This window comes from Aidingimonas halophila (genome assembly GCF_900106955.1).
GTDB lineage: Bacteria > Pseudomonadota > Gammaproteobacteria > Pseudomonadales > Halomonadaceae > Aidingimonas > Aidingimonas halophila.
Genome location: NZ_FNNI01000001.1, coordinates 55226 through 112896 on the forward strand (window position 1 = coordinate 55226; position 57671 = coordinate 112896).

49 protein-coding genes (2 of these 49 running past the window's edge) are annotated in these 57671 nt (G+C 58.4%); 12 read left to right on the forward strand and 37 right to left on the reverse strand.

Annotation, left to right across the window (positions count from 1 at the left end):
• Positions 1 to 1243 carry the 3' portion of a putative bifunctional diguanylate cyclase/phosphodiesterase gene (locus BLW01_RS00290; protein ID WP_092567492.1) on the forward strand. It extends 770 nt beyond the left edge of the window, so only the last 1243 of its 2013 coding nucleotides appear in the window; its start codon lies off the left edge, out of view; it ends in the stop codon at positions 1241 to 1243.
• A gap of 194 nt (positions 1244 to 1437) precedes the next feature.
• Here BLW01_RS00290 and rfaH read toward each other — a convergent pair whose 3' ends face one another.
• Positions 1438 to 1974: a transcription/translation regulatory transformer protein RfaH gene (rfaH, locus tag BLW01_RS00295; protein WP_092567493.1), complete on the reverse strand. Its 537-nt coding sequence runs from the start codon at positions 1972 to 1974 to the stop codon at positions 1438 to 1440.
• A 152-nt stretch (positions 1975 to 2126) separates the two neighbouring features.
• Between rfaH and BLW01_RS00300 the strand changes: the two genes are divergently transcribed.
• Positions 2127 to 3497 (forward strand): AmpG family muropeptide MFS transporter, encoded by a 1371-nt coding sequence (locus BLW01_RS00300; RefSeq protein WP_092567494.1) that lies wholly within the window; start codon positions 2127 to 2129, stop codon positions 3495 to 3497.
• A gap of 11 nt (positions 3498 to 3508) precedes the next feature.
• Here the strand turns inward: BLW01_RS00300 and BLW01_RS00305 are convergent, their stop codons facing one another.
• Positions 3509 to 5332, reverse strand: coding sequence for a tetratricopeptide repeat protein (locus BLW01_RS00305; RefSeq protein ID WP_092567495.1), 1824 nt, complete (start codon positions 5330 to 5332; stop codon positions 3509 to 3511).
• A 69-nt stretch (positions 5333 to 5401) separates the two neighbouring features.
• A complete protein-coding gene (locus tag BLW01_RS00310; protein WP_092567496.1) occupies positions 5402 to 6652 on the reverse strand; it encodes an ABC1 kinase family protein in 1251 nt (416 codons plus the stop codon).
• A gap of 122 nt (positions 6653 to 6774) precedes the next feature.
• Here BLW01_RS00310 and BLW01_RS00315 point away from each other — a divergent pair, with 122 nt between their 5' ends.
• The 3 genes from BLW01_RS00315 to BLW01_RS00325 all read left to right on the forward strand — a co-directional run bounded on the left by BLW01_RS00315 (position 6775) and on the right by BLW01_RS00325 (position 10264).
• Entirely contained in the window at positions 6775 to 8697 is a 1923-nt protein-coding gene (locus BLW01_RS00315; RefSeq protein ID WP_092567497.1) for a DNA topoisomerase III, read from the forward strand.
• 155 nt (positions 8698 to 8852) lie between these two features.
• The gene (locus tag BLW01_RS00320) at positions 8853 to 9512 is read left to right on the forward strand and encodes a peroxiredoxin (RefSeq protein ID WP_092567498.1); all 660 of its coding nucleotides are present in this window, start codon (positions 8853 to 8855) and stop codon (positions 9510 to 9512) included.
• Positions 9513 to 9820: 308 nt separating this feature from the next.
• The gene (locus BLW01_RS00325) at positions 9821 to 10264 is read left to right on the forward strand and encodes a DUF411 domain-containing protein (RefSeq protein WP_092567499.1); all 444 of its coding nucleotides are present in this window, start codon (positions 9821 to 9823) and stop codon (positions 10262 to 10264) included.
• On the opposite strand, the gene BLW01_RS00330 is transcribed toward BLW01_RS00325, so the two are convergent.
• Positions 10251 to 12434, reverse strand: a complete 2184-nt coding sequence (locus BLW01_RS00330) for a heavy metal translocating P-type ATPase (RefSeq protein ID WP_308428086.1) — start codon at positions 12432 to 12434, stop codon at positions 10251 to 10253. The genes BLW01_RS00325 and BLW01_RS00330 overlap by 14 nt on opposite strands.
• 105 nt (positions 12435 to 12539) lie before the next feature.
• Here BLW01_RS00330 and BLW01_RS00335 point away from each other — a divergent pair, with 105 nt between their 5' ends.
• A complete protein-coding gene (locus BLW01_RS00335) occupies positions 12540 to 13001 on the forward strand; it encodes a MerR family transcriptional regulator (protein ID WP_229806347.1) in 462 nt (153 codons plus the stop codon).
• On the opposite strand, the gene BLW01_RS00340 is transcribed toward BLW01_RS00335, so the two are convergent.
• Together BLW01_RS00340 and BLW01_RS00345 are read right to left on the reverse strand one after the other, a co-directional pair.
• On the reverse strand, positions 12995 to 14392 hold the full coding sequence (locus BLW01_RS00340) for an ATP-binding protein (RefSeq protein WP_092567501.1): 1398 nt from the start codon (positions 14390 to 14392) through the stop codon (positions 12995 to 12997). The genes BLW01_RS00335 and BLW01_RS00340 overlap by 7 nt on opposite strands.
• Positions 14389 to 15051 carry a response regulator gene (locus BLW01_RS00345; RefSeq protein WP_092567502.1) on the reverse strand — a complete coding sequence of 221 codons (663 nt, stop codon included), beginning with the start codon at positions 15049 to 15051 and terminating at the stop codon, positions 14389 to 14391. Before BLW01_RS00345 ends, BLW01_RS00340 begins: the two co-directional genes overlap by 4 nt.
• A gap of 146 nt (positions 15052 to 15197) precedes the next feature.
• Here BLW01_RS00345 and BLW01_RS00350 point away from each other — a divergent pair, with 146 nt between their 5' ends.
• Positions 15198 to 15800 (forward strand): CBS domain-containing protein, encoded by a 603-nt coding sequence (locus tag BLW01_RS00350; RefSeq protein ID WP_092567503.1) that lies wholly within the window; start codon positions 15198 to 15200, stop codon positions 15798 to 15800.
• An 8-nt stretch (positions 15801 to 15808) separates the two neighbouring features.
• On the opposite strand, the gene ppc is transcribed toward BLW01_RS00350, so the two are convergent.
• From ppc to cysM, 5 genes are read right to left on the reverse strand one after another with little or no spacing between them, the layout of a single operon-like run.
• Positions 15809 to 18457 carry a phosphoenolpyruvate carboxylase gene (gene ppc, locus BLW01_RS00355; protein WP_092567505.1) on the reverse strand — a complete coding sequence of 883 codons (2649 nt, stop codon included), beginning with the start codon at positions 18455 to 18457 and terminating at the stop codon, positions 15809 to 15811.
• Complete coding sequence (gene mazG, locus BLW01_RS00360; protein WP_092567506.1) at positions 18454 to 19332, reverse strand: nucleoside triphosphate pyrophosphohydrolase; 879 nt, start codon at positions 19330 to 19332, stop codon at positions 18454 to 18456. Before mazG ends, ppc begins: the two co-directional genes overlap by 4 nt.
• The gene (relA, locus tag BLW01_RS00365; RefSeq protein WP_092567507.1) at positions 19329 to 21626 is read right to left on the reverse strand and encodes a GTP diphosphokinase; all 2298 of its coding nucleotides are present in this window, start codon (positions 21624 to 21626) and stop codon (positions 19329 to 19331) included. Before relA ends, mazG begins: the two co-directional genes overlap by 4 nt.
• 20 nt (positions 21627 to 21646) lie before the next feature.
• Positions 21647 to 23029, reverse strand: a complete 1383-nt coding sequence (locus BLW01_RS00370) for an RsmD family RNA methyltransferase (RefSeq protein ID WP_308428085.1) — start codon at positions 23027 to 23029, stop codon at positions 21647 to 21649.
• A gap of 7 nt (positions 23030 to 23036) precedes the next feature.
• Positions 23037 to 23933: a cysteine synthase CysM gene (cysM, locus tag BLW01_RS00375; RefSeq protein ID WP_092567509.1), complete on the reverse strand. Its 897-nt coding sequence runs from the start codon at positions 23931 to 23933 to the stop codon at positions 23037 to 23039.
• A 123-nt stretch (positions 23934 to 24056) separates the two neighbouring features.
• On the opposite strand from cysM, the gene BLW01_RS00380 reads away from it, so the two are divergent.
• Complete coding sequence (locus BLW01_RS00380) at positions 24057 to 26903, forward strand: ATP-binding protein (protein WP_092567510.1); 2847 nt, start codon at positions 24057 to 24059, stop codon at positions 26901 to 26903.
• Here BLW01_RS00380 and acpS read toward each other — a convergent pair.
• From acpS to rpoE, 12 genes are all read right to left on the reverse strand, one after another.
• On the reverse strand, positions 26843 to 27220 hold the full coding sequence (gene acpS, locus BLW01_RS00385) for a holo-ACP synthase (RefSeq protein WP_092567512.1): 378 nt from the start codon (positions 27218 to 27220) through the stop codon (positions 26843 to 26845). The two genes, BLW01_RS00380 and acpS, sit on opposite strands and share 61 nt — an antisense overlap.
• A gap of 5 nt (positions 27221 to 27225) precedes the next feature.
• Entirely contained in the window at positions 27226 to 28008 is a 783-nt protein-coding gene (gene pdxJ, locus BLW01_RS00390; protein WP_092567513.1) for a pyridoxine 5'-phosphate synthase, read from the reverse strand.
• Positions 28009 to 28040: 32 nt separating this feature from the next.
• On the reverse strand, positions 28041 to 28754 hold the full coding sequence (gene recO, locus BLW01_RS00395; protein ID WP_092567515.1) for a DNA repair protein RecO: 714 nt from the start codon (positions 28752 to 28754) through the stop codon (positions 28041 to 28043).
• 5 nt (positions 28755 to 28759) lie between these two features.
• Entirely contained in the window at positions 28760 to 29659 is a 900-nt protein-coding gene (gene era, locus BLW01_RS00400; RefSeq protein WP_092567517.1) for a GTPase Era, read from the reverse strand.
• Complete coding sequence (rnc, locus tag BLW01_RS00405) at positions 29659 to 30345, reverse strand: ribonuclease III (RefSeq protein ID WP_092567519.1); 687 nt, start codon at positions 30343 to 30345, stop codon at positions 29659 to 29661. Before rnc ends, era begins: the two co-directional genes overlap by 1 nt.
• A gap of 64 nt (positions 30346 to 30409) precedes the next feature.
• Complete coding sequence (gene lepB, locus BLW01_RS00410; protein WP_092567520.1) at positions 30410 to 31207, reverse strand: signal peptidase I; 798 nt, start codon at positions 31205 to 31207, stop codon at positions 30410 to 30412.
• A gap of 14 nt (positions 31208 to 31221) precedes the next feature.
• The gene (gene lepA, locus BLW01_RS00415) at positions 31222 to 33039 is read right to left on the reverse strand and encodes a translation elongation factor 4 (protein ID WP_092567522.1); all 1818 of its coding nucleotides are present in this window, start codon (positions 33037 to 33039) and stop codon (positions 31222 to 31224) included.
• A gap of 249 nt (positions 33040 to 33288) precedes the next feature.
• Positions 33289 to 34719 carry a DegQ family serine endoprotease gene (locus BLW01_RS00420; RefSeq protein WP_092567523.1) on the reverse strand — a complete coding sequence of 477 codons (1431 nt, stop codon included), beginning with the start codon at positions 34717 to 34719 and terminating at the stop codon, positions 33289 to 33291.
• 26 nt (positions 34720 to 34745) lie between these two features.
• Positions 34746 to 35306, reverse strand: coding sequence for a SoxR reducing system RseC family protein (locus BLW01_RS00425; RefSeq protein ID WP_175529728.1), 561 nt, complete (start codon positions 35304 to 35306; stop codon positions 34746 to 34748).
• Positions 35296 to 36300, reverse strand: a complete 1005-nt coding sequence (locus tag BLW01_RS00430) for a MucB/RseB C-terminal domain-containing protein (protein ID WP_092567528.1) — start codon at positions 36298 to 36300, stop codon at positions 35296 to 35298. The genes BLW01_RS00425 and BLW01_RS00430 overlap by 11 nt, the downstream gene beginning before the upstream one ends.
• Positions 36300 to 37043 (reverse strand): sigma-E factor negative regulatory protein, encoded by a 744-nt coding sequence (locus tag BLW01_RS00435; protein ID WP_092567529.1) that lies wholly within the window; start codon positions 37041 to 37043, stop codon positions 36300 to 36302. Before BLW01_RS00435 ends, BLW01_RS00430 begins: the two co-directional genes overlap by 1 nt.
• 227 nt (positions 37044 to 37270) lie before the next feature.
• Entirely contained in the window at positions 37271 to 37876 is a 606-nt protein-coding gene (gene rpoE, locus BLW01_RS00440; protein WP_092567530.1) for an RNA polymerase sigma factor RpoE, read from the reverse strand.
• Positions 37877 to 38179: 303 nt separating this feature from the next.
• On the opposite strand from rpoE, the gene BLW01_RS00445 reads away from it, so the two are divergent.
• Entirely contained in the window at positions 38180 to 39256 is a 1077-nt protein-coding gene (locus BLW01_RS00445) for a 3-deoxy-7-phosphoheptulonate synthase (protein ID WP_092567531.1), read from the forward strand.
• 66 nt (positions 39257 to 39322) lie between these two features.
• On the opposite strand, the gene dinG is transcribed toward BLW01_RS00445, so the two are convergent.
• Together dinG and rhlB are read right to left on the reverse strand one after the other, a co-directional pair.
• Positions 39323 to 41473 carry an ATP-dependent DNA helicase DinG gene (gene dinG, locus BLW01_RS00450; protein ID WP_092567532.1) on the reverse strand — a complete coding sequence of 717 codons (2151 nt, stop codon included), beginning with the start codon at positions 41471 to 41473 and terminating at the stop codon, positions 39323 to 39325.
• A 21-nt stretch (positions 41474 to 41494) separates the two neighbouring features.
• Complete coding sequence (rhlB, locus tag BLW01_RS00455) at positions 41495 to 42787, reverse strand: ATP-dependent RNA helicase RhlB (protein WP_092567533.1); 1293 nt, start codon at positions 42785 to 42787, stop codon at positions 41495 to 41497.
• 191 nt (positions 42788 to 42978) lie between these two features.
• Here rhlB and BLW01_RS00460 point away from each other — a divergent pair, with 191 nt between their 5' ends.
• Positions 42979 to 43239, forward strand: coding sequence for a hypothetical protein (locus tag BLW01_RS00460; protein WP_092567534.1), 261 nt, complete (start codon positions 42979 to 42981; stop codon positions 43237 to 43239).
• Positions 43239 to 44054: an exodeoxyribonuclease III gene (gene xthA, locus BLW01_RS00465; protein ID WP_092567535.1), complete on the forward strand. Its 816-nt coding sequence runs from the start codon at positions 43239 to 43241 to the stop codon at positions 44052 to 44054. The genes BLW01_RS00460 and xthA overlap by 1 nt, the downstream gene beginning before the upstream one ends.
• A gap of 12 nt (positions 44055 to 44066) precedes the next feature.
• On the opposite strand, the gene BLW01_RS00470 is transcribed toward xthA, so the two are convergent.
• The 6 genes from BLW01_RS00470 to BLW01_RS00495 all read right to left on the reverse strand — a co-directional run bounded on the left by BLW01_RS00470 (position 44067) and on the right by BLW01_RS00495 (position 49561).
• The gene (locus BLW01_RS00470; RefSeq protein WP_092567536.1) at positions 44067 to 45032 is read right to left on the reverse strand and encodes an energy transducer TonB; all 966 of its coding nucleotides are present in this window, start codon (positions 45030 to 45032) and stop codon (positions 44067 to 44069) included.
• Positions 45032 to 45439, reverse strand: coding sequence for an ExbD/TolR family protein (locus BLW01_RS00475; RefSeq protein WP_092567537.1), 408 nt, complete (start codon positions 45437 to 45439; stop codon positions 45032 to 45034). The genes BLW01_RS00470 and BLW01_RS00475 overlap by 1 nt, the downstream gene beginning before the upstream one ends.
• Complete coding sequence (locus tag BLW01_RS00480) at positions 45432 to 45986, reverse strand: MotA/TolQ/ExbB proton channel family protein (RefSeq protein ID WP_092567538.1); 555 nt, start codon at positions 45984 to 45986, stop codon at positions 45432 to 45434. Before BLW01_RS00480 ends, BLW01_RS00475 begins: the two co-directional genes overlap by 8 nt.
• On the reverse strand, positions 45967 to 47718 hold the full coding sequence (locus BLW01_RS00485) for a DUF3450 family protein (RefSeq protein ID WP_229806345.1): 1752 nt from the start codon (positions 47716 to 47718) through the stop codon (positions 45967 to 45969). Before BLW01_RS00485 ends, BLW01_RS00480 begins: the two co-directional genes overlap by 20 nt.
• Positions 47719 to 47873: 155 nt before the next feature.
• Entirely contained in the window at positions 47874 to 48812 is a 939-nt protein-coding gene (locus tag BLW01_RS00490) for an electron transfer flavoprotein subunit alpha/FixB family protein (RefSeq protein WP_092567539.1), read from the reverse strand.
• Positions 48809 to 49561, reverse strand: coding sequence for an electron transfer flavoprotein subunit beta/FixA family protein (locus BLW01_RS00495; RefSeq protein WP_092567540.1), 753 nt, complete (start codon positions 49559 to 49561; stop codon positions 48809 to 48811). Before BLW01_RS00495 ends, BLW01_RS00490 begins: the two co-directional genes overlap by 4 nt.
• Positions 49562 to 50068: 507 nt before the next feature.
• On the opposite strand from BLW01_RS00495, the gene BLW01_RS00500 reads away from it, so the two are divergent.
• Positions 50069 to 51736, forward strand: coding sequence for an electron transfer flavoprotein-ubiquinone oxidoreductase (locus tag BLW01_RS00500; protein WP_092567541.1), 1668 nt, complete (start codon positions 50069 to 50071; stop codon positions 51734 to 51736).
• Here the strand turns inward: BLW01_RS00500 and BLW01_RS00505 are convergent.
• From BLW01_RS00505 to BLW01_RS00530, 6 genes are all read right to left on the reverse strand, one after another.
• Positions 51721 to 52818, reverse strand: a complete 1098-nt coding sequence (locus BLW01_RS00505; RefSeq protein ID WP_092567542.1) for a DegT/DnrJ/EryC1/StrS family aminotransferase — start codon at positions 52816 to 52818, stop codon at positions 51721 to 51723. The genes BLW01_RS00500 and BLW01_RS00505 overlap by 16 nt on opposite strands.
• Positions 52815 to 53795, reverse strand: coding sequence for a Gfo/Idh/MocA family protein (locus BLW01_RS00510; RefSeq protein WP_092567543.1), 981 nt, complete (start codon positions 53793 to 53795; stop codon positions 52815 to 52817). Before BLW01_RS00510 ends, BLW01_RS00505 begins: the two co-directional genes overlap by 4 nt.
• Before the next feature lie 112 nt (positions 53796 to 53907).
• Positions 53908 to 54741 carry a sulfurtransferase gene (locus BLW01_RS00515; RefSeq protein WP_092567544.1) on the reverse strand — a complete coding sequence of 278 codons (834 nt, stop codon included), beginning with the start codon at positions 54739 to 54741 and terminating at the stop codon, positions 53908 to 53910.
• Entirely contained in the window at positions 54738 to 56927 is a 2190-nt protein-coding gene (locus tag BLW01_RS00520) for an ATP-dependent helicase (protein WP_092567545.1), read from the reverse strand. Before BLW01_RS00520 ends, BLW01_RS00515 begins: the two co-directional genes overlap by 4 nt.
• Entirely contained in the window at positions 56924 to 57472 is a 549-nt protein-coding gene (locus BLW01_RS00525; protein WP_092567546.1) for a DUF1285 domain-containing protein, read from the reverse strand. The genes BLW01_RS00520 and BLW01_RS00525 overlap by 4 nt, the downstream gene beginning before the upstream one ends.
• A 5-nt stretch (positions 57473 to 57477) precedes the next feature.
• Positions 57478 to 57671: the 3' end of a TatD family hydrolase gene (locus tag BLW01_RS00530; protein WP_092567547.1), read on the reverse strand. It continues 634 nt past the right edge of the window; only the last 194 of its 828 coding nucleotides appear in the window; the start codon falls outside the window, past its right edge; the stop codon is at positions 57478 to 57480.

Genomic DNA, 57671 nt, shown 5'->3' on the forward strand with positions numbered 1-57671 from the left:
TTATGACGACGTCACCCACCTGCCCACCTTGCGGGGGCTTGATACCAGCCTCGAGCGATACATCGAACATGGCAGTTTCCATCTCGGGGTCTTGCGTATTGCCGGACTCAGCCACATCAACGAAACACTGGGACAGGCGGCGGGTGACGAAGCGCTGATGCAGGTCGTCACCGAATTACAACGCCTGCTGCACAAGAGTGGACTCACGCCGGAACTGGCCCGACTTCCCTCCAACCGGATCGTCGTCCTGATCCCCGCCAAATCCCGCAACACCATTCAATCATGCGGCATGGACATGCTGGCAGCGCTCAATGCACGCGACTGGCTCAGCGAGCAACATCCCGTCAGTCTGCAGTTCGCCATGGGCATCGCCAGTTATCCCGATGACTCCCGCAATACCGATCAGTTGCTGCAGCGTGCCGAACTGGCTCTCAAGAAGGCGCGTTCCGACACGCGCCATTTCCTGGCGTTCTATAACAGTGAATTGAGTGAATGGCAGCGGGAACAGAATCAGTTGGAGCGCGAATTGCGGGAGGCGTTGGCCGACGGGCATTTCCGGCTTTATCTGCAGCCCCAGTTCGACGGACGAGGCCAACTACGAGGAGCAGAGGCCCTGATACGCTGGCAGCACCCGCAGCGCGGCTTGCTGACCCCGGGAGACTTCATCGGCGTGGCCGAGCGTTCCGGCCTGATTCGTCCCATTGGCTACTGGGTTCTGGAGCAGGCGGCCGACTTGCTGCATGGACCACTACAAGACACATGTCTGATGCTGTCCGTCAATGTGTCCGTTCATCAATTGCGCGATGACGATTTCCTGGGTCACGTCACCTCCCTGATTCGTGAGCGCCAGCTGGCACCCGAGCGACTGGTTCTGGAAATCGTCGAATCGTTGCTGGTCACGCCCGGCGTCACCAGCAGGCTCCAGGCGCTGCGGCGCTTGGGCATCAACCTCTCGCTCGATGACTTCGGTACCGGTTACTCGTCATTACGCTATCTTCAGGAATTCCAGGTCGATGAAATCAAGCTCGACAAGGTCTTCATCGATCCGTTGCAGCATCAGGACGATGTGCCATTGGCCCGCTCGATCATTGCATTGGGCAAGGCTCTCGGGCTGCGGCTCGTCGCCGAAGGTGTAGAAAGCGCCCCACAACGGCAATTTCTCCAGAAACACGGCGTCGATATCCTCCAAGGTTACTATCTCGCCCGCCCTGAGCCCGTACCGTCCTTTCTCGATCGCCTATGAATCCGCAACCCTCCCTGCAGACACTGACGGGAGGCTCGGCGCGAGACACGCTGGCACCCATAAAAAAACCGGCCCCGCAGGACCGGTCACGGGGGTTGCCCCCCCTCCCCTGACAACGCTGGATGCGTTACAGGAGGAGCCTATCGTCTCATCAGGGATGAGGCGTTGACCTGAATCAAGATCAAGACATTCTCTCACGAGCGTCGACGCAACTGGGCAACGGGTATCTCCAACCGCTGCTGCTTATGCAGCATATTGAGCAGGACGATGGCGCGCTCTTCTCCCTTCTGTGACTGGAACACCGCCTGCAGATCCCGAAAAGGCCCATCGGTGATCTCCACGTCATCGCCGGCGCGGAAATAGACGTTGGCTCCCTCATCGGCCATGCCTGCTGGATGATCGCGCAACACCGCTATCAGGGCATCATCGACTGCAATGGGTTCATCACCGAAGGTCAGCAGCTTCAACACTCCCCGAGTGGAGCGTATCGGTCGCCAATTGCTGGCGACCTTGTCCAGCCGGATGAACAGGTAATATGGAAATAATGGTTCCGCTATCCAGGTCAACTTCTGTCGGCGTTTCTTCTGGACTTCCAATACCGGGTGAAACACCTCGAAACCCTGATTGCCGAGATGCTCGGTGGCACGAAACGATTCGCCTCCCTTGCATTGGATGACATACCAGCGTGGTTGTGCGTCGGTTTCAAACGAACTCGCTTCAGGATCCTGCATGGTGCCGTGTCTCCACCCTCCGGCAATGTCCAGTGACAGTGCCGGGCAACAGTTGGGTTTTGCTGACGAGGTATCAAGCGTTGGAATGCTAGTTTACCATTGCTTCGCGATTCTTGTGCGCTTACCGCTGTATTCAGTCACGGGAGTTTTTCATGATGCCGCCCCCCGCCCAACGCAGTTGGCGTGACGCGCTTGCCGTTTACCTTCGTCCCCAGGTCATCACGATGCTATTTCTGGGGTTTTCAGCCGGCCTCCCTTTCCTGCTGGTGTTTTCCACGCTGTCAGCGTGGCTACGAAGCAGCGATGTCGAGGTCGCAGCGATCGGTTTCTTTTCCTGGATCGGCATTCTCTATTCGATCAAGTTCTTCTGGGCTCCGGTCGTCGACCGCCTGGCCCTGCCAGGCATCACCCGCATCTTCGGCCAGCGCCGGGGCTGGATGCTTTGTGCTCAGGGCATGATCATCATCGGCTTGATCGGCCTATCAAGCCTCGATGCCCACTTGAACCTTAGGCTGGTGGCCTTCTTCGCCTTGCTGGTAGCCTTCGGCTCGGCCACCCAGGACATCACCATCGATGCCTTTCGTATCGAATCGGCTCAGGACGATATCCAGGCCGCCATGGCGTCGACCTACATCATCGGTTATCGGGGCGGCCTGCTGGCGGCCGGAGCGGGCGCATTATATGTCGCCGATCTGGTCTCCTGGGAGGCGGCCTATCTATGCATGGCTGCCCTGGTAGGTGTCGGCGTGATCACGGCACTGATTCGCCCCGAACCGAAGCGCTCGTCACTGTCAGTCCAGTTCATCCACGAGCCCCAGGTCCGCACGTTCATCCGCAAGAGCCGCGGTCGGCCGAAACCACTGCGTCGCCTGCAGGCCTGGGCCATCGGTGCAATCATCTGTCCATTCACGGACTTTTTTACCCGCCACCGGCGCAAGGCGTTGTGGCTACTGGTGTTCGTGGCCATTTTCCGTATCAGTGACCTCTCGATGGCGGCCATGGCCAACCCGCTTTATATCGACCTGGGGTTCTCGCTGTCGATGATTGCCAACGTGACCAATGTCTTCGGGATCGTCATGAGTATCGGCGGCGGTATTCTCGGCGGACTGCTGGTGGCACGCTACGGCATTGGCCCGATACTGATTCTCGGGGCCGCCATCGTGGCAGCCACCAACCTGTTGTTCGCTCTGCTGGCTGTCAGTGGTCCCAGCACCCCGATGCTGGTGATGACCATTGTCGGCGACAATCTGTCCAACGGCCTGGCCAGCACCGTCTTCATCGCTTTTCTTTCCAGTCTGACGTCACGCGCCTATACCGCTACGCAGTACGCCCTGTTCTCATCGCTGATGACGCTGCCCGGCAAGTTCATCGGTGGCTTCTCGGGTATGGTGGTGGATGCCCAAGGTTACGTCGTATTCTTCATCATGGCATCGCTGCTGGGAATTCCCGCCATTCTGCTGGCTTGGCGAGTTAACCGCGACAGAGAATTGCTGCCTGCCCCCACGCCAAGTGCCAGCGCGTGACGCCCGGCGGGTCAATGTTTGGCTGCCGCACGCTGGGCAGCCAGCCACTCCAGCGCGCCACGACTATTGGCCCATTGATCGCGCATCAACGTACGATACTGCCACGCCTCGGCACGACTGCCCGCCGCCGGCGCCTGATTGGGCAACCGAGGGACCGATTTCACGTTGTCATCGCACAGGATATCGGCGATATAAGGGTTGATCCCCAACGCCTCATGCAACGTTTCCTGCGCCTCTTCACGCCGCCCGAGGCGGAACAATGCCAGTACACGCCCCATGATCACGCCCAACAACGGTGTCTCGCCATTCGGCTCACTGACCTCCAGGGCTTGATGGTTCCGGTCGGCGCGTAACAGTTGGTCCAGCACCAACTCACGCAGTCCCAGGTTGTCGTGGCTATCCAACGCCAACAGACGTTCCGCCAGACGCCGGGAGTGTTCCCGGGCCCCGCGTTCCATGCCGACGACCAGCGCCAGGCCGGCACGCAGCAACACGGCATTGTCGCCCGGCTCCCAGGCCACATCGGTGGCTCCTTCATTCGCCAGTTGCAATAGCCAGCGTTCGAGTCGGGATGCCAGAGGCTCGAACAGGCTCGCCGCCATCCAGGGCAAGCTCCCGAATCGGCTGGTCATTGCCAGGGAAAGATCCTGCAGTACTGCTGGTGAATCCAGCCACTCGGGATGCGAACAGAGTTCCACTAGCCAGACATCAGCCTGGGGCCATGGATCCGATTCGAATCCCAGTGCCGTGGTTTCATCGACCTCTGCGGGAAACACCTCGCGCCAGGCCATGTGGAGTGCCTTCTCACGCTCACTGGTATGGTATTCGTATTCGCCGTTTCCAACATGATGGAACGACAGCAGCGGCGCGGTGGGTAATGCGGCCAGCAGCGCCTGAAGAGCCGCCAGGGGTTCGGCCAGACTTTCCTCGGCATTGACCATCTGCTCGGCCAGGGTCGCTTCCGGATTCTCGGCCAGATCGCCCAGGAACTCCAGTTGTTCCGGTTCCAGATCTCCCTGACGGGCCAGACGCCTGAACCAGAAACGCGATCGCTCCTTGGCTTCGTCGACATTGCCTTCGTGCAATAACAGCATCGCCTCGATGTAGGCCAGGGTCGGCGAATCCGGCAACGCCTGTTGTGCGCGAACGAACGCCTGGCGGGCACTGGCCAGATCATCGTTGTCGAGATGCATCAGACACAGCCGCTCCAACGCAGCGCCACGCAGGAACAACGGGCCTCGCTCGAGAACGGCATCGAGCAGCGCCGTACGCTTACGATGAAAACCTCGCTCCTGGTAGAGATCCACCAGCAATTCAAACGCCGGCTCCGTCTGTTCCGGTAACGTTGACCAGTCCTGTTGATCGAACAAGGCTTCGAGACATTGCTGGGCACGTCCACGCTGGTCACTCTCGGCTGCGATCAAACCGGCCTCGAGTAGTGCCTGAGCGGGCGCCCGGCCACTCTGTAATGCCAACCGGAGTGTCTCCCCTTTCCAGTCACGCAGCGACAGCATCCACATCAAGTGATCGGGAATCGCCCCCGGAAAACTGACGGTGCCGCAACAGTCGCGGGTCTGGAAACCGGAATCACACCAGCAGGGTTCGTGATTGTCAGGACGTGCCAGGGGCTCACAGGCGAATCCGAGACGCACCAACGGGGTCTGCGACCACAATTCGGGAGCCAGGGCCTGGGCCATGGCCAGATCCCCACCGAGATGCCTGACCCCCTCTGTCCGGGCCCAGGCGATCAGCGTCGGATAGTGTTCATCCTCGCGAATCGCTTCGAGTGCGCCCGAAGCGAAGTCCAATAGTTGTTCCACCCATGCCGCCAGCATCGCAATCTCCGCCGAAATACGGCCCTATCCTAGCACGCCGCCGATACCGGCCTCATCCAACATGACCGATCAATGTTGTCGTTTTGCCCACGCCAGCAGCGGCTGGGTACGCGCATGCATGTCAAGACGGGCACCCAGTCTCACCAGATTCCAATAGTGGCCATTCAAGGTGCGTGACAACAACAACGTGTCGGCGGGAGGCTGAATCCGGTCCATCGCCGCCCAGACCCGGGGACTGAGTTCACGTAACCGACGATGAACGCGTACGTCGCCGAAGTCCTGGATTCCCGGCTCAAACAACGGCGCGACCGCTGCCGCCGACTCCCGATACAGCGCCAGTGGCGCACCTTCGCCCTGGCGCCCGCCCAGTGCCAGAAGCGCGGTGTCCATCGCCATAGGATCCTGTGCCAGGGTGGCTTCCAGGAGGTCGAGCATGGTGGCCAGGCGCGCCGGAGGCACCGGAATCACGGCCCCGAGATCATAAAGGATCAGGCGCCCCTGCTCATCGCTGGCAAAATTCCCGGCATGGGGGTCGGCATGGAGTTCGCCATGAGTGAACAATTCCTCGGTCAGCCAATCGGCGAGGTGTGACGCAATGGCTTGCCGCTGGGCATCCGGGGCCGCTTCCAGATCACGCAGGGGCACGCCATCGACGAACGTCATCGCCAATACACGCGATGTACAGAGCGCCTGACGCGGCTCGGGAATCACCAGCCATTCGCAATGGGCATAACGTTGGCGATACCGTTCGAGAGCATCCGCTTCCGCTCGATAGTCGAGCTCACCGCGCAGGCTCTCGGCCAGTTCCTCGAACAGGGCATCCAGCCGAACCTGCGGCACGCGCAGCCAACGCCCCAGGCGCATCATTCGCTTGACCTGGGCCAAATCGCTTTCCAGTACCTCTCTCAGCCCCGGATACTGAACCTTGAGGACGAGCGTTTCACCGTCATGAGTGACGGCCTTGTGTACCTGCCCCATGGAAGCGCTGGCAAACGGCACGGTCTCGATATGGCTAAAGATATCTTCCAGGTTGCCGTACTCGGCAACGAGCGTTTCCCGGATGTCCGACCAGGGCATCGGTTCGGCCTGGCGCTGCAGGCGCGCAAGCTCATTCGCCAGATCCGGCGGCAGCACGTCATCCCACTGTGCCATGATCTGTGCCAGTTTCATGGCCGGTCCCTTGAGCTCTGACAGTCCGTCGAACAGCGCTTCCCCCAGGGCCCGCCAGTTCGTCTCGCCACCCAGGCGACTTCGCAACATGGCACTTCCGGTGCGCGCGCCCAGACCGAGCAGGCGGCGCGTCCTGCCGCGTTCACGCATGATGGTGGTTCCTCTGTCGTGCGGCAAAACAGTACATTACCTGTACAACGTACGATCAGAGTACATCTGGTAGAACACCTTGAATACTGTAAGAATATCCAGATCATGTCGAGGTGACGTTCATGCGCTTGATCATTGCCGAAAAACCCAGTCTGGGCAGGGCCATTGCCGATGCACTGCCCGGGAAGGCCGCACGCCAGGAAGGCGCTATCGTGGTCGGTGATACCACAGTGACCTGGTGTCTGGGACACCTTCTGGAACAGTCCCCACCGGAAGCCTACGACACGGCCTACAAGCAGTGGCGCCTCGACCATCTACCGATCGTTCCCACCCAGTGGCGCTTGACGCCGCGTCCAAAGGCCCGCGGCCAACTCAAGGTCGTCCGCCATTGGCTCAAGCAGGCCACCCGTGTCGTGCATGCCGGCGATCCCGATCGCGAGGGGCAGCTCCTGGTACAGGAGGTCATCGATCACCTGGGCTGGCGAGGCCCGGTCGACCGATTGTTGATCAGCGACCTGAATCGGCCGGCCGTGGTGAAAGCCCTCGACAACCTGCAAGACAATCTGGATTTTCAGGCCTTGTACCGCGCCGCCGAGACGCGTGCGCGTGCCGATTGGCTGTATGGCATCAACCTGACCCGGGCATGGACATTGACCGGCCGCCAGGCGGGGCATGACGGTGTGCTCTCGGTCGGTCGCGTGCAGACGCCAGTACTCGGCCTGGTCGTACGCCGTGACCTGGATATCGCTGCCTTCGAACCTCGCCCATTCCATGTGTTGTGGGTCGATCTAGGCGTTCAGCACGGTCAGTTGCGTGCCTGGTGGCATCCCGGCGACCATCACCGACTCGACGATCAGGGACGGCTACTGGACCGCGCCCCCGCCGATGCCCTGGCATCTCGCTTGCCGGGAACCGAAGGTCGTCTGGCGGAACTCGATACCAAGCGTCGACGGCAGAATGCCCCGCTTCCCTATTCGCTGTCGTCGCTCCAGGTCGACGCCGCACGCCGTCACAAGCTCTCGGCAAAAGCTGTACTGGATACTTGTCAACGGCTCTACGAACAACACAAATTGATCACCTACCCCCGCAGCGACTGCCGCTACCTTCCCGAGTCGCATTTTGGCGAAGCTTCGCACACGCTGACCGGCGCCTGTCGGGGGGATGCCACCTTGTCGGAGTGGTTGTCCAACGCGGACTTCCGCCGTCGATCCAAGGCCTGGGATGACGGCAAGGTCGGTGCGCACCACGCTCTGGCCCCCACCGGTAAGCGAGCGGATATGAGCCGTTTGACCACGACCGAAGCCAATGTCTTTCGTTTGATCGTGCGCAATGTGCTGGCTCAGTTCTACCCCGCCCTGGTCGTCGATGAGGTGAAAGCCCGTTTCACGATTCTCGATGAAACCTTTGTCGCCCAGGGCCGCCACCTGTTGGAACCCGGCTGGAAACCGTTATTTACCACCCGTGACGAGGCCCCGCCCCTGCCCGACCTGAGTGAGGGAGAAACCGCCCGGGTACTCGATCAGGGCGTGGAAGATCGCGAAACGCGGCCACCGGAACCCTTCAGCGATGCCAGTCTCATCAAGGCCATGATGAATATCGCCCGTTATGTGGACGATCCCGAGGTCCGACGAACCCTGCGTGAAACCGATGGACTGGGCACTGAAGCGACCCGGGCGGGTATCATCGAAACGCTGCTTCAGCGCGGCTACCTGGTACGTCAAGGCCAGGCCTTGCGAGCCACGCGCATAGGCCACGCGTTGATACATGCCTTGCCGGCAGCGGCCAGCCGACCGGAACGGACAGCGCTTTGGGAACAACGACTGACGGCGATCGTCGAGCAGGATCATGCATCGTCACCCTTTCTGGACGGGCTGATCGACGATCTGCACCGACTCCTGGGCAGCGTCGATGCCTCCCGGATGCGAGACGGCCTGAATCGCTCGGAAGGGATTGCGCCAGCGCCTCGGGACCGCCCATCCTCGAACCGTCGGCGTGGTCGCAACGCTCGATCGACCCGCTCCCGGCGGCGACGGTCCGCGTCCTGAAGATCGTTACCGGAAATTCACACCTCGAGGGGGTTGCTAATACACTGAAGTGACCCAATAGTGAATGGTTGTAGGAAATTCGTTGGGAACACAACGCGACATGCCAGACTCGGCATGCCGTTCGAGCCACCCACTCACGTATAGGGGGTTTAACGATGAGCCTGAGAATCGGTGATACCGCGCCGGACTTCACAGCGGAAACCACGGAAGGGACACTCAACTTCCACGATTGGATCGGTGAAAGCTGGTGCATTCTTTTCTCGCATCCCAAGGACTTTACGCCGGTTTGCACGACTGAGTTGGGCTACATGGCCAAGTTGAAGCCCGAGTTCGACAAGCGCAACACCAAGATCATCGGTTTGTCGGTGGATCCTGTCGACAACCATGCCGCCTGGTCGAAAGACATCGAGGAGACTCAGGGCACGGCTCCCAACTACCCGATGATCGGCGATACCCAGCTGGAAGTCGCCAAGCTCTACGACATGCTACCGGCCGATCTGGAAGGTAGCTCGGAGGGACGCACGCCGGCAGATAACGCCACCGTACGCTCGGTCTTCGTCATCGGGCCGGACAAGAAGATCAAGGCCATGCTGGTCTATCCGATGACCTCCGGCCGTGACTTCAATGAAGTCCTGCGTCTGCTGGATTCAGTCCAATTGACGGCGCAGCACACTGTCGCCACACCGGTCAACTGGCAGCCGGGTCAGGATGTCATCATCCCGCCTGCCGTCAGCGATGAAGAAGCCCAGAAGAAATACCCCGAGGGTTACAAGACGCTCAAGCCCTATCTGCGCACGGTCAAACAACCGTCATAACTGGGGAGAACGTCAGGGAATGCCCTCGCAAGCTACAGCCTATCCGCACCGCTAATGGGTGCGGATTTTTTTTGATCCGTACCCCCCGACACTTGACCTATGTGTTGCCCCCAGGAAGTACATTCCACACATTGTCGTGTTCGTTTTCCATGAAAACAGGGGTGCCCGATGTTCAACGACTGTCCTATGATGGAGGGTCAAATGGGTTGGATAATGCCTGCAATGGAGATTGCCTTATTCCTGTTGGCAGGACTGGGTATCACCGCATTAGCCAAATACGTGTTTTCTCAGCGTGAGAGGGGTTCCAGATGAATGCTCGTTTCGTCACGATCCTGGCAGGTAGTGTATTGGCCCTGAATAGTTTAGGGGTATCCGCGGAGGCATTACCGGATGACGCCAAGCTGTATAAATCCCCCAGTTGCGGCTGCTGCGACGACTATGCCGACCATCTACGCTCCAAGGGGATCGATGTCGAGGTAATCGACACGGAAGACATGAACCGGATCAAGAAAGATGCCGGTCTTCCCTATGGTGAAGGCGCCTGCCACACCACGGTGATGGGAGATTACGTCATCGAGGGGCATGTGCCTTTTGTTGCGATCGAAAAGCTGTTCGACGAGACACCGGATGTCGACGGCATTAGTCTGGCAGGCATGCCAATAGGCACCCCTGGTATGCCTGGTCCGCAGGAAGAGCCCTATGAGGTCAAACGTTTCAAGGACCGGGAAGCTTCTGCATTCATGACGCTGTAGGATCGAAACGATATCTCAGCAAACGCATGGCGTTGAGCGTCACCAGAACGGTGGCGCCGGTATCGGCCAGCACGGCAATCCACATGCCGGTGATGCCGAACATGGTGGTAATCAGGAATATCGCCTTGAACCCCAGCGCCAGTGCCACATTGGTCTTGACGTTACGCAATGTCGCACGCGACAGACCGATCAACTCGGCAATCCCGCCGACCCGATTCCTGAGCAAGGCGGCATCGGCCGTTTCGAGAGCCACGTCGGTGCCCCCGCCCATTGCGATTCCGACATCTGCGGCCGCCAGTGCAGGCGCGTCGTTGATGCCATCGCCGACCTTTCCGATCGGCCCCCGACCGGATGCCTGCCACTCGCCGATCAATCGTGCCTTGTCTTCCGGCAACAGTCCGGCATGCGCCTCGATGCCCAGAGACTCGGCGATAGCCGATGCTGTCCGTGGGTTATCCCCGGTCAGCATGACGCCCGTCAGGCCCATTCGTGACAATGACGCGAGTCCCGCACCGGCATCCTCTCGCGGTTCGTCGCGCACGGCTATCAATCCAAGCGGTCGCTCGCCGTCGAGGAGTACCGTCACGGATTTTCCCGATGTCTCCAGCGCGGTGATACGTTGACCGAGGGTCCGATTCTTCTGAACCAGCTCAGACACCGTCCGTGGACTGACCAATCGCAGGTAACTGCTGCCCACGCTCCCCCCAACGCCATGACCGGATAAGGCATGTGCATCATGGACACCGGGCAGCTCGATCGAGGCTTGCCGGGCTCGCTCGACGATCGCCATGGCAATGGGGTGACTGCTGTCACGCTCCAGCGCGGCCGCGAGGCGCAGTACGTCATCATCACTGGCCGACACCCCGATGATATCGGTGACTCGTGGTGCGCCGACGGTCAGGGTCCCCGTCTTGTCCAGCGCCACGACCTTCAACGATCCAAGCTTTTCCAGCACGGCACCGCCCTTGATCAACAAACCTCGGCGCGCGCCTGTCGAGAGTCCCGCAGCGATGGCAGCAGGCGTCGATATCACGAGGGCACAAGGGCAAGCAATCAGCAACAGAGCCAGCGCCCGATAGACCGACTCCGACCAGGCGAGACCGGCCACCAACGGTGGGACGACGGCGACCAGCACCGCAATACCCACCACGGCGGGCATGTAATAATGAGCAAACCGGTCGATGAACCGTGCCACCGGCGCCTTGGCTTCCTGCGCCTCTTCCACCAGCCGGATGATGCGGGCAATGGTGTTGTCGGATGCGCGGCGAGTGACTTCGACCTGAAGGACGGCCCCCAGATTGACGGTGCCGGCAAAAACATCATCACCTATCTGCTTCTCGCAAGGGACCGATTCACCGCTGATCGGCGATTCATCCAGACTCGATGCTCCCTCGAGAATTCGACCGTCGCAAGGCAACCGATCCCCTGGACGCACCATGACCCGGTCACCGGGCTCCAGCGTGTCGGCAGATACGTCGCGGACCTCGCCGTCCTCCAGCAATCGGGCCATCGCAGGCGTCAGATCGGACAAGGCGGCGATGCTGCGACGGGCCCGGGAAGAGGCCACGCCCTCCAGCAGCTCGCCGACAGCAAACAGAAACACCACGACAGCCGCTTCCGCCGCCGCATCAATCACCAATGCCCCAACGGCAGCAATCGTCATCAAGGCTTCGATAGTGAAGACATCGCCGCCACGTAGCGACTGCCAGGCCGCTCTGACGATCGGCACCAGTCCCACGACCGTTGCAGCCACGAACGGCCAACGACCCAGTACTGGAAAGAGAAGCTCAAGTCCGACGGCGACGGTCAGCAGAACCCCACTGGCAAGCACCAGTCGTCCTTTGGCGGTTTGCCACCAGCGCGGTGTCCCGGCACCTGCACGACGATTACTGATATCCTGCTCTGATACCACGACATAGCCGAGCCGATGAATCGCTTCGCTCACCGCCCGCTCACTCGGAAGGCTCTCGTCGGGAGTGACGACAACAGAACCTGCAGTGACATTGGCTGACACATCGCCGACTCCCGACAGTTTCGAGACGGCCGTCTCGATTTTCCTCGCGCAGCCCGGGCAATCCATCCCTTCGACACGAAACCGTAGCACGCTCTCTGGCGACATCTCAGTTTCCGGGTCATCCGCTTCCGGAACCTGGTATGACGACTCCACCATGATCAGCCTCCTGACCCCCTTGCCTTCGATACGCTGTCAAGCGCAGGATAATTCCTATAGTCACTAGAGGTTCAAGCCGGAAAGGCAAATGTTGGAGGCATCGAAATGACACAGACAATGGAGGCCGGAATGAGCATTGGCGCACTGGCCGAACGTACCCAGTGCAAAGTGCAGACGATTCGATATTACGAGCAGATCGGTCTGCTGCCCCCGCCGCGGCGCAATGAAGGGAATCAGCGTCGTTATGGCGAGGATGCCGTCAAACGTCTGACCTTCATCCGCCATGCGCGGGATTTCGGGTTTGCCGTGGAATCCGTCAGAGAGTTGCTGGAGATGGCCGATCACCCCGACCTGCCCTGTGAGGAAGCCGATGCGCTGGCACGTCACCACCTTCGTGAAGTCGAAGCCCGTCTGGCGAGGTTGTCGGCATTGCGTGATGAGCTGAAGCGCATGCTGACGCAATGCCAGGGGGGATCGGTCAATGAGTGTCGAGTCATCGAGGTGTTGAGCGATCACCGGTTATGTTTGCATGACGAGCCGCACGGTGGTGCCCAGGATATTCACTGATCCCCGGAATCTCCCCAGTCCAGGCGCGCCTCGAGGCCGCCTTGCGATCGGTTGGTCAAGGTCAGATATACGCGTTGCCGCCGTGCCAGTTCGACAACGATGGCCAGGCCGAGCCCGCTGCCGCTGATGCGTTGATCGGAAGCGCGACGAAACCGGTCGGTAATGACGCCGAGCAACTCCTCCGGTACCCCCGGACCCGTGTCACGAATCGTCATCCACTGCCTGTCATCGGTGCTGCCGAGTGTCACATCGACACGACCGCCTTCAGGTGTGTATCGCAGGGCATTGTCGAGCAGGTTGCGTATCAGGATGCCCAGCTCCGTCGCATCGCCCGTCACATGAAGCCGAGCAGCGTCGCTTACCTGCAGGGTCTGATCGTTGACCTCCGCCAGGGGCCAGAGTTCTGCCGCCAATTCCATGACTAACGCATAGAGGTCGACATGGGTGTCCGTCATTTCCGACTGCCGGTCGAGTTGCGCCAGGATCAGCAGCTGCTCGACCACACGCTGCAAACGCTCGATACCCCCATACGCCTTGTACAACGCCTCATGCTCGCCGGCCATGGCGTTATCCAGCTGGATCTTCAATGCGGCCAGCGGCGTGCGAAGCTCATGAGCGGCGTCGGCAGTGAAGCGTCGCTCCCGTTCCAGTGCATCACCGAGGCGAACAATGAAACCGTTCACCGATTCGCGAAGCGCTGACAACTCCTGGGGAACCGGGGTATCGATGGGGCTCATGTCGCGCTCATGGCGTGCCTCCACTTGAGCGGATAGCGTCGTTATCGGACGCAATCCCCGCCGGATGATGCGCATCATCACCCATAGCAACAATGGCAGCAGCAGGACCATCGGTACCAGATGGTTCAATGTCACCTGTTCTACCAGCGCCTGATGGAAATCCTTGCGAACTCCGATCCGGAGCCAATAGTCGCTGTCGTCATCGAACACGCTCAATACCCGCCATCGGTGTCCTTCATGTTCCAGCCACTCATAACCTTGACGTTCTGGAAACGGTGGAGCGGCGTCGTGCCAACCGCCACCGATCAGTCGCAGCTCGCCCTCCCTCTCCCAGATCCCGATTGCCAGTTTGCGCTCTTCGGGATGATAACGTCTCGCGCGTTCTCGAGATATCGCCTGTTCCTCTCCATCGCGATAGAACCTGGCGGGCTGATCCGGTTGATGCAGTCGCTCGGCGATGCGCTGGAGATCATCCGACGTCATACCGGGTTTCAGCAGGCTCGAAACGATACGCCCGCTCAAGCCCAGCTCGGCATCGAGCATCTCCTCCAGCTCATGATCGGTAATCAGGTAGGCGGCGGTGACGGTGGTCAGCGTCACGATCACGAATGTCAGTGCCAGGGAGCGGGAAAGGTAGCGCCGAATCGAGGTCATGTCGCCTGACTATCCAACCGGTAACCGATACCTCGCACGGTCACGATCAACGATTTATCGAGCTTTTTCCGCAGATGGTGGACATGAACCTCCAGCGCATTGGATTCAAGCTCTTCGCCCCAGCCATACAACAGGCTCTCCAGACGTGGGCGGGACAGCACTTTGTCGTGGTGACGGGCCAATTCCAGCAGCAGCGCGAATTCACGTCGACCCAACGTCACCGGCTGGCCGTGCCAGGTCACCTGATGGCGGGCCTCGTCGATCGCCAGTGCCCCTAAGTTCAACTGTTGCGAAGCCCGACCTTCGGCGCGGCGGGTGATCACACGCAGGCGCGCCAGCAGTTCCTGCAGATCGAAGGGTTTCAGGACATAATCATCGGCCCCCGAATCGAGGCCATGGATACGAGCATCCACGGAATCCCTTGCCGTCAGGATCAGCACGGGCATAACGCTTTGACGTCGTGATTCGGCCAGCACATCTAATCCATCGATATCGGGCAATCCCAGATCGAGCACCATCAGGGAAAACTCTTCGGTCTGCAGTGCCGTCATGGCGTCCTTGCCCAGGGTCATCCAGTCGACGGCATAGCCTTCCCGGACCAGAGCCGCCTTGATGCCGTCACCAAGCAATGGGTCATCCTCGACCAATAATACCCGCATGTTCCCTCTCTCTTTCCCTCACCACTGACCATTGTCTGTCAACACTTAAGCCTCTGTTAAGAGAGTCATGAAAAGCTGGTCGCACTGGGCATACCGTCGAGACACGACACGCCCCATGGCTAAACAACTGCTAAAGGAGATGGCTCATGAATGTCATGACACGTCCACTACCGACACTGGAAACGCTTCATGGCGCACTGCCCATTCGTCGCCCCACCACGACCCTCCACCTGACGACCGACAGTCCCGCCCGTGACATCCTGACCGATTTCACCATATCCCCCGCTCTCACCATCCCGGCCAACACCCCGACGCGTTATGCCCAGGAGATCATGAAGTCAGGCGGTGTGCGCCTGCTGCTGGTGGTCGACAGTGCCGGCGACTGCTGTGGTGTCGTCACGTCCCGGGATCTAATAGGAGGACGACGAGTCACACAGGCCATGCATCGCTTCGATATCCCCCGCGACGAGGTGACGATCAGCATGATACAGACTCCGAGTGACAAGCTGCACGGCCTGTCTCTTCCCCAGCTCGATGCCATGACCATCGGCGACCTGATCGAGACGCTACAGACCCATGGCGACCAGCATCTGTTGATCATCGAGCGCGATTCGACCAACGAGCAATACTTGCGGGGCCTGGTCTCGGCCGCCGATATCGGCCGCGCTCTCGATATCGAGCTCAGCCAGCCGCCGGAAGCCCAGACATTTGCTGAAATCTGCCAGGTCATACTCGGCCACGAACTGTGACAGGTTGCTCAGCCTGTGTTGCGCAACCCGGCAGCGATACCGGCCATGGTCACCATCAGTGCCCGTGACAGTTCGGGACTGATGGCGCCATCGGCATCCCGGTTGCGCTGCAACAGTTCCGCCTGCAATCCGTGTAGAGGATCGATATAGGGATTGCGAACCTCGATCGCCTGGCGAATCAACGGAGTATTTTCCAGTAGCTCCTGCTGATCGAGAATGTCCAGCATCACCGATTGAAGCCGGTCGAAACGATTGCGCAATTCCTGTCCGAGCTCGAGCAGCGGTGGCTCATCGACCAGACGACGCTCGTAATACGCGGCAATCTCGACATCCGCTTTCGCAGAAAGCATCTCGAGCATATCGAGATAGGTACCGAAAAATGGCCATTCGGCACGCATTTCCTGCAAACGTTCGAGGCCACCTTCCTCTTCCAGACGCTTGCTGAATGCTTCACCACTGCCCAACCAGGCCGGCAACATCAGTCGCGTCTGCGTCCAGGCGAAAATCCAGGGGATCGCCCTGAGTGTTTCGACCCCCCCATCCTGACGGCGCTTGGTCGGTCGCGATCCCAACGGTAAACGCCCCAAGGCGCTCTCCGGCGTCACCGAGCGGAAATAAGGCACGAAATCCGGGTTTTCACGTACCACCCCGACATAGCCACGGTAAGCCACGTCAGCTAGGTGATCCATCTCCTCACGCCATTCCGGCTTGGGGGCAGGCGGTGGCAACAGCGTCGCTTCCAGTACGGCACACGCATAGATCTCCATGGAGCGCAAGGCGATGTCGGGTTGGCCGAACTTGAAGCGGATCATCTCGCCCTGCTCGGTCACTCGTAGACTTCCGTTCACCGACCCGGGCGGCTGAGAAAGGATCGCCGCATGGGCCGGACCACCTCCCCGGCCGACCGTCCCTCCACGACCATGAAACAGCGTCAGATCGACATCATGCGACCGGCAGACTTCGACCAGGGTTTCCTGAGCACGGTATTGTGCCCAGGCAGCTGCAAGCTGGCCGGCATCCTTGGCGGAGTCGGAATAGCCGATCATCACTTCCTGGCTATCGCCGGACAGTCGCCGATAACCGGGCAGTGAGAGCAATCGGTCGATGACGTCCCCGGCACGGTTGAGATCATCAAGTGTCTCGAACAGCGGGGCAATCGGCAGACGCACATCACCGCCGACTTCCTTCATCAGCAATGCCACGGCAAGCACATCCGACGGTTGCGCCGCCATCGAAATGACATAGGTGCCAAGCGCTTCACTCTGTTCGCGGGCAATGACGCGAAAGGTGTCGAGCACTTCCCGTGTTTCTGTGGAACACTCCCAGCGTCGCGGAATCAAGGGGCGCGCCGACACCAACTCGGCTAACAGGAATTCCTGACGCTGCGACTCGCTCCAGTCACGGTAGCGGCCCATATCGAGGAAGTCCGTGAGTTCTTCGAATACCTGGCTGTGCCGTGCGGCATCCTGACGGATATCGAGACGCGTGAGCGTCACCCCGAACACGGCAACGCGACGCAAGGTATCCAGCAGGACGCCATTGGCGATGGTATCGAGCCCCACATCGCACAGGGAGCGGTAACAAGTCAGCAGTGGTGCATAAAGTTGGTCACGGTGCTCGATAATCGGGCCCCCCTCATAGGGACGGCCGTCGAGACACGCCTTGGCCCAGTCACGAGTTGCCTCCACACGGGCGGCCACCCGCTTGAGCAGTGCCCGATAAGGCTCCGCCTCGTCCCCGACTTCGGCACGCAGGGCACTGTTGGCACGCCACATCGACAACTCCGCCTTGAGCTGCTCGAGGTCACGAAGGTACAGATCCGCAGCCATCCAACGCCCCAGCAACAGAACCTCGCTGGTCACGGCAGCGGTCACGTTGGGATTACCATCGCGGTCACCGCCCATCCAGGAGGCAAAACGCAGGGGAGCGGCATCCAGCGGCAGACGTTCACCGGTTGTTTCGAGCAACAGGTTGTCGAGATCGCGATGGAAGTCGGGAACCGCCTCCCATAGGGAGTTTTCGATCACGGCAAATCCCCACTTGGCTTCATCCACCGGCGTGGGGCGCTCGTGACGAATTTCATCGGTATGCCATGCCTGACTGATCAGTTCCTCCAGACGCCCGGATGCGCGGCTGGCTTTCTCGGAGTGTTCATCAGTACTCTCGATCGCTGTCAGGCATTCGTCGATAGCGTCGTACTTCTGGATCAGGGTTCGTCGTATGACTTCAGTCGGATGTGCTGTCAGTACCAGATCGACACGCATGCCGGCCAGTGTCTCGACCAGCTTGCGTGACGAGTACCCCTTGGATTTGGCACGCTCAAACAGTTCGCCGAGTACCGGCTGAGACCCGGGCTTGTAGTCCTCGACCCGGCGGAAGCGAGCCCGATAATGCTGTTCGGCGATATTGGCGAGATTGAGAAACTGGTTGAAAGCCCGTGTCACCGGTAATAAATCCCGATCGTCCAACCGCCGCAAGTATTCGATCAGTTCCCGTCGCCCCTGGGGATCGCCCTGGCGTCCCTGTTTGGCATAGGATCGGATGGTTTCGATCTTGTCGACGAACGCGTCTCCCTGATCATCGGCAATGGTGCGCCCCAGACTATCGCCCAGGATACGGACATTGTCGCGCAACGATTCATGAAGGTCGTGACTCACTTCGCCTCCTCCTCTTGACTGACATTATCCGACGACCGGGAAATGGGCGGCTCCCCAGACTGGCGCTTGGCTTCCTGCCAGTAGTGTTCCATCGTTGCCAGGTCGACATCATCAGGCAGATGGCCGTCCGTCCGCAGAGCCGATTCGACATAACGGAAACGTTGCTCGAACTTGGCATTGGTCGCTCGTAGATAGCGCTCAGGATCGGCTTTCAAGGTACGCGACAGATTGACGACCGCGAACAGAAGATCACCCACTTCCTCACAGGCTTCTTCATGCTGGCCCTCGGCAAGTGCCGCCTCGACTTCGGTCAACTCTTCGCGGATCTTGGCCAGGACGCCCCGGGAATCAGGCCAATCGAATCCCACCCGGGCGGCCCGTTTGGACAATTTCGCCGCCCGCGACAACGCCGGCAAGATCCGCGGCACGTCATCCAGCACGGAAGTCGCTTCCCGTCCGGCCCGTTCATCGGCCTTGAGAGACTCCCAGCGACTCTTGACCTGGGTGGTTTCCACCTCCATCGCGGGGATATCCGTGCGGCGCGATGTCAACGTGCCGTCCGGGAAGACGTGTGGGTGGCGCCGTACCATCTTTGCCGTCAGGCAATGCACGACGTCATGGAAGTCGAATCGCCCTTCCTCGCTGGCGAACTGACTGTAATAGACCACCTGAAACAACAGATCGCCGAGCTCTCCCGGCAGTTCATCATACGCGCGTCGTTCAATGGCATCGGCGACTTCGTAGGCCTCCTCCAGCGTATGCGGAACGATGCTGTCCCAGTTCTGTTTCACATCCCAGGGACAGCCCTGCTGCTCATCACGCAGCACTGCCATCAGGGTCAGCAGATCCTCGAGTTGATAGCGTTCTCCCGTCATGACGCCTGCCCCTTGCCCTTGTTGTTATTGGCCTTGCGCGGCTTTTTCCTTCCGCCGCTACGCAGCCGTTTGACGTCGATGACATTGGGCAGTTGTTGGATACGAGAGAATAATCGCCCCAATGTCTCCAGCCCGTCGACCTCGACAGTAATACTCATGCGAGCGATGCCGTCGTCCTGATCGGTCATGGTATTGACCGACAGTACATTGACCTTGTCATGACTCAGCACGTTGGTGACATCTCGCAACAATCCGGACCGATCCCAGGCTTCGACCTGGATATCGACGGGGTATTGGGTATGCGCCCGTTCGCCCCACTCGACCTCGATCACGCGTTTCGGTTCGTCAACACGCAGCTGGAGCAGGTTGGGGCAGTCCTGACGATGAATGGTCACGCCCCGTCCCTGAGTAATGAAGCCGACGATGGGTTCACCCGGCACCGGATGGCAGCAGTTGGCCATGTTGGTCTTGAGATTTCCCACTCCCAGAACGGTAATATCGTCACTGGGCTCTCTGGTTGGTGCGCGCTTCGGCTTGGCAAGCAGGCGATCGAGCTGTTCCTCGTCATCGGACTCACCGAACAACTGCTGCGCCTGGTGCAACACCTGTCCGATACGCAAATCGCCGGCTCCCAGTGCCGCATACATGTCATCGGGAGTGCTGTAATTGACCTTTTGCGCCAAGGCATCGAGGTCCATATCCTCGATGTCGAGACGCTTCATTTCCTTCTCGAACAGCGTCTTGCCTTCCTCCAGATTCTGTTCGCGCGCCTGTTGCTTGAACCAGGACTGGATCTTGGCTCGGGCGCGTGACGTCTGGACGAAACCCAGCGACGGATTCAACCAATCGCGGCTCGGCCCTCCCTGGGTCGCCGTAAGGATCTCGACCTGTTGCCCCGTCTCGAGCCGGTACGTCAGAGGAACGATGCGGCCATCCACCTTGGCTCCACGGCAGCGATGACCGATCTCGGTATGCACCCTGTAGGCAAAGTCGATGGGTGTCGCCACCTTGGGCAGATCGATGACGTGACCTTCCGGCGTGAAGACATAAATGCGATCCGGTGCCACATCGCTGGTGAGCTCTTCGCTGAGATTGCCGAAATCGCCCACTTCCTCCTGCCACTCGAGCACCTGACGCAACCAGGCGATCTTTTCCTCGTAGCTGCGGCTCTTGGTATCGGTATCGTGCCCCTTGTAGCGCCAGTGAGCGCAGACCCCGAGCTCCGCTTCTTCATGCATGGCAAAGGTCCGGATCTGGATTTCCAGCACCTTGTTTTCCGGGCCCAGAACGGCGGTATGCAACGACTGGTAACCGTTCTTCTTGGGATTGGCGATGTAGTCATCGAATTCGTGGGGCACGTGGTGCCAGTGCGAATGGACGATACCCAAGGCGGTATAGCAATCCGCAACCTCGGGCACCAGAATTCGCACGGCGCGAACATCATAGACCTGGGAGAAATCGATACGCTTGCGTTTCATCTTCCGCCAGATCGAGTAGATGTGCTTGGCACGCCCCGTGACATCGCAGCCCTCGATCCCTTGGGTACGTAACAACCCCTTGATTGTTTCGACGACATCGTGGATATAACGATCACGATCCAGGCGCTTTTCGGCTAACTGAGTCGCGATCGACTTGTATTCGGTCTCATGCAGATAGCGGAACGATAGATCCTCCAGTTCCCACTTCAGATGACCAATGCCCAGCCGGTGCGCCAGCGGTGCATAAATGTCGAAAACCTCACGTGCCACACGCATCCGTTTGTCGCGCGTCGCATCCCTGACCTGACGCAGCGCGCACGTTCGCTCGGCAATCTTGATCAACGCCACGCGGACATCGTCGATCATGGTCACCAGCATCTTGCGCAGATTTTCCTGCTGATTGTGCTGGGACAGGCCTTGGCGAGGCGCCTGCTGCGGGCTGATCGCTGCCATGTGCAGCACACCATCGATCAGGTTGGCGACCTCCTTGCCAAACTGTTTGGTGATGCTATCGATACCGATCAGCCCTTCCCGGACCGCACGGTACAACACCGCAGCCTCGAGCGTTTCCTGATCGAGCTTCAGCTCACCCAGGATATCGGCCATTTCCAGGCCCATGCGAAAGCTGGAGCCTTCAGCCAACCATGCCTTATGAGGACGTTCAGCCTCACGCGCGAGCCGATCAGCCAGCTCGCAGGCCTGGCGCATCGTCGTGGCATCTCGCAGGCAGACATCCTCTTGCAGACGGGTCAGCCATTGTTCGATGTCCACTGCCCCGGATTCGGTCAAGGGCTGGTCTTCGCGCACTTTCACCATTGCGCTCGTTCCCTCCTTCCTTATGGCCGTGCCTGAACCGACTCAAACAACAATACCGACTCCAGATGCGATGTCTGGGCAAACATGTCGGCGACGGCACTGGCGACAATACGGTATCCCCCATGCACAAGGTGTGCCGCATCCCGGGCCAGGGTGGCAGGGTCGCAGGATACGTAGAGCACTCGCGCCGGCCCCTTCTGGGCCAAATGCCGGCAAACCGCTTCCGCCCCCTCCCGTGGCGGATCGAGAATGACCAGATCACGGGATGACGCGGTCAATAACGCTGACACTACCGAGTCATCCATCAAATCCGCCTGACGGGCGTCAATGTTATCCAGGCCATTGGCGCGTGCATTCTTCATCAGTCGATCCACCATCGCCTGCTGTCCTTCCACCGCGGTCACTTCAGCGGCGTGAACGGCCAGTGCCAGGCTGACGTTACCGATACCGGCAAACAGATCCAGGACATGTCCTTCGGCAAGGTCCGGCATCACCCATTCGAGGATGGTATCGATCAATTGCTGATTGACCCCGGCGTGCACCTGCAGGAAATCCCCTGGCTCAAAGCCTACCTTCACGTCTGTCTGCCCACTGTCCAGGCGATAATACAGCTCGGGGGATACATCCCCATTCCAGATAAGTGTTGGCGTGTCGCGACCGGAGCGCCAGGCCAGATGAAAGCCTCTAGAGGCAGCCAATGATTGCCAGCGGCGTTCATCACCGGGATGCGGACGTAGCTGACGGACGACAACACAGGCACCGTCATCACTATCAAGCAACTCGACATGTCCCACCAGATGCGGGGCGTCCAATGACGCGAGACATGCCGACAGGGAGGGCAGCAATGAGGACAGGGCCGGCACCAGAATGGGACAATCGACGATATCGACCAGATGGTGACTCCCCGCTTCACGAAAGCCGACATGGACCTGGCCCTGCGCATCGACCTTGACGCCCAGTCTGGCCCGACGCCGGTAGCCAAGCGATGCATCGGCCAGCATGCTGGGTGGCCGAGGTAATGTCAGGTGCTGGCGTTCCAGTTGCTCGACGAGCACGGCCTGTTTATGGTTCCGCTGCGCACTGGGAGCCATGTGTTGAAGGTCACAGCCACCACAACGAGCGAAATGGTCACAGGCCGGGGTGACACGTTCGGGGGAGGCGAGATGAACATCACGCAGATGCGCTTCATCGAAACGGCGACGTGAGCGGTGTACCGCCACCGACACGCGTTCACCTGGCAAGGCCCGCTCGACGAACAGCGTCTTGCCGTTGTCGGAACGAGCCACACCGCGACCATCATGAGCCAATCGCAGTATCTCGATGCCCTGTGCTTGCCCGGTCACTACCGACGAGGGAGAGGACCGTTTCTCCGACGTCCGCGGAGGACGACGTTTGCCCAACATGGCCATTTCACTGTTCCGGGGCGTAGAGCCCTGTCGACAAGTAACGATCGCCCCGATCGCACACGATAAAGACAATCACGGCATTCTCGTTTTCTTCAGCGATGCGCAGAGCGCCTGCCAACGCGCCTCCCGATGAGACACCGGCCAGAATGCCTTCTTCACGTGCCAGGCGACGCATGTGTTCTTCAGCCTCATACTGACCGATATCAAGGATCCGATCGACCCGGGACGCATCGAAGATGGAGGGAAGATATTCTTTCGGCCACCGCCGGATGCCGGCAATGGTGGCACCATCTTCCGGCTGCAACCCGACAATCTGCACCGAATCACGTTGCTCCTTGAGATACTGCGATACTCCCATGATCGTGCCGGTCGTCCCCATGGAACTCACGAAATGGGTAATGCGTCCCTCGGTCTGCTGCCACAACTCGGGGCCGGTGGTGCGATAATGCGACCATGGATTGTCCGGATTGGCGAACTGATTGAGCGGCTTGCCTTCTCCCTTGAGAATCATTTCCTGAGCCAGATCACGCGCCCCCTCCATACCGGCTTCTTTGGTCACCGTGACCAACTCGGCACCATAGGCAGCCATGGCCTGCTTGCGTTCGCTGGACGCACTTTCGGGCATGATCAGGACCATCCGGTACCCCTTGATGGCTGCCGCCATGGCCAGAGCAATGCCTGTGTTGCCGGACGTGGCCTCGATCAAGGTGTCACCGGCATGAATATCCCCCCGCGCTTCGGCTTCGGAAAGCATCGACAATGCGGGACGATCCTTGACCGACCCCGCCGGGTTATTGCCTTCCAGTTTGGCCAGCAGCGTGTTGTTGCGACCTGCAGCAATGCGTTTGAGTCGAACCAACGGCGTGTTGCCGACCACATCTTCGAGCGTGGGAAAAGCCATATGGAAATCCTTGTGCTATCGTCTACCGGGATTATATCGCTGTGAGGAATCGGACAACAGCGATGGCGCTGCCTCTCCGTATGGCAAACTACGCTCTCCATTGCAGATACCGGATGACGAAGCATGTCGTTGAAGACCCGTTTGATCGCGCTACTATTGGGTATACCGCTTTGTTCGGCCATTCTGGTAGCCACTCTCGCCGTATTCAACGACATCCAGCAACGCCGTACGACACTGGGCGAATCGCTGACCACGCATGCCGAGATGCTGGTCCCTTTGCTGACCGACACCCTGAAGCGGCATGAAGCGGCCTCGGCCAATGACGAGAGCTTGCAACGTGACTTGCGCGCCCAGTTGCAACCGTTGCTGAATATCGATGATGTCCGTTCCGTCACGCTGCGACTCGGCGACGAGACCCTCCTGGCCGAACTAGGCCAGCAGCCGACGCGACACGCCCCTTCCTCTCCCGAGGAGACGCGACTGATCACCGACGGCCCCCAGTGGTATCTCGACATGCCTCTCCCGACCCGTATCGATGACCGAACGGTATGGCTTGAGCTGGAGGCCGACACCACTTCCCTGGCGCTAGGGACTTACCGCTTCCTCAGCCTGATTGGACTGGCATTGTTGGCCATCGGCATACCGGTCATCCTCTTCGCCTACCTGTTCAGCCAACGAACCGCCCGGCTGGTCGACTCATTCCGCCAGGCCCTGTCCCGACTCTATACCGATGACGAATTCACGCCGCTCAAGCCCACGGGGCCCAGCGAGCTGGCCGGACTATCGGAAGACATCAATGCCCTGGCTCGCCGTCAGGAGGAGGCCAAGGAGGAGACACAGCGTCATATCGAGCAGACCACCCAGGAACTTCAGGAATCGATGGAAACCATCGAGATTCAGAATATCGAACTCGACATGGCGCATCGGCGCGCCCTGGATGCCAACCAGATCAAGTCAGAATTTCTTGCCAATATCAGTCACGAGATACGGACGCCGCTCAATGGCATCATCGGCTTTTGTCAGTTGCTGGAACGCTCACAGCTGGAAGCGCGTCAGCGGGATTGGTTGGGGCATGTCCAGAATGCGTCGGACAGTCTGCTGTCCCTGATCAACGACATTCTCGATTTCTCCAAACTGGAAGCCGGCAAGCTGGAGCTGGAGACAGTCGCACTCGACATGGTCGAACTGGTTGACGATGTGCTCGGCCTGCAGGCCCCCCAAGCTCATGAAAAGGGACTGCATCTACTGGGCCTCGTATACGACGATGTACCGGCGCAACTACAAGGCGACCCGCTTCGTATCAAACAGGTACTGACCAACCTGGTGCACAATGCCATCAAGTTTACCCAGGAAGGTGATATCACCGTTCGAGTCATGCTCGATGATATTCAGCAGTGCCAGGCATCGAGTGAAGCAACGGCCAAAGACCACACTGCCGATACCAGCCAGTGGCAGGTCAAACTGAGGGTGACCGTCACGGATACCGGTATTGGCCTCTCATCGGATTATCACCAGCGTCTGTTCAAGGCATTCAGCCAGGCCAGTATCAGCGACACCCGGCAATACGGTGGCACCGGCCTGGGCTTGAAGATATGCAAGCAGTTGCTCGAGCAGATGGGGGGGAATATCGATGTCGACAGCAAGCCGGGTGAAGGCTCGACGTTCAGCTTCACCTTACCGCTATTGGCACAGACTCTTGAGGAGCGTGAGCCGGAACTGACGCTGAATGGCGAACTGATCGTATTGCAAGAGCCACATATAGCCACACAACGGGCTTTTTCCCATTTATTGCAGAGCTGGGGAGCCAGAGTCGCCTCGCTGGAGACACTCGCACCTGATGCGAATCCAGCGCTTTGCATCATTAGCCTGGACAATGGGACGCTCGATGAATCGGTGCAATCCCGAGGGTGGCTCGATTCGCTGCAAACGCTGACTTGCCCCAGCCTGGTATTGCTCAATGCCAGCCCTGTCGACACACATGAGTATCACCTCCCCACCGAAGGCGACTTACTGACCAAACCCGTGTCACGTCGTGCACTGGCCGACAGCATCAAGCGCCTGTTGACCCACGGTGGCTCGCAGCCTCAGCAACACGACGAGCGACGACATTTCCATGATCTGCATCAAGCACGTGTCATGGTCGTCGATGACAGTGCTTCCAATCGTTTGCTCATTCATGAAACGCTCAAAGGGATGGGCGTCGAGACCTGTCTCGCCAGCAGTGGTGAAGAGGCTCTCGAACTGGCCCGGCAGCAAGAGGCCGACCTGGTTCTCATGGATATTCGTATGGAGGGCATGGATGGTGTCGAAACCATGCGGGGGCTTCGTCACCTCCCGGGGCGCTGGCGCCACTGTCCTTTCATCGCCGTGACGGCCCATGCTCTGGAAGACGAGCGGCGACGTCTATTGAATGCGGGAATGCATGATGTGCTGATCAAACCGGTTCAGATCAATGATCTGGTCCAGATGGTCAATGCTCACCTCGGCCTGGAGTCCCCTGAACGTGACCTGCCATTGCCAGCGCCTGACTCGACGGTGACAGCAACACGCAATGATCTAGCCATCGTCGACCATGAGCTTGGCATGCGCCTGGCCGGCGGCGACAAGAGACTGGCCGACCGTCTGTTCGAACAGCTCATCGAAGAGATCGACGACAGTGAACCCGCTCTGGAGAACGCATGGCAGGCCGATGACAAGGAACGGTTACTCGATATTATCCACCGATTGAATGGTGCTTGTCGCTATTGCGGCGTGCCCCGTCTGGCATTGCTCGCCGAAACGCTGGAAACACGGCTACGGGTCAATAGCGCCACCGATATCGATGATCTGCTCGCAGCCCTGCGACAGGCCATGGATGAGCTGCGCTGCTGGGAGGTGGACTCTCGTCATGCACAAAGCGCCCCTCCCTCTCAGGACTCGAGTACCACGACGGCTGAAGCCAGATCCTTTTCATCAGATAATGACAGGTGAATCCATCGCACCCCGGCACTGTCGGCATGCGCCTTCGCTCTCCCTGCCAGGATCAACGAGGGGCGCCCCAACGCATCATTGGCAACCTGGATTTCCGACCATCGCATGCCATGTCGCAATCCCAGTCCGAGCGCCTTGACGAAGGCCTCCTTGGCCGCGAACCGCTTGGCAAGATACGCACCGGGTTGCCGGTGCGCCCTGATACAGCCCCGTTCCTGCTCTCCCAATAATCGTGTCAGAGCGCGGTCGCCATGCCTCGCCAGCAACGCTTCACAACGCGACACGTGAACGATGTCGTTACCGATGCCAATGATCATCAGTGTCAGTCATGCTCGTGGTCGTGAACGTGTGACTCCATCGAGGCCACCAGACCGGCCTCCTGACCGGCGATGGCCAGACGCTTCATCTCGGCGACGGCATCCTTCATGCCCACGAACAGCGCGCGGGCGATGATTGCATGGCCGATGTTAAGCTCATGAATTCCCGGCAGGGCGGCAATCGGTTCGACATTATGATAGTTCAAGCCATGCCCCGCGTTGACGGTCAAACCCAGGTCAAAGGCCAATTCGGCCGCTTCAACCAGACGCCGATATTCGATATCGGAGGACGCGCCTCCCTCGGCGTAGGCCCCGGTATGCAGCTCGACGACCGGTGCGCCGGCCCCATGGGCGGCTCTGACCTGTTGCTCATCCGGATCGATGAACAACGAGACGGTACATCCCGCCGCCCCCAAGCGCCGACAAGCGTCCGCGATGACGTCTTGATGGCCGGCAACATCGAGCCCCCCCTCCGTCGTCAACTCCTCACGTTTCTCGGGTACCAGGCAAACATGGGCCGGCTGCAGACGCTCTGCCAACGCCATCATGTCTTCGACGACCGCCATTTCCAGATTCATGCGGGTATTGAGCGTTTCGGCCAATAACCGGACATCACGATCCTGGATGTGCCGTCGATCCTCGCGCAGATGAATCGTAATGCCATCGGCACCCGCTTCCTCGGCAAGCAGTGCCGCCTGAACAGGATCGGGATAGCGTGTTCCGCGGGCCTGACGCAGGGTAGCGACATGGTCGATATTGACGCCCAGAAGGATTCTCGGAGGATGCATCGCGATCTCCATCTACGAAAAAGTGGCTTGGTTCAGTCAGTCGCACGCTTCTGACGACGTTTGGCTAGCTCCAGCATCAATTCCCGCGAGCGCAATGGCTTGCTACCCAGCAGAGACGACAGTGCCGTACGGGTCAAACGCTTGGCCGATAACGCCAACCCAGGGGCCGCCCAATCTCCACTGGCCAGCAAACGCAAGGTGCGGCCATCAAGACCGACCGTCTCGTCCAGGGTCGGCTCGAAACTGCGACTTCCCGGACAATAGCGATAGTGGGTCTGAGCATCGAGAGGACGCCCCTCGGTATCGATGAACCGTGGATCGGCATCCAGCGCTTCCAGCAGGGCCAATTCCAGACGCCGAAGCGCCGGTTCCCGTCCATCGGGGTGCGGTAGACCATCCAGCATCGCGCCATAAAAGGCAAACACGTCCCGCACAGGCAATTCCAAGGGTAACAGCCGTGACAACAACTCATTGGCGTAGAAACCGCACAGTAGCCCCTCCCCGGCCAGCATTGCGCCCCCGCCACGGCTCTCCATCATCCGCAAACGCTTGAGGTCACTATCACCGATCCAGGTCACATGCAGGGGAGTATAAGGTTGCAGGCGGGTTCGGCCACGGCTTCCAGGTCGGCGCACTCCCTGGGCAACCGCACGAACACGGCCATGATCCAGAGTCAGGAGTTCAACGAGAGCACTGGTCTCGCGGTAAGGCTGCTTATGCAGCAGAAACGCCGGCTGAGGTTGCATGGCGCTCAATCCAGATCATAGCCAAGGCTCTTCAGGGCGCGGCTGTCATCTGACCAACCCCGCTTGATCTTGACCCATAGATTCAGCATGACCTTGGCACCAAGCGCTCGTTCCATTTCCAGTCGAGCGTCTCGCCCGATCTGTTTGATACGCTCACCGTTCTCACCGATCAGTATCTTTTTCTGCCCTTGGCGCTCGACCAATACCAGAGCGTCGATATGAATAATGCGACCTTCATCACGAAACGTCTCGATCTCGACGGTCATCTGATAAGGCAACTCATCACCGAGCTGACGGGTAATTTTCTCGCGCACCAGCTCGGCCGCCAGAAAGCGTTCACTCCGATCGGTGATCTGTTCCTCGGGGAAATAGTGGATGCTTTCCGGCAGTCGTTTGGCCACTTCCTCTTCCAGTTCGGCCACGTTGGTACCGTGCTTGGCTGACAGCGGGACCATCGCGGCGAACTCACGCTTGGCGGCGAGCTGCTCCAGCCACGGCAGTAACGTCGCCTTGTCCTGAACACGATCAACCTTGTTGATCGCCAGAATGACAGGGACCTTGACGTGGACAAGCTTATCGAGAACGATCTGGTCCTCGTCGGTCCAGCGTGTCCTGTCGATGAGGAAGACGACACAGTCGATATCCCGCAAGGCCTGAGTGGCCGAGTGATTCATGACCCGATTGATCGCCCTGTTGCGGTCCTTCCCCATGATGTGGATACCCGGCGTATCGACATAGATCGCCTGCGACTCCTGCAAGGTCTTGATGCCCATGACCTGATGCCGAGTCGTCTGCGGGCGACGCGAGGTAATGGATATTTTCTGCCCCAGAATGCGATTCATCAGGGTGGACTTGCCCACATTGGGACGCCCCACGATCGCTACGAACCCACAAGTCTGTGCCATTAAGCGTCCCCTCGCGGATCAAGTTGTTGCAGTGCCTTTTCAGCTGCCTTCTGCTCGGCGTGCCGGCGACTGGACCCGATACCCAGCGTGTATTCCTCCAGCACGTCGACATGACACTCGATGGTGAAGGTTTGAGCATGCGCTTCGCCTTCGACCGACACCACCTCATAACGTGGCAGTGCCACTTGCCGTGATTGAAGGAACTCCTGCAAACGTGTCTTGGGATCCTTCTGAGTATCCTGCAGATCAATGGATTCGAGGCGGGTCCCATACCAGGACAACACCCTGGCCTTGACGGCATCCATTCCCGCATCGAGATAAATCGCGCCGATGACGGCTTCCATGGCATCAGCAAGGATGGAATCCCGGCGATGCCCCCCGCTTTTCATCTCCCCCGAGCCAAGACGCAGGCAGCCCCCGACCTCGAACTCGCGTGCCAGTTCAGCCAGCGTCTTGCCCTTGACCAGACGTGCACGCAACCGTGACAACTGCCCTTCACGGGCATCCGGAAAGCGACGATACAATGCTTCAGCGATCACGAAATTCACAATCGAATCGCCCAGAAATTCGAGACGTTCATTGTTTCGACCACCGTAACTACGATGGGTCATGGCCAATTCCAGTAAAGCGACATCGCTAAAGGCATGACCAATGCGCCGACTAAATGCTTCCAGGGGATTACTCACGAAACGTTTGCTCTATTTATTCAGGGATGACGGGTCGATACGACGCCTTATCAAGGTCGACAGTTCAATGCAGACGCCGGATGTCGGTGAAACTCGGCAAGCCCCCGTCCCAATGCATCCAGACGGCGAACGCCTTGCCAACAATGTTTTCCTCGGGGACGAATCCCCAGTAGCGACTATCGTTGGAATGATCGCGGTTATCACCCATGGTGAAATAATGGCCTTCCGGCACTTCCAGTTCACGGAGTTGAGGACCGGGATCGTCAGGGTCATTATAGATAAGGTGTTGACGACCATCTAAGTGCTCTTCCAGCAATTGCTCGTCCGGTGATCCCGAGGGATTCGCGTCAACGAGCTCGTGCTTGACTTCCTCTCCGTTGACGTAGAGCGTCTTGTCTTCATACCGAATGCGATCTCCCGGCAGTCCGACGACTCGTTTGATGAAGTTCACCGATGGTTCCTGGGGGAAGCGGAAGACCATGATGTCACCTCGTTCTGGCTCATCAATGTCAATCACCTTGGTATTGATCACCGGCAAACGCAGCCCGTAAGCAAACTTGTTGACAAGGATGAAATCCCCCACTTCCAACGTCGGTTTCATGGAGCCGGAAGGAATCTGAAAAGGTTCCACCAGGAAACTCCGGAGTAGCAAAACGACGAACAGAACCGGAAAGAAGGAGCGCGCATAATCGATGAGCCAGGGATCCTTGGCAAGCCGCTTGCGCGTTTTCTCATCCAGGGAACCTTCAGCCTCTGCGGTTGCCAGCCGTTCCGTTCGGCTACGCTTCCACCAGAGGACATCGAAGAGCCAGATCAGACCGGTGACGGCGACGGCCACCACCAGCAACAGCGAAAAATCCATGTGCTAGTCTCGTCCTAATCGTTAACCTTGAGTGCAGCAAGGAAGGCATCCTGCGGAATTTCCACCTTACCGACCTGCTTCATGCGCTTCTTGCCGGCTTTTTGCTTCTCCAGCAGTTTTTTCTTGCGCGTGACATCGCCACCATAGCACTTGGCGGTCACGTTCTTGCGTAATGCCTTGACCGTCGATCGTGCCACCACTTGATTACCAACCGCTGCCTGAATGGCCACGTCAAACATCTGGCGGGGGATCAACTCCTTCATCTTCTCGACAAGCGCCCGTCCACGACCATGCGCCTGGTCTCGATGGACGATCGCGGCGAGGGCATCAACGCGATCTCCGTTGATCAACACATCCAACCTCACGAGATTGGCCACTTCGAAGCGTTCGAAGTTGTAGTCGAGCGAGGCATACCCTTTGGACAGGGATTTCAAACGATCGAAGAAATCCATGACCACCTCACTCATCGGCAACTCATAGGTGAGCTGAATCTGATTGCCCAGGAACTGCATGTCCAATTGCGTCCCACGGCGCTGCTCGCATTCGGCCAGCACGTTACCGACGAAATCCTGAGGCACCAGGATGCTGGCTCTTACCACGGGCTCGCTCATGGTTTCGACACTGGCCAAGTCCGGGAGTTTTGACGGGTTGGATACATAGATGACTTCGCCGTCATTCATCAACAGCTCATAGATGACGGTGGGCGCCGTCGTCAGCAGTTCGAGATCGTATTCCCGCTCTAGCCGCTCCTGCACGATCTCCATGTGCAGCGTGCCCAGGAAGCCGACACGAAAACCGAAACCCAGTGCATCAGAGTTTTCCGGTTCATAATCCAGAGATGCGTCGTTCAGCGCCAGCTTCTCGAGCGCATCCCGGAAGTCTTCGTAATCATCGGAATTGATCGGGAACATGCCGGCATAGACCTGCGGTTTCACCTTCTGGAAACCAGGCAGCCGGGGAATATCCGGCGTCTTGGCATGTGTGATCGTATCGCCGACCGGTGCGCCATGGATATCCTTGATACCCGCCACGATATAACCGACCTCACCAGCCCGCAGTATACCGGTCTCACGTCGCAGTGGCGTGAAGATACCGATATCGTTCGCTTGCCAATCACGTCCGGTGGACTTGATTCGGATCTTGTCGCCCTTCTTGAGGGTTCCGTCAAACAAACGGACCAACGACACGACGCCGAGGTAATTATCAAACCAGGAATCGACGATCAGCGCTTGTAGCGGAGCTTGCACATCCCCTTTGGGGGGCGGGATGTCGCGCACCAGACGTTCCAGCAAGACGTCCATACCCAGCCCGTTCTTTGCCGATACACGACAAGCGTCCGTGGCATCGAGGCCAATCACCTCTTCGATCTCCTGTGCCACTCGATCGGGATCCGCCTGGGGAAGGTCTATCTTGTTGAGTACTGGTAATACTTCCAGCCCCTGCTCCACAGCGGTATAACAATTGGCAACCGATTGTGCCTCGACCCCTTGAGCGGCATCGACCACCAATAGTGCACCCTCGCAAGCATAGAGTGAACGCGACACCTCATAAGAAAAGTCGACATGCCCCGGAGTATCGATGAAGTTGAGTTGGTAGGTCGTACCATCATCGGCCTGATAATCCAATGTCACCGACTGCGCCTTGATGGTGATCCCCCGCTCACGCTCCAGATCCATTGAGTCAAGCACCTGTTCCTTGAGCTCTCTATCGCTCAATCCACCGCAAATCTGGATGATGCGATCGGACAGGGTCGACTTGCCATGATCGATGTGGGCGATGATGGAAAAATTTCGTATATGGTTGATTTCTTTACGATGTTCGGTGCTGCTCATGCAATATGATCCGGGTTGTGTACGCACTCTTGAATATAGGCCGTGCTGTGTCGTCTCCCAGTGCGCGAGAAATTGATTGAACGCATTGTACCGGCATGCGCTTGGCAGGAACAGCGACCATCAATCATGAATCACACAACGGCTTGTCGTACCACAACGGTTTCCGGAAACGCATCATGCACCCAGCGAAAATTCGGGGCCGTTACCGGCCCCGAATGCGTAGGGAGTCAAGAGAGAAGCGCGCAAGCTTCACTCACTTCCCAATCGCAGTGCCACAAACAGGGAACGTCCATCACGATACAGCCTGACGGGCACCGCACGATCAGACTCTACTTCACCGATCACTTCAGCCAACCGGCGAGGCGAATCAATCGCCTGATGGTCCACTGACACGATGATGTCTCCAGGACGAATCCCGGCCTCAGCGGCGGCTCCACCGGATTCGACATTACGCACCTGAACACCACCGTCGATATCCAGTTGTTCCTGCTGGCGCGGATCCAGTTGGCTCACGGAGATACCGATGCGGGCCTGGCTGTCACTACCGGACTGTCCCGGGAAACTCCCGCTCTCTTCGCTCTCCGGCCAGTCGCCAATGGTGACGTCCTCGGTGAGACGCTCGCCATCACGCATCAGGGTCAACTCCACTTCTGTTCCCGGCGAGACGCGACCGATCAAACGCGGCAACTTGTTGGAGGTTTCGACTTCCTCACCGTCAACCTCGAGAATCACATCCCCTGCACGCAGGCCACTGTCTGCAGCGGGACCATCAGGATCGAGATCAGCAACCAACGCACCGCTGGGACTATCCATGTCAAAGGATTCGGCAAGATCTTTGGAAACCGGCTGGATCACGACACCCAACCAGCCACGACTCACGCGTCCATCTTCGCGAAGCTGATCAGCGATATCCATGGCAACATCGATGGGGATGGCGAACGACAAGCCCATGAAGCCACCGCTGCGTGTAAATATCTGCGAGTTGATACCGACGACTTCACCATCCAGATTGAATAACGGGCCACCCGAGTTACCTGGATTGATGGCCACATCGGTCTGGATAAACGGCACATAGGCGTCGCTAGGCAAGGTACGGTTGATCGCACTGACGATGCCGGCTGTCACCGAATGATCGAAACCGAACGGCGAACCGATAGCCGCCACCCATTCACCGACCTGAAGTTCCTCGGAATCCCCGATGTCGAGTACCGGCAATGGCTCGTCATCCTCGACCTTTAGCAGCGCGACATCGGTTTTCGAATCGGCACCGACAAGTTCGGCTTCGAGTTCACGGCGGTCATTGAGACTGACCACAATTTCATCGGCATCCTTTACGACATGAGAATTGGTCAGTATGTATCCATCCTCACTGATGACGAAGCCGGAACCCAACGACTGACGCTGTTGCTCCCGGCCTCCGTCGCCACCCGGCGGCATGGGGAATTGATCGCCGAAGAAGCGGCGGAAGATTTCAGGAATATCCTGGCCGCCAGGTCCCTGAAACTGCGTACTCGGCGACGAGACAGTTCGTGTCGTGGAAATGTTGACCACCCCTGGCGCGGCATCCTCGACCAGATCCGTGAAGTCAGGTAAATCTCGGGCCTGAACGGTTTGCCAGGCAAACAGCATGACCAACAGCCATGCGCCGAGTAATAGATGTCTAGTAGCTTTGCGTTCCATGGGAACTCCTGCGATAGCTCATAGGTTTAACGTGTATCTCCCTTGCTCACGCAATCGATACGCATCAAGCGGGTACCACAAGCATCATCGTTCTCGTTATTCGCCAATACCTCTATCAATAGAGGTCGGGAAACACCGATCCAACGGCGCGTCAACCACCATGACGTCCCGAACCCGGACAACAGGCCGATCCCGAACGCGACGGGAGCATCCAGCGGCAGTCCTCCGACGTCTGCCGCTCCACCGGCTGATAGTGCCATCAGCAAGGGCAGCCCATAGACGAGCAAGGTCCCATACAGAATATTCTCAACCCGGACACCGATTCGTACCCGATCGCCGGCATGCAAACCTCGATCGGATGCAATGGGAACGACACGTTCTCGCTGCCGCCACGCCAGCAACCAACCGCCGCCACACCCCTGCCGTGACCGACAGCCTTGGCACGCGCTGGTTGGTGCCACTGCCACCCAGGCCCCACCGGGAAATGAAGTAACGACTCGGCCGGATTCAGTCAGCCAGTTATTGTCGGCCAACTCACCTTGCCCCTTCATGGCAGAATGTGCCCCATAGCGTTCATCAGCTGGCATCATCATCCTCTGACGCCGATGGCCAGTTTATCTGCTCGGCCACCTTGAGTAGTACTCGCGGAGGGAGCTCGCCGAGAGCGATAACCTGCATCGTGCCTCCATCGAGTTCGACATGACGAACCGCCGCATACGAAATGCCCAAGCGATGCATGCCGGGCGCCAGAGAGTCATCCCCCTCCTGCAACGGCTCGACGAAGACGCTCAGTGTCGACAGACCATCACTGAACAAGCGATGTCCGCCACCGTCTTCCTGTGAGTCATCGGATAGGATTATCGGCTGAACAGCATAACCATCAGGAAGCCAAGCCGGCTCCCAATCGGTTTCGGGAGGGGGACGTAGATCGTCGAGCATGATACGGCCATCGTAGAGCTCGGGCCGTTCCAGATCGGTCATCTGAAACGTTTCCAATACTCTTCCATCATGACGCACCAGCATCTGTTTCAAAGGCAATCCGGTCGCCTTATCCAGCCACAAGCGGTGGCCATATCGCATGCTATCCAGCGGCTCGATATCCAGCCTCACGGTCTTGCGGCCAGCAATACGCTCCTCTTCACCGAGGCTCAATTCATAGTGCTCGCTGACTTGTTCCATCATCGCTGAGGGTGAGGCAGGTACTGATTGCCCCGGCTCGGCCCAACCGGAACGTCCGATGCGTCCACGGCGCTCGTAGACCCACCGAGGACCATCGAGGAAACGGGCGACTTCGCGTTCCACGCCCTCTTTAATATCATGAGACAGTGCCAAGGTCCTGACACCGTCATTGCTGATTCGAACGGCTCTGGCCTGCATGATGTAACAATGATTGGCCCACAGACTGCGTTCGTACCATCCTTCAGCCGTTTCCGGGGATGCCTGATCTTCCAAAACGCGGCAGTTGAAACCTTCATCGTCCCAGGCATCACTCAACGTGCCGGCTGCCAACGCGAACATCGGCAAGGCGGCACCCAACACCCCTACAACCCATGTCCTGCCAATCAGCATTCTGCGCCGCATCAACGCTGCCCCAGAGGCTCACCACTCGATCCACGAAGCAGTGGCATCCAGGCGTCACCACTGCGGTAGGCCGATCCCTCGGCATGCTTATCCAGGTAGGATTGCAGCAAACGGGCCTGCTCCTGCTCTCCCCCCTGAAGTTCGCTTGCATTAGGCGCCATGAACATCGGCATCTCGGAGGCGGCCCCCACGGTCATGACACTTTGATTGGTTCCCGGTGATTGGAACAGCGGCAACTCGGCAAGTGATCTTTGCGAACCGATACTGCCTTGAGACGTGCCGCCACCACTCGTTCCCATGGCCGCGGGTTGGGCACCGCCTCCCCCACGACTTTCAGCCTCGACTGAACTCCCGGCATTGCTGGCCATACTGGACTCGCCGCCATCGGACGAGGTATCGAATGACGAGTTGTAATATTGAACGCCGGTAATGACCATCAATGACACGGCGGCAGCAATGGCGGCACTACTGGCAAAGGAGAAGTGCCCTGAGCGACGCGTGTCGGCTTTGTCGGGCTTGGGGACAGGCTCTTCGGCGATTTTCGCCATGATGCCTGCGGAAAGGTCCGTTGAAACATCCACTTCGCGGTCACGCTGCATGAGGCTACGAGCCAAGTGGTAACGTCGCCAGTGTTCCGCGTCGTCGGGAGCATCCTCCAACGTCTTCAGAACACGACGCAACTCGAGTTCATCTCCCTCATTGTCCATCAATGCAGACAACGACTCCAGTGCACTATGCTTCATTACTCACATCCTCACACTCGCCAGGTCGCAATGCCTGAAAAACCCATCATCAGACATCCATCGTCGCTAATCGAAGCCACGATACCCGTCGAAATTGCATCGCAGCTCTCGGTCATATCCAAAACAGTCATTTCCTCTGACGCTTTCATCGGACAACAGTTCAGTCACATTGCAAAAACTATTGTATCGCTGGGCATCCGATCCCATTCGCCCGGGATAAAATGCGGCTATTCATGAATCATGTCGCGTGAACGAGTCGACGACAGCAGTGGCTGTATATATTTATCGACGGCCTCACGAGCACGAAATATCCTGGATCTCACAGTGCCGACAGGGCACTGCATGATCTGAGCTATATCCTCGTAAGACAAGCCATCGAGTTCACGTAGCGTGATAGCCGTACGCAAATCCTCCGGCAGTTGCTCGATGGCTTCAAATACAGCCGACTCCAGTTGATCTCGAGCAATGGCGGATTCCGGTGTTTCCAGGTCCGATAACCGGCCACTATGGTCGACCACTTCGGCATCGACAATATCCAGATCGCTGCCTGGCGGCCGACGTCCGCGAGATACCAGGTGGTTCTTGGCTGTATTGATCGCAATGCGGTACATCCAGGTGTAAAAAGCACTTTCCGAACGAAACTTGCCCAGTGCCCGGTAAGCCTTGATGAATGCTTCCTGGGTCACATCGTTGACTTCCGAGGGGTCATGGACGTAACGCCCCACCAGGGCAATGATCTTGTGCTGATATTTCTTGACCAATAGATCGAAAGCCCGGTTATCGCCCTGCTGAGCACGTTCGACAAGTTGCTGATCGGTCTCCCTCGCACTCATTCAATTCCTCCCGAGACGAGGAAAGGGCAACAGTGGCTCGGGAAACGGGGCCGACCTGTCAAGACGAAACAAGGTATTTTGCATATCAACCTGGAAGCCTGTGGCGTATAGGGATGGAGGTATCCCATCAGTGTTCCTGTTTCTTTGCATTCCATCAAGCCGGTTGTTGTAACGTCAACGGTCCGCTGTGACCGTATTCAGGCCGTTGAGTTCCACTATGAGATTGATTTTTTTCCCCTTGAAGCGCCATAGTAGACACTACTCGACTGCACAAGATGTCATTTTTTCCTCACAGGTAGCGCCATGTCTCAGCAGCAAGTCAATAACCTCAATGTTCTTGCCCAGGATGTCCTTGTGACACCTGATGCATTGAAACAGGAAATCCCCCTTACCGACGCGGCCGAAAACACTGTCATCGAAGGGCGCAAAACGATTCAGCGGATTCTTGATCACGACGACCCCCGTCTGCTGGTCGTGGTCGGGCCTTGCTCCATCCACGATGTCGATGCTGCCCTCGATTACGCACGCCGACTTCGGCGATTGGCCGACGAAGTCAAGGACAGCCTCTACATCGTGATGCGTGTCTATTTCGAAAAGCCCCGCACTACAGTTGGCTGGAAAGGATTGATCAACGACCCCCATCTCAACGGCTCCTTCGAGATCGAGGAGGGACTCCGTACCGCTCGCCGGCTGCTGGTCGAACTCGCCGAAATGGGACTCCCCCTGGCCACCGAGGCACTGGACCCGATATCCCCACAATACTTGCAGGACTGCATCAGCTGGTCCGCCATCGGCGCCCGCACGACCGAATCCCAGACTCACCGTGAAATGGCGTCGGGTCTCTCCTCGCCTGTTGGTTTCAAGAATGGCACCGACGGCAGCCTCGATGTCGCGGTCAATGCCCTCAAGTCTGTTGCGCATCCTCACAACTTCCTCGGCATCGATCAGGCTGGACAGGTCGCCATCATTCGCACGCGTGGCAACTCATACGGGCATGTCGTGCTACGCGGAGGTAATGGCAAACCCAACTACGATAGCGTGAGTGTCGCTCTCGCCGAACAGGAGCTCAAAAAAAGCGGTATCCAGCCGAACCTCATGGTCGATTGCTCGCATGCCAACTCCAACAAGGATCCAGCACTTCAACCCCTGGTGATGGAAAACGTCACCAACCAGATTCTGGAAGGCAACCGCTCCATCATCGGCCTGATGGTGGAATCACACATCGGTTGGGGTAACCAGTCCATTCCTGAGGATCGCAGCCAGCTGACATATGGCGTTTCGATTACGGATGCCTGCATCGACTGGGATACTACCGTTCAGGCGTTCACGCAGATGAACGACAAGCTGAAAACCACGCTCCAGTCCCGCCACAACCCATGACGAATGACGGGCCCACCCGGGCCCGATGTCATCAACCAGCCTCGATATTGACCGATACAGTGTGACTCATGCCACCGACTGACCATCGATTTCACGTCGAAACGGCGGTAAAGAGTCCAGCAATGCCCGACCGTAACGTCGTGTCAGGATGCGTCTGTCCAACAGCGTGATTCGCCCACTATCGCTTTCCTTGCGTATCAACCGTCCGCACGCCTGAACCAGCTTGATGGAGGCGTCGGGAACGGCAATCCGCATGAATGGGTTGCCACCGTTACGCTCGATCCATTCGGCCAACGTCGCCCCTACAGGGTCATCGGGCACCGCAAAGGGTAACCGCGTGATGATCACGTGAGTCAGATATTCACCGGGAAGATCGATACCTTCGGCAAAACTGGCCAACCCGAAGATGATACTCCCATGCCCGGCGTCGACCCGTTTGCGGTGACGATCCATCAACTCGCGTTTGGGTAGCCGATCCTGCGTCAGGACACGTTCGGCGATAGCGCTGGGAAGCGCTTTCTCCACCGCACGCAACTGGGCACGCGAGGAGAACAGTGCCAGCACGGCTTCCGATTTGTCGAGACGCGAGAGGAAATCGATTATGGCTTGTTCGTGAACCTCCCGTTCACCGGGATCCACCGCCTCGAACGGCACACTGAGCACGGCCCGCGAGTAATCGAAAGCACTCGGCAAGCGTTGATAGCGATAGCGATTTGCCAGACCGGCACGCTCCTGAATACGTTCAAAACGCCCCAACGCCGTCAAAGTCGCCGACGTCACAACCGCGCCATGACAACTTCCCCACAGCGTACGCGCCAGCGTTTGCGCTGCCGAAACCGGGCTGGCCGAAAACGTCAGTTCGGGGTCGCCCTGCACGCGCTCGAAGGTCAGCCAACGAGCCCTGGGGGGTTCCGAGGGGTCATCTTCCTCGCTCATCGCACGCCACAAGTCGTGACCCTCCAACGCTCGTCCATGCAGTAGCGACATCAAAGGTAGCCAAGGTTCAGCCTGCTCCTTCGACAAGCCGGTCTGTTTATCGGGATCCAGGCTTTCACGCAGGATATCCGCCATGGTTTCCAGGTGGCGTGCCAGTTCGCCGAAGGCTGTCGCCAGGCCGGCGGCATGTTCACGCAGAGGGCCCGGCACCTGCCCCAGGGAGAAACGGTGGTGTTGACTCTGCTCATGGGAGTTGCCGGACACACCGTCAGGCAACTCCGCTATTTGGTGTCCCATGGAAAACGCTTCACCCAAGCGCGGCTCAAGCGAGGCAATGTCTTCGGGAAGGCGCCCTAACAGCCTGGCCAGGGTTGGCTGGGCTCCCAGAGACGTATGCAGGTCAGTGAGTGATTTTTTCAGGGTTCGCAGCCAGCGTAACGCCCCGTTGACGGCGAAACGGTGAGTGAAATGATCGACGGCTTTTTCCGGCAGATGGTGCCCCTCATCGAATACGTAAATGCATTCGGAGGGTTTCGGCAGAACGACGCCCCCTCCCAGCGCCAGATCGGACAACACGAGATCATGGTTGGCCACAATGATATCCGCCTGGTCCAGATCCCGGCGTGCCCTGAAGAAGGCACACGCGTTGAAATGACCACAACGCCGGTTGGTACACTGGCGATGATCGGTCGTCAGGCGATTCCAGTCGGCGTCATCGATGGCCGAGGGCCAGCTGTCACGATCGCCCTCCCAGGAACCGTCACCGTACGCATCGGCCAGTTGCCTGGCGAGTTCCTGAAAATGATCGCCGGTACCGGTCTCCAATGCCCGTTCGAACAGGGACAATGTCTGATCCTGTTCATCGCCATCAAGGGCCTTATCGAGCTTGGCGACGCACAGGTAACGACCCCGCCCTTTGGCCAGGGCATACTTGAACGATAGACCACTGTGTTTCTGTAACGCCGGGAGGTCTTGATACAGCACTTGTTCCTGCAGCGCTATCGTGGCACTGGAAACGACCAATCGCTTTCCACGCGCCTGAGCGACGGGCAACGCAGCCAACAGGTAAGCCAGCGTTTTGCCTGTTCCCGTCCCCGCCTCGAGCACACAGACATGCTCATCGGAAATCCGACGCCCCGCCTCATCGGTTTCTATCCCCGCCAGCGTCCTGGCGATTTCCGCTATCATCAGACGCTGACCGTAGCGCGGGACCAGCTCCATACCCTCGAGTACTCGGCGGTATGCCGACTGAATCTCGCCCTTGAGTTCCTCTTCGAGCATGCAGGGATTCCGGAGTCGCGGTTACAGAACGCCTTCCGGCGGATGCTCGCAAGGCAGCTTGCCATCGATGTAACGCTCGATCTCGGGTAACGAGAAAGCGTCCTCTTCGCCGACGAAACTAATCGATACCCCTTTGGCGCCGGCACGCCCCGTTCGTCCGATACGGTGCACGTAATCCTCAGGGTCTTCGGGCAGCGTATAATTGATCACATGACTGACATCGTCGATATGAATGCCACGCCCCGCGACGTCGGTGGCAACCAGCACCTGGATTTCACCTTCCCGGAAACGCTCCAGTGTCTTGATCCGCTTGGATTGAGGCACGTCACCGGACAGCATCGCGACGTTGATACCCGCCTTGCGCAACAGGTCTTCGAGCTTGCGCACCAGATCACGGCGATTGCCGAAGACCATCACACGATCGAAGTGCTCTTGCTGCAGCAGATTGACCAGCAGCTTCTGCTTGTCATCATCACTGACCATATAGACACGCTGATCGATATCCGCCTGGTTTTCCACCGTGACTTCAATGTCGACATGCGTTGCCTCATGCGTCCATTGATTGGCCAGGTCGAGAATATCCTGGGTGAAAGTCGCCGAAAACAGGAACGTCTGGCGCTCCTCCTTTTTCGGCGTATGTCGAATGATCCGTTTGACGTCGGGGATGAAGCCCATGGAGAGCATTCGGTCGGCTTCGTCGAGCACCAACACCTCGACTTCACTCAGATCGACATCACGTTTCTGCTGGAAATCCAATAACCGCCCCGGTGTCGCAACCAGGATATCCAGTTTCTTGGCGAGATTGTCGCGCTGCTTCTGATAGTCCATACCGCCAACCACGCTGGCGACATTGAGGGACGTAAAGCGTGCCAAGGCCTTGGCATCCTTCTCGATCTGGAGCGCCAATTCACGGGTCGGCGCAATGATCAGGGAACGGGGTGCACCACTCTTCTGTCCGTCAGGCGCCTCCTCCTCGAGAAAGTACGCAAGGATCGAGATCAGAAACGCCGCCGTCTTGCCTGTCCCCGTTTGCGCCTTTCCGACCACGTCTCCGCCCAGCAGGGTATGGGTCAGCGCTTGTGCCTGAATCGGTGTGCAATACTCGAACCCGAGAGCATGAATGGCTCTCATCAGGGGGAGAGGCAAATCAAAATCGTGAAACCGCCACTTACCGGCCAAGGCAGGCACCTGAAACTGGCGCAGATCCCAATTGGATTGAGAACGACGCGGTTTACGCCGCCGCCGTTTGGGTTTCCGGTTCTGGTTCTGGCCTGGATTCTGGGCTGGCGCCGGGGTCTTGTCCGACTCACTCATGCTGTGACTCTGTACCATATTCAGTGGATGTGACGTGCCGGTTGGACGTCGGAATCGTTCGAAACGCCCCTATTGTACCAGTCCTTTGCCGCAAGGGCCCGTCCGGGAGTGACTGGAATCATATCAAGCTGTCTCGAGCCACCCGGAGACTGATAATATTTGGCATATTCAACATCAGGAGTCATGACACAATGACACGGAAAAAGAAAACGCGATCGCTAGCTGATAGGGTGCAGATCCGTACCGGACGACGAAAAGACTACAAGAAGTGGCGTCACGACAATCCCGACCAGCTCGCTTCTTCCCGGCGTTTCACCCAGAAAAAACGCCAGCAACGCAAGCTGCAGGCAGCGCGCAAGATGGCGCGTCAGCATCAGGGGCAGCAACTTGATATCCATCCGGATCATGATGATAACAAAGGCAACCAAGGCGGTGACAACCAGGACAAATGATGCGACTGATCTCTTTTAACATCAATGGAGTGAGAGCCCGACTTCATCAGCTCGAAGCCCTCATCGACAAGCACCGCCCTTTCCTGATCGGACTACAGGAGACCAAGGTCCAGGATGCCGACTTTCCCAGGGAGGCTATCGAGGCATTGGGCTACCATGTGAACTTCCATGGGCAGAAAGGGCATTATGGCGTCGCGATCCTCAGTCTCGAAGCGCCGGAGTCCGTTTTTCACGGTTTCCCCGATGACGAAGGGGATGCTCAACGCCGCATGATCGGGGCGCGGTTTCATCTCGCCAATGGTGAGGTCCTCACGGTCTGGAACGGTTACTTCCCTCAGGGGGAAAATATCGAGCATCCAGTGAAATTTCCGCACAAGGAACGCTTCTACGCACAACTGGCGAATCTTCTTGAGCACGCTCACCATCCTGACGACTATCTAGCCGTGATGGGCGACTTCAATATCTCACCCGAAGATATTGATATCGGTATCGGGGAGACTAACCGTAAACGTTGGTTACGCGAGGGCAAGACGAGTTTCCAGCCGGTAGAGCGGGGATGGCTGGGCAAGATAAAAGCCTGGGGGCTCATGGACAGTTACCGGGTATGCCACCCTGAGGTGAATGACCGCTTCAGCTGGTTCGATTACCGCTCCAAAGGCTTTGAGAGAGAGCCAAAACGCGGTTTGCGGATCGATCACATCCTGGTGACCCGGTGTCTTGCCGACACCATCACCGAAGCAGGAATCGACTACGACTTGCGTGGAATGGAAAAACCTTCCGATCATGCCCCGGTCTGGACCGATCTCACTCTTTAATGCCCCTCCGGCCTAGCGCAACTGGAATTCCAGGCGCTGGGTCGCCTGCCGAGGTTGATCGGCAGGCGAAAACTGCCAATCGGCTATCGCCTCCCGTGCCGCACGATCGAATACATTGCGGGGCTGTTCATCCACGACCTCGATGGAGCCGGCAGCAACACTGCCATCGGGATTGATCGTGAAGCGCACTTCCACATGCCCTTCGATACCCCGACGTTGCGCTCTGGCCGGATACTCGGGAGGTACTTGCTCGGTCGGCTGAGGAGATTCCTCGACACCCTGCTCCTCGGTATCCGACGCCGATTCCCCTTGTGAAGACTCCCCGGTGTCCTGGGCATCGGTCTCACTGGCCGAATCCATCGATTCAACACTCTCTGACTCCGGCTCGGGTTCAGGCTCGGGCTCGGGCTCTGGTTCGGGCTCTGGTTCGGGCTCTGGTTCGGGCTCTGGTTCGGGCTCTGGTTCGGGCTCTGGTTCGGGCTCTGGTTCAGGCTCTGGCTCGGGTTCAGGCTCGGGTTCAGGCTCGGGTTCAGGCTCTGGTTCAGGCTCTGGTTCTGGTTCTGGCTCTGGCTCTGGCTCTGGCTCGGGTTCAGGCTCTGGTTCAGGCTCTGGTTCAGGCTCTGGTTCAGGCTCTGGTTCAGGTTCTGGCTCTGGTTCGGGCTCGGGTTCTGGCTCGGGCTCTTCGACCTCCACCGGGCTTTCCAATTCCGGTGGAATCTCAAACGACTCTACAGCCGAAGACGATGCGGCTTCCGTCACCTCATCGACCGGTTCCACCTCCGGAGGATCGGCTGTGTCTTCCGCGCTGGATTCCGAGCTCTCCTCCGAGGCCGTCTTCGGTGCCGCTGCCAGACTCATCGGCCTGGCGATCTCTATCTCTTCGCGCTCCTCTTCGGGAGGAGCCACCAGCAATGCCAAAAGTGTGAAAAGCAGAATCGCGAGCAGCACGCCTCCCAGAACGGAGACCACGATACGCATCAATTAGCTCCCCGACTCGCCGCTACTGCCACGTTTTCCACACCGGATTCACGTAGGCGATCCATGACCTCGACCAATACGCCTGTCGTCGCTTCCCGATCCGCCTGTACCACCACACTACCTTCATCACTGACCAGATCCGCCACCCTTTCACCGACACGATGCTGATCGATCGCCTCGCCATCGACCCACACGGCACCTTCCGGATTGATGGCCACCATCACTTGCGCCTCAGGCCGCGGCGACGCCTCCGACGATTCCGGCCGGTCGATTTCGATGCCGCTTTCCTTGACGAAGCTAGTCGTCACGATAAAGAAGATCAGCATGATAAAGACCACATCGAGCATCGGTGTAAGATTCACTTCACCGGTATCTTCATCGTGGCCGTTCAAGCGGCGTCTACGCATGTGCGTCCTCCACAGCACGAGCCATGCGGTCGTGAAGCCGCTGGTCTTCGCGACGGATAAGCTGTTCGAGCCGACTGACGAATAGCAGCCCCAATACCGCAACGGCCATGCCTGTCAATGTCGGTAGCGTTGCCCTGGCGACCCCATCGGCCATGGCGCGTGCTTGACTGATCTCACTGACAGCCAGGCTATCGAATACCGTAATCATGCCGGTCACCGTGCCCAATAATCCGAGCAACGGACAAACACCGACCAGGTATTTCAACCATGGCAAGGGCCGACGTAGCCGAGCCAACAGCTCGCTCGTCCAGACTTCACGGAGCGTCAAAGCACTCCAACTGGTGTGATCGGTACGAGCCACCCATCGCCGGATCAGAGCACGCCGCGCCCGACGGTGGGTCAGGCGTATATACCACCATCGCTCGAAGATCATACTGAAGAGCACAACGGCAACGATGGCTATCAGCCAAAGTACCGGCCCGCCAGCATCGAACAATCTCGCCAACGGCGCGAATGGGGCATTCCACTCAGACCAGGGCATGGGCATCGCTACGATGTTCCGATTCCTGTCGTATGGTTTCCAGGCGGCTGGCAAGAACGGCACTGGCACGGCCTTCGAGAATACCGATCAAGCGCCGGCTGCGACTCGACAGGGCCGTATGTGCAAATAGCAGTGGCACGGCGGTAATGAGACCCAGCACGGTTGTCACCAATGCCTGGCTAATGCCACCCGCCATCAGTTGGGGATCGCCAGTGCCATACACGGTGATCGACTGGAACGTCACGATCATGCCCGTGACGGTGCCCAACAACCCCAGCAATGGAGCGACTGCTGCGAGCAACTTGACCAGTGGTTGGCCACGTTCGAGCTTCGGCTGTTCCGCCAGCAACGCTTCATCAAGACGAGCTTCCAGTGCTTCCGGCGCATGCCCTGCATCAAGTGAAAAGAAACGGCGCAGCACGCGGCCCAGGGGATTGTCCTGACTCAAGCGATCGAGATTTCCCAGTTGGCGCCGTAACAGCAGACTGACACGGAGCAGGTACAGATATTGTCCCAGAGCGACCAATAACCCCAATCCGCCAAGGCCGACAATCACGTATCCAACCACGCCTCCCTGGTGGAAACGATCCAGCAGGCTGGGTTGTTGAGCCAAGGCTTCCAGCACACGCCCGTCACTGGGGTCCATCGGTATCCGGCTTCCCTGCCCTTCGGAGTACACCCGTATCTGCTCGTGCGCAGCCGAAGGGAGGCCCTCGACAACCCGTAACCGGGCAGACGCTTCACCGACATCTCGCTCAGCAATCGATAACAAGTCATCGCCTGCCACCGCCTGGATTCCGCCCAGGCGGATGACATCGCGAGATTCAATGGCACCGCGACTGTCCACCACATCCGCTTCAAAATGCCGAATGCGTCCGGTTTCCTCGGCAAGGCCGCGTAAGGAAGACAACACCATGGCCGCACTTCGAGTGTCGGGCACCTGCGCTTCATCCAAGCGTGGCGGCAAGCCGGCGATGCCGCCATGCAACACCCAGGTATCATTCAAACTGTCACGCAGGTCGCCGGCTTCGCTGACCGCCGCCGACAGGATCGCTTCGGTTTCATCCTCCTGGAACAGAGCCTCATCGACAGGTGCATTCAGTAGCTCAGCAGCCCCCGTTCCCAGTTCGGCATAGCCATCAGGATCATTATCGACAGATAGAGGGAGTGTCAGCAGCTCAGGGGCACGACGTTCCTGACTGACTTGTATCGCCTTTTTCAACTCGGCGAGATCATCATCCTCGAGAGATCTCCAATCCCCCTGTTCCACTTGCCAGACGCCGCCTTCATTACCGTCCGGTGTCAGGTAGTAGAAACCAATACGGCCGATGCGCAGATACTCCACCTCGCGTCGATCATCACCTACCAGCAGTCCACGCCAGCTATCCATTTCCCGGCCATAGTCCAGCTCACTGCGCCAGGCACTCAATAAGCGTTCGTAGAGAGCCGGCGTCACGCCCGTCGTTTCCAACTGATGTTCAAGTTCATTGACGCGAGCTTGTCGCTCATCATTCAGGAACGGCATATCGTCTTCGATGAACGCTTCCAACGAACGGACGCTATTGACCGTCTCCATCATCAACGGGGACATCCAGGCCAGTGCGGACACCTCCACACGCGGCGAGTCTTCCTCTTGAGCTTGAGCGAGAGCGGTACTTGCGCTCAGACACCATAGCAACACGATCAACAGCCCTAACTCGGGACGGATCGTGTAACTCCCTCGTTTGCTACGAAACACTGTCGTCTCCTGCCCTTATGAGCTCAGGTAAGGCTATGCATCATGCCATATGTGGACGCACTTTCAAACACTAATGGTTCTCAATAAAAAATATGAAAACAAAAACACCGGCCCTGGGACCGGTGCTATACATGCTTCGTTTCAGGTCAACGATGTCAGAGCTTGCTTTCCAACTCCGGCAGGGCCTCGAACAGATCGGCAACCAGACCATAATCGGCGACCTGGAAGATCGGCGCTTCGTCATCCTTGTTGATGGCGACAATCACCTTGGAATCTTTCATTCCCGCCAGGTGCTGGATGGCACCGCTGATGCCAACGGCGATATACAGATCCGGCGCAACGATCTTGCCGGTCTGCCCCACTTGCATGTCGTTGGGTACGAAGCCGGCGTCTACCGCCGCACGCGATGCGCCGATCGCGGCTCCCAGCTTGTCGGCGATGCCCTCCAGCAGCTTGAAATTCTCGCCATTCCCCATGCCTCGGCCGCCTGAGATGACGACTTTGGCGCTGCCGAGTTCCGGCCGATCACCGGTTGCCAGTTCCTCGCTCACGAACGAGGACAGCGTATTCTCGACCACCGTATCCACCGCTTCGATAGTGGCGGACGGGCCCTCGCCCACTGCATCGAAGGCTGTTGCTCGCACGGTGACCACTTTCAGTGCATCGCCACTGCGCACGGTGGCAATGGCATTCCCGGCATAGATGGGTCGCTTGAACGTATCCGCTCCTGCCACGGCGATGACGTCCGACAACTGAGAAACGTCCTTCAGTGCGGCCACCCGTGGCAGGACATTCTTGCCAGTGGTGGAAGCTGCCGCCAGTACGTGGCTATACTCTTCAGCCAACGAGGCGATCAGCTCGGCCGTCGGTTCCGCCAGTTGATGTGCATAAACGGCGTTATCCGCCACTCGCACCTTACTGACACCGTCAAGTCCGGCTGCACTCTCGGCCACCGCCTGCACGCCGTCACCAATCACCAGCAACTCGATATCGCCGCCACCGGCCTGCTGGATCTGTTGGGCCGCTGCTACCACATGGGCAGTAGCGTCAGCGAGTTGCCCATCGTGATGCTCTGCAATGACCAGTATGCTCATGAGATCACCTTGGCTTCGTTCTTGAGTTTATCCACAAGCTCATCGACCGAGCTCACCTTGACACCACCTTCACGCTCGGCCGGCGTTTCGACCTTGAGCAACTCCACGTTGGCCGACGTTTCGACACCCAGATCGGACGGTGACTTGGTATCGATCGTTTTCTTCTTGGCCTTCATGATATCGGGCAGTTTGGCGTAACGCGGCTCATTCAGGCGCAAGTCGGTCGTCACCACTGCAGGCAGCGACAGTTCAAGCGTCTGCAGGCCCCCATCGATCTCACGCGTGACACGGAGCTTGTCGTCTTCAACCTGAATTTCGGATGCGAACGTGCCCTGAGGCTGGCCGGTCAACGCCGCCAACATCTGGCCGGTCTGATTATTGTCGGTGTCAATGGCCTGCTTGCCGAGCAGCGTCAAACCGGGCTGCTCTTCTTCCACCACCTTGGCAAGCAGTTTGGCCGCCACCGCCGATTCCACCTTGTCGTCGGTTTCGATGTGGATGGCACGATCGGCCCCCAACGCCAAGGCAGTGCGCAACTGCTCCTGAGCCGCCTTGGGTCCCACGGTGACTGCCACGATTTCACTGGCGACTCCCCGTTCCTTGAGACGCACCGCCTCTTCCACGGCGATCTCACAGAAAGGGTTCATGGCCATCTTGACGTTGGTGAGATCAACGTCGGTATTATCCGCTTTGACACGGACCTTGACGTTATAATCAATGACGCGTTTGACCGCGACCAGTACTTTCATGATGTCCTCGCTGGGTAAGTGAAAGCGAACCTTGACTCGTTAGGAAACCAGGTTTCTAACGGCCGGCTGATAGCTTCGAACGCCAATGATACACGAGCATCCGAAGGATGCTCGGACTGGAACCGGCGTCAACATTGACCGGCATGACGATGTTATATCCCGTTTCCCCCATAACCGAACGGGCTCAGCCCATCAAGGCGACGTAATCTGCCACAGCTGGACTACCGACGACAAATCGTCATGCCATACCCGCTAAGCAGCGGGAGACTTCCTCAACTGCCATATCCTGGCACTACAACTAGCACGGGAATTGCCATGGGGCAAACGACCGTTTAAATTCTTATCGATCATGACGGCTACTCAGTGCCGCGTCTATCACGCACAATACTCCTATATACATACAGGCTGAAGTGACACGGCCCCCATATCATACGAATAAGCGGACCGAATTGCACCGTAGGTGCAGGCCGAGCATGCTGAACAAGCAATGATGAGAGGAGACAAGCGGTGGAACAGGTAGAGCGAGAATCCATGGACTTCGATGTCGTCATCGTCGGAGCCGGCCCATCAGGGTTGTCGGCCGCCTGCCGGCTGATGCAGCAAGCCAATACAGCAGAGCAGGAATTGAGCGTCTGTGTCGTCGAGAAGGGCTCCGAAGTCGGCGCACACATTCTCTCAGGCGCGGTCTTCGAACCCAGCGCCTTGAATGAACTGTTTCCCGACTGGCAGGAAAGAAATGCGCCGCTGACTACGCCGGCAATGCGCGACGAAGTCTACCTTCTCAAGGATGCCGAAAAAGCCCAGAAGCTGCCCAATGCGCTGGTACCGAAGACCATGCACAACACGGGGGGTGATACGACTCGTTATGTCATCAGTGCGGGTAATCTATGCCGCTGGTTGGCCGAACAGGCGGAAGCCCTGGGAGTTGAAATATTCCCCGGCTTCGCGGCTCAGGAAGTCCTGTACGATGAGGGCAATACGGTTCGCGGCATTCTGATCGGCGACATGGGGGTCGGTGCCGACGGTCAGCCGAAGGACGGTCATATGCCGGGCATGGAATTGCGCGCCAAATATACGTTGTTTGCCGAAGGCGCACGGGGTCATCTCGGTAAAGAGCTGATTCAGACATTCCGCCTCGATGATGGCAAGGATCCTCAGCACTACGGTATCGGGCTCAAGGAGTTGTGGGATGTCCCTGCTGACCGGCACGAGCCCGGCCTGATCTTGCACGGATCGGGATGGCCGCTCGACACGAATGCCCACGGCGGTTGGTTCCTCTATCATGCCGAAAATCAGCAGGTAGTGGTCGGACTGATTCTAGACCTCTCCTACGAGAACCCGTATCTGTCTCCTTTCGACGAATTCCAGCGCATGAAGCATCACCCTCTGCTCAGGCAGTATCTCGAGGGTGGATCCCGGGTTGCCTATGGCGCGCGGGCGATTGCCAAAGGGGGACTCAACAGTCTGCCGAAGATGACCTTTCCCGGCGGCCTCCTGATTGGATGTGATGCCGGAACGCTCAACTTTGCCAAGATCAAGGGACTTCACACCGCCATGAAGTCAGGCATGGTGGCGGCAGAGGCCGTGTATGAAGCGATTGCCGACGGTGACGACGGTGGACGAGAGCTGACAGCCTTCACGGACAAATGGCAAACCAGCTGGGCCTACCGCGAACTCGAAGCCAGCCGTAACTTCGGTCCTGCCATCCACAAGTACGGCACAGTCGGTGGTGGCGCCTACAACTTCCTCGACCAATTGCTCGGAGGCAAACTGCCTACCGTTCGCGATACCGTCCCCGATCATGCTCGACTCAAACCCGTAGCCGAGTGTCGAAAAATCGACTACCCCAAACCGGATGGCAAGCTCTCCTTCGACAAACCCTCTTCGGTGTTTCTATCCAATACCAATCATGAAGAGGATCAGCCCTGTCATCTCAAGCTGACGGATCCGGACTTGCCAATCCGTGACAACCTGCCGACCTATGACGAACCGGCTCAACGCTACTGCCCGGTGGGTGTCTACGAGGTCGTGGAGGACGACGATGGTACACCCCGCTTTCAGATCAATTTCCAGAATTGCATTCACTGCAAGACATGCGACATCAAGGACCCTGCCCAGAACATCACCTGGGTGGCCCCGGAGGGTGGTGGCGGACCGAATTATCCGAACATGTAAGCGTCTCTCAATACCGTTACCACCTGCTCCTGTTGCGCCGATGTCAGGTAGGGATGCATGGGTAGGCTGAGTACCTGGTGACAGACAGCTTCGGTCACGGGCAACCAGCAGGTGGGATCGGCAACGGCGGGTTGACGATAGAGGGGCAAGGGATAATGGACAGCTGTGGGGATCCCCGCCGCCTTCAGTAAGGCCTGCATACGATCGCGATGATCAAGCCGAATACTGTACTGAGCATATACGCAATCGTTGTGACTCAAGATGCGCGGTGTCCCCTTGATACCAATCGCATGAAGTAACAGATCATAGCGCTCGGCCACCTGGCGTCGCCAAACGCGTTCTGCATCGACGATCTCCAGCTTGGCCAGCAGAATGGCCGCCTGGATCGTATCGAGACGGCTGTTCATCCCCAGCCGGTCATGGTGATACCGTGATGATTCTCCGTGTCGCGCCAGCTGCCTGACCCGTTTCGCCAGGTCAGCATCCCGGGTGAATACCGCGCCGCCATCACCATAAGCCCCCAACGGCTTGCTGGGGAAAAAACTGGTACAGGCCATTGTGCCGAAGCTGCCCGAGCATTGTCCGTGTTGCCGGGCGCCAAAACTCTGTGCTGCATCCTCGATGACAGCAAGACCGTGACGATCGGCGATGGTGCTTATGGCCTGGAAATCAGGACACTGCCCAAACAGAGACACAGCCATGATGGCACATGTTCTAGGGGTAATGGCCGATTCGATCTGCGCGGAATCCATTAGATAGGTATCGTCGTTGATATCGACATATACTGGCCTGGCGCCCAGGAGCTTCACGCTCTCGGCACTGGCTATGAAAGTGAAGCCGGGAAGAATGATCTCATCGTCAGGCCGAACCTCCAGCGCCATCAGCGCCAGTTGCAACGCATCGGTTCCACTGGCGCAACCGATGCAGTAAGGCACCCCCACTCGCTCGGCCAATCGATGCTCCAACGCTTCAACCTCGGGACCCAACACATATTGACCGTGCGCCAGCACGGTCTGGATGGCATCGTCGATACGCGTGCCAAGGTGGCGTTTCTGGGCCGCAAGATCGACGAAATCGATCACGTCGCTTCTCCGCCAGCACTTTTCAGTGATCCTTGCCTGCCTCTCAACAACGGGTGCCTTTCCCGCTCGTCCGGAGTCTCCAGCTCGGCAGTACGTATCGCATGCACCACCTCCAGGCTGTGACGAACGTCGTCGATACCAAACCCGCGTCCCGACAGGATTTCACGGTAACTCACCGTATGCAGGTCGGTGAATCCACTGGAAAACTCGAACAGTTCACCATTGCATGATATCGCCCGATAAGACGGCTGACGTCCCTGGAGCGATGCAGGCAGATCTCCGGCGTCGATCGAGAGAAACCAGCGCACGCGGGCGTGCTGATATTCCAGATAGCCAGCGGCTTTATAATCGTCAATGTAATGTACCGTGATACGCTCGAGGCGTCCGAACACCAGGTGCAGAATATCGAAAAAATGCACGCCAATATCGGCCACCACACCAAATGAGCGACGAGGGTCCCCTTTCCAACTGGCCATGTACCATGGGCCGCGTGAGGTAATATAGGTCAGGTCGACATCATATTTGGTCACCGTCGGTCCTGCGTGCACACGATCGCGTAATTCATGGATCGCCGGATGATGACGCAACTGCATGATGCTGAAGACCCGTCGCCCGACCTCCCTTTCCACATCGGCCAGTTCGTCCAGACTATCCGGCGTTGGTACCAACGGCTTTTCGCATATCACCTCGCAACCCAAGTACAGTCCAGCCACGATATGAGCACTATGTAAATGATTGGGAGAACATACGACCAGATAGTCAAGGGCATGAGAGGAACGACGTCTGAGTCGCCAGGCATGTTCGAGAAACCGTTCGAACTCGGTGAAAAACGCGCAGTTCGTAGAGATGGAATCGATGATGCCGACCGAATCATTGATGTCGTATGCCGCCACCAACGCATTGCCTGTCGTCTTGATTGCCTGCATATGGCGCGGTGCGATGTATCCTGCCGCACCGACCAGTGCAAAACGCTTCATAGCACCACCTGGCCTCGCGCCGTCTTGTCGTGACAAACAGTCTCGTTATGGCTTGGTATACGCTTTAGCGTAGTGCCCGATCAGGAATGCCGCACCTGGTCTGAGTCCATCATCAATCTCCGGTCGCTACCGGCCGTGCCCCATCCTGTATCCAGTGACTCCAGGATCCGACATAGAGCCGTGGCAGCTCTCGGCCAGCAATGGCGTAGGCGAGGATATTATGGCAGGCCGTGACGCCGGACCCACAATAGGCGATCGTATGCTGAGCCACCGGTAGATCGGCATCCAGAGTAGCGGCCGCTTTGAAGTGGCCATCGTCACTCAGATTCGACTGACTGGGGTGGCAATGGGCGCCCGGAATATGGCCGGCAACGGGATCCACGGTTTCCGTCTCGCCACGAAACCGCTCTTTGCTACGTGCATCGATCGTAAGTGAACTTCCTGCCAACACGTCATCCGCCGTGACAACGGCCTGATCATCGAAACGTGGATGCCAGTGGCTGCGGTCAGGGAAAGAGACACGCTCATCGTTTTCCGACGCCAGTGTCTCGCCTTGCGCTTCCCATGCCGGTAACCCGCCATCCAGAACCATGACATCCGGGTGCCCGGCCCAACAGGAGAGCATCCACCAGGCTCGCGCCGCGGCAAGTTGTCCCCCACGATCATCATAAACCACCACGGGAATGGCCGGCTCGATCCCCATCCGCTGCATACCGGCAATGAAATCATCCTTGGACGGCAAGGGGTGGCGGCCACCCTTGCCAGGCTTTGCGGCGAGATCATGATCGAGACTCACCGGCATACTGCCCGGGATATGCCCCTCTTGCCAGAGCCTCTTCCCTGCGTCAGGATCACCGAGTCGAGCCCGGCAATCGAGAATACGCAGTGGCTCACCACGCGTCAGTCTTGCGCGTAATGACGCAACGGAGATCAACGGGTCCATCATGACACCTCTCCCTCTTCAAGACATGTGACCGGCGCTCGGGTGGCTACCAATCGCCGTCTGCCGGCTTGGGTAAAGCTGACTTCAATGACCGGGTCATCGGGGTGGCCTTCGATACTGACCACCTGCCCCTCCCCGAACACGGCATGCTGCAAACGCTGACCGACGACGAATCCCCGTCGTGACGATCGCTCCTTTTCTCGTTGCCTGGCAACTACCGATAAGGATAGACCCAGCATATTCAGATAACGTTCAATGATCGTGGGATCACTCACGGGTACGGGAGCCTGAGGCGAGACCTGTAGCGCGCGAGCTACACTCCGGCAATCCTGCCATGCGGTCTCCTCCAGAAAGCGACTGGGTCGATGACTTCCGCCATTGTGCAACATCAACAATCGCTCTCTGGCTCGGGTCATGGCGACATAGAACAGACGCCGTTCTTCCTCGAGACGGTCATCCGTCAAAGGATTGTCACGACTGAAGTATGGAAAATCCTCCTCGTTAGCGCCCCATATGGCCACTAACGGCCACTCCAGCCCTTTGGCTCCATGGACCGTCGTGATATGCACACCTGCTGCTTGGTTCTGAACGGGGCGTCGCAGCAATTCGATGAAGGCGTCCGGATCATCTGCGAGTTGACTGGCCTGTTCGATCAGCACATCAAGCAGACGAACATCCTCTTCCCCTTTTTCTCGACGCGCCGCCGCCCGCTTCAACACGGATTCGGCGTCCAGTCGCTTCACGATATGGCGCAATAGATCGGCCGGCGCCCAATCAGCCATGAGAGGCAGATCGCAGAGCAACTGCCAACGACGCTTGAGATTACGGCGCTGAACCGGCTTAAGATCGGCCAGCAGCGGATCACGCGACTCAGGCCAGCTTTGACACGCTACCAAACGTTCTGCCAGCTGGGCGAGGCGTTCCCGAGCCACGAAAGGCGTGGGTTGTTCAAGCAACATTTTCACGTGAGCGGGATCGTTTAGCTTATCGCGATCGCGTGCCACCATCAGGTAGCCTGCCAGGGCCTGGACAAGCGGCAGCTTGAAAACGAAACGGTCCTCACGGTTGAGGTGGAAGGAAATACCGGCACGCAACAAGGTCAATTGAACAGACACGGAGAGCGACCAACTGCGTACCAGGATGCACGCTTCTTTGAGCGAACGGCCCTTCCGCTGCCATTCTTCCAGGGCATCGACCAGTGGTAACTCGCCGCATTCGACCCGTAGTTCGGTCGCTTCCGTATCGGGACCTGCGAGACACAACTGATCGGGACGACGACGATTGCCTGCTATGGCGTGATTGGCGGCCAATGCCAGCGCATGACCATGCCGGAATGTCCATGACAGGGGATAATGTCTTGCTGTCCCGAAAGCGGCAGTGAAATTGTCAAGCATCGCTTCTGGCTGGGCGCCACGCCATTCGTAAATACACTGATTGGCATCGCCGACTGCCATCACTTGAGCCTGACGACCTGCCAGCATGGCCAGCAACCGTTGCTGGACGACGTTGATGTCCTGGTATTCATCGATGATCACATGATCGAGGAATCCCTGAACCCGAGACTGGAGATCCGGATCCGACGCCAGCGCCAGTAGAGGTCGATAGAGCAGATCACTGTAAGTCATCAACCCGTATTGCGCCAACAAGGACTCGACGGCCTCGAACGTTTCGACGAAATGCGCAGTGCCGGTCCCGAACGCCAGCCGTTCGTAGAGCACTCGAGGCGGTGCCATTTCCGCTTTGACCAGGTCACAGAACTGTCCCAATGCCTCTACACGCTCGTCATCCAGGGCGTCATCACGCGTCGCGCTATCACCATCGAGCACTTGCATGACAGCCTGACGAAGCAGGCGTTGGCGTTGCCAGTCAGCGGTGAGAAGTTCTCGGGATTCCAGTACCCCCCAGCGAGTCAGGGTGCGGGTCAATCGGTGGCCGATCGAATGGAACGTTCTGACACTGGGTAATGCCTGTCCACTGGGTGCCCAACGAGATAACTTGGTCGTGAAATCGTCGCGAGCGGCACGGTTGAACATCAACACCAGGATGCGCTCCGGCGGCACCCCCTTTTCCAGTAGATACAGGACCCGAGAGACCAGCGTCGTGGTCTTGCCGGAGCCTGCCACGGCCGCGACACGGGCATGCCCATCGCCGTGTTGTACAACGGCTTGTTGCTGTTCCGTCAGCCTCACAACGTATTCTTCTCCACTCGGCCCAACGGATGCCAGAGACCGTCACTGGTGATACCCAACTCCATCCAGCCCCCCTCCTCGCGTTGCTCGGCCTGCGCTACCAGTCGGTAGAACACATTGCGATGAAATCGTGCTGCCAGGCCGAAGCGAACGGGCACTTCCGGTAACCAATCGCCATTGGGGGTCTTGCTGAGCCGGACTCGGTGATCGGCCTCCAGGCAGAAGCGATCGGCCATATTGGTCGTGACTTCCCAGTGGGTATCACAGTGTGTGGCATCGATAATCAGGAAAGGGAGATCTTCGACCTGAATACGCCACTTCTCTACCGGAGTGACCAGAAAATAATCGCCATCGTTACCGCGCCACAGGACCGTTGACAGTAACTGAACCAGGCGCTGCCGGGTCATACGCTGTCCTTCGTGCCACCAGCTACCATCGGTGGCGATCATTAGGTCCAGATCCCCTCGAAACGGTGGATTCCATGTTTCCAGAGGAGGAATCGTACCGGGACGCGCCAATGGCATCAGAAACCGTTCAAGTGACATGACGCTTACACCAGGCCAGCCTGGGTCAATGAATTGCGCACGTCGGCAGGTGCCTGTGGTGTAGCTTCCCGAAAGAGGTGATAGAAGTTCGCCGTGGTTTGCATGGCCACCTCGTCGACGCTGATGTCGCGCTCGGTCGCAACGCACTCCGCCACTTCCACGACCCATTGAGGCTCGTTGGGTTTGCCCCGATGCGGCA

What these genes read in the sequence shown, in the direction of transcription:
- rfaH (WP_092567493.1), bottom strand. Translation starts at nt 1,974, where the DNA reads ATGCAGGATCCTGAAGCGAGTTCGTTTGAAACCGACGCACAACCACGC.
- BLW01_RS00300 (WP_092567494.1), top strand. Translation starts at nt 2,127, where the DNA reads ATGATGCCGCCCCCCGCCCAACGCAGTTGGCGTGACGCGCTTGCCGTT.
- BLW01_RS00305 (WP_092567495.1), bottom strand. Translation starts at nt 5,332, where the DNA reads ATGCTGGCGGCATGGGTGGAACAACTATTGGACTTCGCTTCGGGCGCA.
- BLW01_RS00310 (WP_092567496.1), bottom strand. Translation starts at nt 6,652, where the DNA reads ATGCGTGAACGCGGCAGGACGCGCCGCCTGCTCGGTCTGGGCGCGCGC.
- BLW01_RS00315 (WP_092567497.1), top strand. Translation starts at nt 6,775, where the DNA reads ATGCGCTTGATCATTGCCGAAAAACCCAGTCTGGGCAGGGCCATTGCC.
- BLW01_RS00320 (WP_092567498.1), top strand. Translation starts at nt 8,853, where the DNA reads ATGAGCCTGAGAATCGGTGATACCGCGCCGGACTTCACAGCGGAAACC.
- BLW01_RS00325 (WP_092567499.1), top strand. Translation starts at nt 9,821, where the DNA reads ATGAATGCTCGTTTCGTCACGATCCTGGCAGGTAGTGTATTGGCCCTG.
- BLW01_RS00330 (WP_308428086.1), bottom strand. Translation starts at nt 12,434, where the DNA reads ATGGTGGAGTCGTCATACCAGGTTCCGGAAGCGGATGACCCGGAAACT.
- BLW01_RS00335 (WP_229806347.1), top strand. Translation starts at nt 12,540, where the DNA reads ATGACACAGACAATGGAGGCCGGAATGAGCATTGGCGCACTGGCCGAA.
- BLW01_RS00340 (WP_092567501.1), bottom strand. Translation starts at nt 14,392, where the DNA reads ATGACCTCGATTCGGCGCTACCTTTCCCGCTCCCTGGCACTGACATTC.
- BLW01_RS00345 (WP_092567502.1), bottom strand. Translation starts at nt 15,051, where the DNA reads ATGCGGGTATTATTGGTCGAGGATGACCCATTGCTTGGTGACGGCATC.
- BLW01_RS00350 (WP_092567503.1), top strand. Translation starts at nt 15,198, where the DNA reads ATGAATGTCATGACACGTCCACTACCGACACTGGAAACGCTTCATGGC.
- mazG (WP_092567506.1), bottom strand. Translation starts at nt 19,332, where the DNA reads ATGACGGGAGAACGCTATCAACTCGAGGATCTGCTGACCCTGATGGCA.
- relA (WP_092567507.1), bottom strand. Translation starts at nt 21,626, where the DNA reads ATGGTGAAAGTGCGCGAAGACCAGCCCTTGACCGAATCCGGGGCAGTG.
- BLW01_RS00370 (WP_308428085.1), bottom strand. Translation starts at nt 23,029, where the DNA reads ATGTTGGGCAAACGTCGTCCTCCGCGGACGTCGGAGAAACGGTCCTCT.
- cysM (WP_092567509.1), bottom strand. Translation starts at nt 23,933, where the DNA reads ATGGCTTTTCCCACGCTCGAAGATGTGGTCGGCAACACGCCGTTGGTT.
- BLW01_RS00380 (WP_092567510.1), top strand. Translation starts at nt 24,057, where the DNA reads ATGTCGTTGAAGACCCGTTTGATCGCGCTACTATTGGGTATACCGCTT.
- acpS (WP_092567512.1), bottom strand. Translation starts at nt 27,220, where the DNA reads ATGATCATTGGCATCGGTAACGACATCGTTCACGTGTCGCGTTGTGAA.
- pdxJ (WP_092567513.1), bottom strand. Translation starts at nt 28,008, where the DNA reads ATGCATCCTCCGAGAATCCTTCTGGGCGTCAATATCGACCATGTCGCT.
- recO (WP_092567515.1), bottom strand. Translation starts at nt 28,754, where the DNA reads ATGCAACCTCAGCCGGCGTTTCTGCTGCATAAGCAGCCTTACCGCGAG.
- era (WP_092567517.1), bottom strand. Translation starts at nt 29,659, where the DNA reads ATGGCACAGACTTGTGGGTTCGTAGCGATCGTGGGGCGTCCCAATGTG.
- lepB (WP_092567520.1), bottom strand. Translation starts at nt 31,207, where the DNA reads ATGGATTTTTCGCTGTTGCTGGTGGTGGCCGTCGCCGTCACCGGTCTG.
- lepA (WP_092567522.1), bottom strand. Translation starts at nt 33,039, where the DNA reads ATGAGCAGCACCGAACATCGTAAAGAAATCAACCATATACGAAATTTT.
- BLW01_RS00420 (WP_092567523.1), bottom strand. Translation starts at nt 34,719, where the DNA reads ATGGAACGCAAAGCTACTAGACATCTATTACTCGGCGCATGGCTGTTG.
- BLW01_RS00425 (WP_175529728.1), bottom strand. Translation starts at nt 35,306, where the DNA reads ATGCCAGCTGATGAACGCTATGGGGCACATTCTGCCATGAAGGGGCAA.
- BLW01_RS00430 (WP_092567528.1), bottom strand. Translation starts at nt 36,300, where the DNA reads ATGCGGCGCAGAATGCTGATTGGCAGGACATGGGTTGTAGGGGTGTTG.
- BLW01_RS00435 (WP_092567529.1), bottom strand. Translation starts at nt 37,043, where the DNA reads ATGAAGCATAGTGCACTGGAGTCGTTGTCTGCATTGATGGACAATGAG.
- rpoE (WP_092567530.1), bottom strand. Translation starts at nt 37,876, where the DNA reads ATGAGTGCGAGGGAGACCGATCAGCAACTTGTCGAACGTGCTCAGCAG.
- BLW01_RS00445 (WP_092567531.1), top strand. Translation starts at nt 38,180, where the DNA reads ATGTCTCAGCAGCAAGTCAATAACCTCAATGTTCTTGCCCAGGATGTC.
- dinG (WP_092567532.1), bottom strand. Translation starts at nt 41,473, where the DNA reads ATGCTCGAAGAGGAACTCAAGGGCGAGATTCAGTCGGCATACCGCCGA.
- rhlB (WP_092567533.1), bottom strand. Translation starts at nt 42,787, where the DNA reads ATGAGTGAGTCGGACAAGACCCCGGCGCCAGCCCAGAATCCAGGCCAG.
- BLW01_RS00460 (WP_092567534.1), top strand. Translation starts at nt 42,979, where the DNA reads ATGACACGGAAAAAGAAAACGCGATCGCTAGCTGATAGGGTGCAGATC.
- xthA (WP_092567535.1), top strand. Translation starts at nt 43,239, where the DNA reads ATGCGACTGATCTCTTTTAACATCAATGGAGTGAGAGCCCGACTTCAT.
- BLW01_RS00470 (WP_092567536.1), bottom strand. Translation starts at nt 45,032, where the DNA reads ATGCGTATCGTGGTCTCCGTTCTGGGAGGCGTGCTGCTCGCGATTCTG.
- BLW01_RS00475 (WP_092567537.1), bottom strand. Translation starts at nt 45,439, where the DNA reads ATGCGTAGACGCCGCTTGAACGGCCACGATGAAGATACCGGTGAAGTG.
- BLW01_RS00480 (WP_092567538.1), bottom strand. Translation starts at nt 45,986, where the DNA reads ATGCCCATGCCCTGGTCTGAGTGGAATGCCCCATTCGCGCCGTTGGCG.
- BLW01_RS00490 (WP_092567539.1), bottom strand. Translation starts at nt 48,812, where the DNA reads ATGAGCATACTGGTCATTGCAGAGCATCACGATGGGCAACTCGCTGAC.
- BLW01_RS00495 (WP_092567540.1), bottom strand. Translation starts at nt 49,561, where the DNA reads ATGAAAGTACTGGTCGCGGTCAAACGCGTCATTGATTATAACGTCAAG.
- BLW01_RS00510 (WP_092567543.1), bottom strand. Translation starts at nt 53,795, where the DNA reads ATGAAGCGTTTTGCACTGGTCGGTGCGGCAGGATACATCGCACCGCGC.
- BLW01_RS00515 (WP_092567544.1), bottom strand. Translation starts at nt 54,741, where the DNA reads ATGATGGACCCGTTGATCTCCGTTGCGTCATTACGCGCAAGACTGACG.
- BLW01_RS00525 (WP_092567546.1), bottom strand. Translation starts at nt 57,472, where the DNA reads ATGTCACTTGAACGGTTTCTGATGCCATTGGCGCGTCCCGGTACGATT.